50 protein-coding genes and 1 riboswitch (2 of these 51 cut by a window edge) are annotated in these 56630 nt (G+C 70.6%); of the genes, 24 read left to right on the forward strand and 26 right to left on the reverse strand.

Going from position 1 to position 56630, the window contains the following annotated elements:
- On the forward strand, positions 1-650 hold the end of the coding sequence (gene secD, locus ACFPA8_RS10405) for a protein translocase subunit SecD (protein WP_386445732.1). Its footprint begins 1741 nt before the window's first position; 650 of the gene's 2391 nt are visible here — the last part of the coding sequence; its start codon lies beyond the left edge, outside the window; it ends in the stop codon at positions 648-650.
- Between the two features lie 96 nt (positions 651-746).
- On the opposite strand, the gene groL is transcribed toward secD, so the two are convergent.
- The 4 genes from groL to thrC form a co-directional block, all read right to left on the reverse strand.
- Positions 747-2375, reverse strand: a complete 1629-nt coding sequence (gene groL / locus ACFPA8_RS10410) for a chaperonin GroEL (RefSeq protein WP_386445735.1) — start codon at positions 2373-2375, stop codon at positions 747-749.
- Between the two features lie 360 nt (positions 2376-2735).
- The gene (locus tag ACFPA8_RS10415) at positions 2736-2939 is read right to left on the reverse strand and encodes a cold-shock protein (RefSeq protein ID WP_028429801.1); all 204 of its coding nucleotides are present in this window, start codon (positions 2937-2939) and stop codon (positions 2736-2738) included.
- Positions 2940-3415: 476 nt separating this feature from the next.
- A complete protein-coding gene (locus tag ACFPA8_RS10420) occupies positions 3416-3694 on the reverse strand; it encodes a MoaD/ThiS family protein (RefSeq protein WP_386445739.1) in 279 nt (92 codons plus the stop codon).
- On the reverse strand, positions 3691-4995 hold the full coding sequence (gene thrC / locus ACFPA8_RS10425; protein ID WP_386445742.1) for a threonine synthase: 1305 nt from the start codon (positions 4993-4995) through the stop codon (positions 3691-3693). Before thrC ends, ACFPA8_RS10420 begins: the two co-directional genes overlap by 4 nt.
- 19 nt (positions 4996-5014) lie before the next feature.
- Positions 5015-5174: riboswitch (SAM riboswitch) on the reverse strand.
- Between the two features lie 166 nt (positions 5175-5340).
- Here thrC and ACFPA8_RS10430 point away from each other — a divergent pair.
- Both ACFPA8_RS10430 and ACFPA8_RS10435 read left to right on the forward strand, forming a co-directional pair.
- On the forward strand, positions 5341-6312 hold the full coding sequence (locus ACFPA8_RS10430; RefSeq protein ID WP_386445745.1) for a glucosyl-3-phosphoglycerate synthase: 972 nt from the start codon (positions 5341-5343) through the stop codon (positions 6310-6312).
- 59 nt (positions 6313-6371) lie between these two features.
- Positions 6372-7892 (forward strand): alpha,alpha-trehalose-phosphate synthase (UDP-forming), encoded by a 1521-nt coding sequence (locus ACFPA8_RS10435; protein ID WP_386445748.1) that lies wholly within the window; start codon positions 6372-6374, stop codon positions 7890-7892.
- Here the strand turns inward: ACFPA8_RS10435 and otsB are convergent.
- From otsB to ACFPA8_RS10450, 3 genes are all read right to left on the reverse strand, one after another.
- Positions 7889-8761, reverse strand: coding sequence for a trehalose-phosphatase (otsB, locus tag ACFPA8_RS10440; RefSeq protein ID WP_386445751.1), 873 nt, complete (start codon positions 8759-8761; stop codon positions 7889-7891). The two genes, ACFPA8_RS10435 and otsB, sit on opposite strands and share 4 nt — an antisense overlap.
- A 114-nt stretch (positions 8762-8875) precedes the next feature.
- Positions 8876-9253, reverse strand: coding sequence for a DUF3263 domain-containing protein (locus ACFPA8_RS10445; RefSeq protein ID WP_386445754.1), 378 nt, complete (start codon positions 9251-9253; stop codon positions 8876-8878).
- 56 nt (positions 9254-9309) lie between these two features.
- Positions 9310-10569 carry an extracellular solute-binding protein gene (locus ACFPA8_RS10450; protein ID WP_386445757.1) on the reverse strand — a complete coding sequence of 420 codons (1260 nt, stop codon included), beginning with the start codon at positions 10567-10569 and terminating at the stop codon, positions 9310-9312.
- A 354-nt stretch (positions 10570-10923) separates the two neighbouring features.
- Between ACFPA8_RS10450 and ACFPA8_RS10455 the strand changes: the two genes are divergently transcribed.
- From ACFPA8_RS10455 to ACFPA8_RS10465, 3 genes are all read left to right on the forward strand, one after another.
- A complete protein-coding gene (locus ACFPA8_RS10455; protein ID WP_386445760.1) occupies positions 10924-11898 on the forward strand; it encodes an ROK family protein in 975 nt (324 codons plus the stop codon).
- Positions 11895-13082, forward strand: coding sequence for an N-acetylglucosamine-6-phosphate deacetylase (nagA, locus tag ACFPA8_RS10460; RefSeq protein WP_386445764.1), 1188 nt, complete (start codon positions 11895-11897; stop codon positions 13080-13082). Before ACFPA8_RS10455 ends, nagA begins: the two co-directional genes overlap by 4 nt.
- A gap of 168 nt (positions 13083-13250) precedes the next feature.
- Positions 13251-14264: a 1-phosphofructokinase family hexose kinase gene (locus ACFPA8_RS10465; protein WP_386445767.1), complete on the forward strand. Its 1014-nt coding sequence runs from the start codon at positions 13251-13253 to the stop codon at positions 14262-14264.
- 172 nt (positions 14265-14436) lie between these two features.
- Here the strand turns inward: ACFPA8_RS10465 and ACFPA8_RS10470 are convergent, their stop codons facing one another.
- Both ACFPA8_RS10470 and cdgB read right to left on the reverse strand, forming a co-directional pair.
- Positions 14437-15381, reverse strand: a complete 945-nt coding sequence (locus ACFPA8_RS10470; RefSeq protein WP_386445770.1) for a carbohydrate-binding protein — start codon at positions 15379-15381, stop codon at positions 14437-14439.
- A 167-nt stretch (positions 15382-15548) separates the two neighbouring features.
- A complete protein-coding gene (gene cdgB / locus ACFPA8_RS10475) occupies positions 15549-17189 on the reverse strand; it encodes a diguanylate cyclase CdgB (RefSeq protein ID WP_386445773.1) in 1641 nt (546 codons plus the stop codon).
- A 577-nt stretch (positions 17190-17766) separates the two neighbouring features.
- Between cdgB and ACFPA8_RS10480 the strand changes: the two genes are divergently transcribed.
- On the forward strand, positions 17767-18300 hold the full coding sequence (locus ACFPA8_RS10480) for a flavin reductase family protein (protein WP_386445776.1): 534 nt from the start codon (positions 17767-17769) through the stop codon (positions 18298-18300).
- A 56-nt stretch (positions 18301-18356) separates the two neighbouring features.
- On the opposite strand, the gene arfB is transcribed toward ACFPA8_RS10480, so the two are convergent.
- On the reverse strand, positions 18357-18794 hold the full coding sequence (arfB, locus tag ACFPA8_RS10485) for an alternative ribosome rescue aminoacyl-tRNA hydrolase ArfB (RefSeq protein WP_386445779.1): 438 nt from the start codon (positions 18792-18794) through the stop codon (positions 18357-18359).
- A gap of 224 nt (positions 18795-19018) precedes the next feature.
- Here arfB and ACFPA8_RS10490 point away from each other — a divergent pair, with 224 nt between their 5' ends.
- On the forward strand, positions 19019-19594 hold the full coding sequence (locus tag ACFPA8_RS10490; protein WP_386445782.1) for a TerD family protein: 576 nt from the start codon (positions 19019-19021) through the stop codon (positions 19592-19594).
- Between the two features lie 167 nt (positions 19595-19761).
- The gene (locus ACFPA8_RS10495; protein ID WP_386445785.1) at positions 19762-20268 is read left to right on the forward strand and encodes a hypothetical protein; all 507 of its coding nucleotides are present in this window, start codon (positions 19762-19764) and stop codon (positions 20266-20268) included.
- A 72-nt stretch (positions 20269-20340) separates the two neighbouring features.
- Here the strand turns inward: ACFPA8_RS10495 and ACFPA8_RS10500 are convergent, their stop codons facing one another.
- The 3 genes from ACFPA8_RS10500 to ACFPA8_RS10510 form a co-directional block, all read right to left on the reverse strand.
- Entirely contained in the window at positions 20341-21018 is a 678-nt protein-coding gene (locus tag ACFPA8_RS10500; RefSeq protein WP_386445788.1) for a pentapeptide repeat-containing protein, read from the reverse strand.
- A 124-nt stretch (positions 21019-21142) separates the two neighbouring features.
- On the reverse strand, positions 21143-21505 hold the full coding sequence (locus ACFPA8_RS10505) for a cupin domain-containing protein (protein ID WP_386445791.1): 363 nt from the start codon (positions 21503-21505) through the stop codon (positions 21143-21145).
- Positions 21506-21735: 230 nt separating this feature from the next.
- A complete protein-coding gene (locus ACFPA8_RS10510) occupies positions 21736-22587 on the reverse strand; it encodes a lysozyme (protein WP_386445794.1) in 852 nt (283 codons plus the stop codon).
- A 445-nt stretch (positions 22588-23032) separates the two neighbouring features.
- Between ACFPA8_RS10510 and ACFPA8_RS10515 the strand changes: the two genes are divergently transcribed.
- The 5 genes from ACFPA8_RS10515 to ACFPA8_RS10535 all read left to right on the forward strand — a co-directional run bounded on the left by ACFPA8_RS10515 (position 23033) and on the right by ACFPA8_RS10535 (position 26090).
- Positions 23033-23308, forward strand: coding sequence for a hypothetical protein (locus ACFPA8_RS10515; protein ID WP_386445797.1), 276 nt, complete (start codon positions 23033-23035; stop codon positions 23306-23308).
- Between the two features lie 41 nt (positions 23309-23349).
- The gene (locus tag ACFPA8_RS10520; protein ID WP_386445800.1) at positions 23350-24096 is read left to right on the forward strand and encodes an SOS response-associated peptidase; all 747 of its coding nucleotides are present in this window, start codon (positions 23350-23352) and stop codon (positions 24094-24096) included.
- Positions 24097-24259: 163 nt separating this feature from the next.
- On the forward strand, positions 24260-25159 hold the full coding sequence (locus ACFPA8_RS10525) for a bifunctional helix-turn-helix transcriptional regulator/GNAT family N-acetyltransferase (protein WP_386445803.1): 900 nt from the start codon (positions 24260-24262) through the stop codon (positions 25157-25159).
- Positions 25160-25457: 298 nt separating this feature from the next.
- Positions 25458-25820, forward strand: a complete 363-nt coding sequence (locus ACFPA8_RS10530) for a hypothetical protein (RefSeq protein ID WP_386445806.1) — start codon at positions 25458-25460, stop codon at positions 25818-25820.
- A gap of 30 nt (positions 25821-25850) precedes the next feature.
- Positions 25851-26090, forward strand: a complete 240-nt coding sequence (locus ACFPA8_RS10535; protein ID WP_386445807.1) for a hypothetical protein — start codon at positions 25851-25853, stop codon at positions 26088-26090.
- Between the two features lie 213 nt (positions 26091-26303).
- Here ACFPA8_RS10535 and ACFPA8_RS10540 read toward each other — a convergent pair whose 3' ends face one another.
- Positions 26304-27209, reverse strand: coding sequence for a S1 family peptidase (locus tag ACFPA8_RS10540; protein ID WP_386445810.1), 906 nt, complete (start codon positions 27207-27209; stop codon positions 26304-26306).
- A gap of 474 nt (positions 27210-27683) precedes the next feature.
- On the opposite strand from ACFPA8_RS10540, the gene ACFPA8_RS10545 reads away from it, so the two are divergent.
- Both ACFPA8_RS10545 and ACFPA8_RS10550 read left to right on the forward strand, forming a co-directional pair.
- On the forward strand, positions 27684-29201 hold the full coding sequence (locus tag ACFPA8_RS10545) for an FG-GAP-like repeat-containing protein (RefSeq protein ID WP_386445813.1): 1518 nt from the start codon (positions 27684-27686) through the stop codon (positions 29199-29201).
- A 281-nt stretch (positions 29202-29482) separates the two neighbouring features.
- Positions 29483-30607, forward strand: coding sequence for a hypothetical protein (locus ACFPA8_RS10550; RefSeq protein WP_386445815.1), 1125 nt, complete (start codon positions 29483-29485; stop codon positions 30605-30607).
- A gap of 228 nt (positions 30608-30835) precedes the next feature.
- Here ACFPA8_RS10550 and ACFPA8_RS10555 read toward each other — a convergent pair whose 3' ends face one another.
- Both ACFPA8_RS10555 and ACFPA8_RS10560 read right to left on the reverse strand, forming a co-directional pair.
- Positions 30836-32437, reverse strand: coding sequence for an ABC transporter substrate-binding protein (locus ACFPA8_RS10555; RefSeq protein WP_386445818.1), 1602 nt, complete (start codon positions 32435-32437; stop codon positions 30836-30838).
- Between the two features lie 817 nt (positions 32438-33254).
- Positions 33255-33716: a lamin tail domain-containing protein gene (locus ACFPA8_RS10560; RefSeq protein ID WP_386445821.1), complete on the reverse strand. Its 462-nt coding sequence runs from the start codon at positions 33714-33716 to the stop codon at positions 33255-33257.
- 209 nt (positions 33717-33925) lie between these two features.
- Here ACFPA8_RS10560 and ACFPA8_RS10565 point away from each other — a divergent pair, with 209 nt between their 5' ends.
- On the forward strand, positions 33926-34102 hold the full coding sequence (locus ACFPA8_RS10565) for a hypothetical protein (RefSeq protein WP_386445824.1): 177 nt from the start codon (positions 33926-33928) through the stop codon (positions 34100-34102).
- A gap of 1265 nt (positions 34103-35367) precedes the next feature.
- Positions 35368-36105, forward strand: coding sequence for a response regulator transcription factor (locus ACFPA8_RS10570; RefSeq protein ID WP_386445826.1), 738 nt, complete (start codon positions 35368-35370; stop codon positions 36103-36105).
- Positions 36106-36197: 92 nt separating this feature from the next.
- On the opposite strand, the gene ACFPA8_RS10575 is transcribed toward ACFPA8_RS10570, so the two are convergent.
- Positions 36198-38453: an ATP-binding cassette domain-containing protein gene (locus tag ACFPA8_RS10575; RefSeq protein ID WP_386445829.1), complete on the reverse strand. Its 2256-nt coding sequence runs from the start codon at positions 38451-38453 to the stop codon at positions 36198-36200.
- A 62-nt stretch (positions 38454-38515) separates the two neighbouring features.
- On the opposite strand from ACFPA8_RS10575, the gene ACFPA8_RS10580 reads away from it, so the two are divergent.
- A complete protein-coding gene (locus ACFPA8_RS10580; protein ID WP_386445832.1) occupies positions 38516-39466 on the forward strand; it encodes a helix-turn-helix transcriptional regulator in 951 nt (316 codons plus the stop codon).
- Positions 39467-39510: 44 nt separating this feature from the next.
- Here the strand turns inward: ACFPA8_RS10580 and ACFPA8_RS10585 are convergent, their stop codons facing one another.
- The 9 genes from ACFPA8_RS10585 to ACFPA8_RS10625 form a co-directional block, all read right to left on the reverse strand.
- A complete protein-coding gene (locus tag ACFPA8_RS10585; protein ID WP_386445835.1) occupies positions 39511-40947 on the reverse strand; it encodes a flavin monoamine oxidase family protein in 1437 nt (478 codons plus the stop codon).
- Positions 40948-41158: 211 nt separating this feature from the next.
- Positions 41159-42382, reverse strand: coding sequence for a glycine oxidase ThiO (gene thiO, locus ACFPA8_RS10590; protein WP_386445838.1), 1224 nt, complete (start codon positions 42380-42382; stop codon positions 41159-41161).
- 62 nt (positions 42383-42444) lie between these two features.
- Positions 42445-43647, reverse strand: a complete 1203-nt coding sequence (locus tag ACFPA8_RS10595) for an MFS transporter (RefSeq protein WP_386445841.1) — start codon at positions 43645-43647, stop codon at positions 42445-42447.
- Positions 43648-43652: 5 nt separating this feature from the next.
- Positions 43653-44426, reverse strand: coding sequence for a VOC family protein (locus ACFPA8_RS10600; protein WP_386445844.1), 774 nt, complete (start codon positions 44424-44426; stop codon positions 43653-43655).
- A gap of 325 nt (positions 44427-44751) precedes the next feature.
- Positions 44752-46620 (reverse strand): asparagine synthase (glutamine-hydrolyzing), encoded by a 1869-nt coding sequence (gene asnB, locus ACFPA8_RS10605; RefSeq protein WP_386445846.1) that lies wholly within the window; start codon positions 46618-46620, stop codon positions 44752-44754.
- A gap of 73 nt (positions 46621-46693) precedes the next feature.
- Entirely contained in the window at positions 46694-47887 is a 1194-nt protein-coding gene (locus ACFPA8_RS10610) for a cytochrome P450 (RefSeq protein WP_386445849.1), read from the reverse strand.
- Positions 47888-48017: 130 nt separating this feature from the next.
- Complete coding sequence (locus ACFPA8_RS10615; protein ID WP_386445852.1) at positions 48018-49076, reverse strand: SAM-dependent methyltransferase; 1059 nt, start codon at positions 49074-49076, stop codon at positions 48018-48020.
- Positions 49077-49114: 38 nt separating this feature from the next.
- Complete coding sequence (locus ACFPA8_RS10620) at positions 49115-50914, reverse strand: gamma-glutamyltransferase family protein (RefSeq protein WP_386445855.1); 1800 nt, start codon at positions 50912-50914, stop codon at positions 49115-49117.
- A 99-nt stretch (positions 50915-51013) separates the two neighbouring features.
- Positions 51014-52489 (reverse strand): FAD-binding protein, encoded by a 1476-nt coding sequence (locus ACFPA8_RS10625; RefSeq protein WP_386445858.1) that lies wholly within the window; start codon positions 52487-52489, stop codon positions 51014-51016.
- Positions 52490-53232: 743 nt separating this feature from the next.
- On the opposite strand from ACFPA8_RS10625, the gene ACFPA8_RS10630 reads away from it, so the two are divergent.
- The 5 genes in view from ACFPA8_RS10630 to ACFPA8_RS10650 are tightly spaced (each overlapping or abutting the next) and all read left to right on the forward strand, a layout consistent with a single transcriptional unit that may run on beyond the window.
- Positions 53233-53703, forward strand: coding sequence for a VOC family protein (locus ACFPA8_RS10630; RefSeq protein WP_386445861.1), 471 nt, complete (start codon positions 53233-53235; stop codon positions 53701-53703).
- A complete protein-coding gene (locus tag ACFPA8_RS10635) occupies positions 53700-54605 on the forward strand; it encodes a hypothetical protein (protein ID WP_386445864.1) in 906 nt (301 codons plus the stop codon). Before ACFPA8_RS10630 ends, ACFPA8_RS10635 begins: the two co-directional genes overlap by 4 nt.
- Entirely contained in the window at positions 54602-55495 is an 894-nt protein-coding gene (locus ACFPA8_RS10640; protein WP_386445867.1) for an LLM class flavin-dependent oxidoreductase, read from the forward strand. Before ACFPA8_RS10635 ends, ACFPA8_RS10640 begins: the two co-directional genes overlap by 4 nt.
- Positions 55486-56328 carry a hypothetical protein gene (locus ACFPA8_RS10645; protein ID WP_386445870.1) on the forward strand — a complete coding sequence of 281 codons (843 nt, stop codon included), beginning with the start codon at positions 55486-55488 and terminating at the stop codon, positions 56326-56328. Before ACFPA8_RS10640 ends, ACFPA8_RS10645 begins: the two co-directional genes overlap by 10 nt.
- A protein-coding gene (locus tag ACFPA8_RS10650) for an aminotransferase class V-fold PLP-dependent enzyme (protein WP_386445872.1) crosses the window boundary here: on the forward strand, positions 56325-56630 show its 5' end (the start). It continues 942 nt past the right edge of the window; 306 of the gene's 1248 nt are visible here — the first part of the coding sequence; the start codon lies at positions 56325-56327; its stop codon lies beyond the right edge, outside the window. The genes ACFPA8_RS10645 and ACFPA8_RS10650 overlap by 4 nt, the downstream gene beginning before the upstream one ends.

The following is a 56630-nucleotide window of genomic DNA, read 5'->3' on the forward strand; positions in this document are numbered from 1 at the left end:
TGCGCCGGAACGCCCTGACCGCCCTCGCGGTGGCGCTCTCGGCGCAGCTCGCCTACCTGGCGTTCCGCTTCCGCTGGACGTTCTCGGCCGCCTCGGTCCTCGCGCTCGCCCACGACGCCGTCATCCTCGTCGGCGCGTTCGCGTGGCTGGGCAAGCCGGTGGACGGGGTGTTCCTGGCAGCACTGCTCACCGTCATCGGCTATTCGGTCAACGACTCGGTCGTCATCTTCGACAGGGTCCGCAGCGAGGAGCGCACACCTCGCGGGAAGACGTTCCGAAGCGTCGTCAACAGCGCGGTCGTGCGGACGGTGCCGCGCACGCTCAACACCGGCATGGGGGCGCTGTTCATCGTCGCCGCCCTGGCCGCACTGGGCGGCGACTCGCTCAACGACTTCGCCGTGGCCCTGCTGATCGGCGTCGTGACCGGCTCGTACTCGTCGATGTTCGTCGGTGCGCCGCTCGCCGTCGAGCTGGAGAACCGCAGGGACGGCCGGGGCCCCCGCCCCGGCAGCGACGACGACCGGAATCATGGGGCGGAGGAACAGAACGGGAGCGACGAGCCCGGCAACCGGTTGCCGGACCCCCGCCGACGTGAACGCCGCAAGCGCTTGCCGGGGAGGCGGCCGGGCGACAACGGAGCCCGCGTGTGAAACACGCCGAGGGCGGCACCCCGGTACTCCCGGGATGCCGCCCTCGGTCCGTGACCTGCCCGGCCGGTGCGGGCGGGACTGCTGACCGCTGCGCGATCAGAAGTCCATGCCACCGCCCATGCCACCGGTCGGGTCGGCCGCACCCGCGGCCGCCTTCTCCGGCTTGTCGGCGATGACGGCCTCCGTGGTCAGGAAGAGCGCCGCGATGGAGGCGGCGTTCTGCAGCGCGGAGCGCGTGACCTTGGCCGGGTCGTTGATGCCCTCGGCCAGCATGTCGACGTACTCGCCGGTCGCGGCGTTGAGGCCGTGACCCTTCTGCAGGTTGCGCACCTTCTCCGTCACGACGCCGCCCTCGAGACCGGCGTTGACCGCGATCTGCTTGAGCGGGGCCTCCAGCGCGTACTTGACGGCCTGCGCACCGGTCGCCTCGTCGCCCTCCAGGTCCAGCTTCTCGAAGACGCTGGAAGCCTGGATCAGAGCCACGCCACCACCGGCGACGATGCCCTCCTCGACGGCGGCCTTGGCGTTGCGCACCGCGTCCTCGATGCGGTGCTTGCGCTCCTTCAGCTCGACCTCGGTGGCGGCACCGGCCTTGATGACGGCGACACCGCCGGCCAGCTTGGCCAGACGCTCCTGGAGCTTCTCGCGGTCGTAGTCCGAGTCGGAGTTGTCGATCTCCGCGCGGATCTGCGCGACGCGGCCGGCGACCTGCTCGCTGTCACCCGCGCCGTCGACGATGGTCGTCTCGTCCTTGGTGATGACGACCTTGCGGGCGCGGCCCAGCAGGTCCAGACCGGCGTTCTCCAGCTTGAGGCCGACCTCTTCGGAGATGACCGTGCCGCCGGTGAGGATGGCGATGTCGCCGAGCATCGCCTTGCGGCGGTCACCGAAGCCCGGAGCCTTCACGGCGACGGACTTGAAGGTGCCGCGGATCTTGTTGACGACCAGGGTGGACAGGGCCTCGCCCTCGACGTCCTCGGCGATGATCAGCAGCGGCTTGCCGGACTGCATGACCTTCTCCAGCAGCGGCAGCAGGTCCTTCACGCTGCCGATCTTGGAGTTGACGATGAGGATGTAGGGGTCCTCGAGCTCCGCCTCCATGCGCTCCATGTCGGTGGCGAAGTACGCGGAGATGTAGCCCTTGTCGAAGCGCATGCCCTCGGTGAGCTCGAGTTCGAGCCCGAAGGTCTGCGACTCCTCGACGGTGATGACGCCTTCCTTGCCGACCTTGTCCATCGCCTCGGCGATCAGCTCGCCGATCTGCGGGTCGCCGGCGGAGATGGAGGCCGTCGAAGCGATCTGCTCCTTGGTCTCCACATCCTTGGCCTGCTCCAGCAGGGCGGCCGAGACGGCCTCGGTGGCGCGCTCGATGCCACGCTTCAGGGCCATCGGGTTGGCGCCTGCGGCGACGTTGCGCAGACCTTCCTTGACGAGCGCCTGGGCCAGGACGGTCGCGGTCGTCGTGCCGTCACCGGCGACGTCGTCCGTCTTCTTCGCGACCTCCTTGACCAGCTCGGCGCCGATCTTCTCGTAGGAGTCCTCGAGCTCGATCTCCTTGGCGATGGAGACGCCGTCGTTGGTGATCGTGGGGGCGCCCCACTTCTTCTCCAGCACGACGTTCCGGCCCTTGGGGCCGAGCGTGACCTTGACGGCGTCGGCGAGCTGGTTCATCCCGCGCTCGAGGCCGCGCCGCGCCTCCTCGTCGAACGCGATGATCTTGGCCATGTGAAGTGGTCCCTCCCGGACTGGGGATCCCCCTGCACAACCAGGGGACGGGTCTATCCGGACCGCGCTGGCGCCCGCGACGGACGGCACGCACACCGCGTGGTTCCTTGCTCCACGCGGCGGACGAGCCTCACCGACCCGGTCCTTGTCTGTCACTCTCACTCGTAGAGTGCTAACGCAATGATTAGCACTCGACCCCTGCGAGTGCAAGCGCCCTCAGGACATCACGCCGGACGGCGGAGGGCCCGCGCCGCGCCCCCGTGGGAGGCGGGCCACAGGACCGTGGACACGCGTAGAGGGGCCGTATCCCCTGGCGGGATACGACCCCTCGTACAACTCTCTGCGCAGTGTGGCCGGCGCTCAGGCCGTCACGCGGACCATGTCGGCCTGCGGCCCCTTCTGCCCCTGCGAGATCTCGAACTCGACCCGCTGCCCTTCGTCCAGGGTGCGGTAGCCGTCCATCTGGATCGCGCTGTAGTGCACGAATACGTCCGCACCACCGTCGACCGCGATGAAGCCGTATCCCTTCTCCGCGTTGAACCACTTGACGGTGCCCTGAGCCATGCCTAACTCCCCTATTACTGGCCCTTGCACGAGCCCGCACTTCACGAACCCGGGTCAGACCTCGCCCCCGGCCGGTCCCCTCACCCACGGCGGGAGCACGGGATACACGAGCCTGAACGCGTCGACCGCGGCTGAATGTATCTGCACGGACGCCCTCTGCAACAGGCCATGAAGACGAGAATTCTGGGCAGCGGCTGAGCGGTCGAATGCCCTCAACTCCCGGAAAACCAGGGCAAGCAGGGCCAGGCATAGCGCGCCAACACGACAATTGCCGCCCCGATTTCGCGCACAACTTGTCGCGTTCTCATATGCGTCCGGCACATACCGGATCACTTACGGGGCGGGATTCCTCGCACCCTATCGCGGTCCGCGACGCGGAATCGCCCCCTCCACTTCGCACTTGTCCCGGAAGGGGGCGATTCGCCGGTAGGTGGTCGACCGAAGCGGCAAAGGGCCTTCACCGAGCCCTCACGACCTCAGCAGCCACCCGCCACGGCCGGGATGATCGAGACGCCCGCACCGTCGGGCGTCGGGGTCTCGAGACCCTGCTCGAAGCGGACGTCGTCGTCGTTCACGTACACATTGACGAAACGGCGCAGCTTGCCCGCGTCGTCCAGCACGCGGGGGCCGATGCCCGTGTGGTTCTTCTCGAGGTCGGCCAGCACCTCGGAGAGCGTCGAACCCTCGGCACTCACCTCCGCCTGACCGCCGGTGTAGGTGCGCAGGATGGTCGGAATACGGACGTTCACGCTCATGATGCGAGACCAGCCTCTCGGAAGGAGTCCAGGTTGGGGCGGATGACCGCGGAGGGCCCCGTCGTCGGAGCCACCGCGTCCAGTGTCTTCAGTCCGTCGCCCGTGTTGAGGACGACGGTGGTGAGGGACGGGTCGAGCCCGCCCTCCTCGATGAGCTTCCTCGTGACCCCGACCGTCACACCGCCCGCCGTCTCGGCGAAGACGCCCTCGGTCCGCGCCAGCAGCTTGATGGCGTCGACGATCTGCGCGTCGGTCACGTCCTCCACCGCGCCGCCGGTACGGCGGGCGATGTCCAGCACGTACGGGCCGTCGGCCGGGTTGCCGATGGCCAGCGACTTGGCGATCGTGTCCGGCCGGACGGGGCGTACGACGTCGTGCCCCTCCTTGAAGGCGCGGGAGACCGGGGAGCAGCCCTCCGCCTGAGCGCCGAAGATCTTGTACGGCTTGTCCTCGACGAGGCCGAGGGCGACGAGCTCCTTCAGCCCCTTGTCGATCTTGGTGAGCTGGGAGCCGGAGGCGATGGGCACGACGAGCTGGTCCGGCAGTTCCCAGCCCAGCTGTTCACAGATCTCGTAGGCGAGCGTCTTGGAGCCCTCCGCGTAGTACGGACGGAGGTTGACGTTGACGAAGCCCCAGCCCTCGCCGATCGGATCGCCGATCAGCTCGGAGCAGAAACGGTTCACGTCGTCGTAGTTGCCCTCGATGCCGACCAGGTCGCCACCGTAGACCGCGGCCATGACGACCTTGCCCTGCTCCAGGTCGTGCGGGATGAACACGCACGAGCGCAGCCCCGCACGGGCCGCCGCGGCGCCGACGGCTCCCGCGAGGTTGCCCGTCGACGAGCAGGAGAGGGTGGTGAAGCCGAAGGCCCGTGCGGCCTCGACGGCGATGGCGACGACGCGGTCCTTGAAGGAGTGCGTGGGGTTCCCGGAGTCGTCCTTGACGTGGAGGGAGCCGGTCACGCCGAGTTCGCGGGCGAGCCGGTCGGCCTTGACGAGCTTGGTGAAGCCCGGGTTGATGTTCGGCTTCGAGGCGACGTCCGCCGGCACGGGCAGCAGCGGCGCGTACCGCCAGATGTTGTCGGGACCCGCCTCGATCCGCTCACGCAGCCGGGCCGGATCGCCGCCGGGAAAGTCGTACGCGATCTCCAGCGGCCCGAAACACGCCTCGCAGGCGAAGAGCGGGCCGAGCGGCAGACGCTCCCCGCATTCGCGGCAGCTGAGTGCGGCGGCGGGACCGAGTGCGACGCCCGCTTCGCCGGGGAGGGGGTTGGACTGCTCGGGAGCAGCTTGAACTGCCATGATTCGGCGAGGCCCTTTCTCCTCATCTTCCCCGTGACGTATCTCGCCACGAGACGGAATTGGCACCTTCCCGAGCCGGGAGCCTCGCACTGGACACCAGCTGTGACGCTGGACGCGAGACCGGCCGGAGGGTTGCCGGGGCTTCAACGGGCCGTTCCCTCTGCCCCTCTGGATGAGCGGTATGAAGTTGTGGACGCCGTGGCGGCGGCCTGCGCGGTGACGTGGGCGGCAGCCGGGACGGACCCGGCATGCGGACGCCGTCCGCGTTGTTCAAGACTGTAGCCGACGGACCCGGCTGTTGAGACAGCCGTCCGAACCGCGAGATGGATCACAGGGAGTGCGTGCGTGCTGGAGGAAGTCGAGCAGTGGCTGGGCCGTCGCTCCTGGTCGTGCGGCGAGCGACCGCCGGCGGGACTGCCTGCGGCGAAGCGCGCCGCGGGCAGCCGCGTCAGCGTGGTGCTGCCGGCTCTCAACGAGGAGCGGACGGTCGGGGAGATCGTCTCGGCGATCCGGCGGGAGCTGATGGCGCCGGCCCGTCCGGTCGGGCTCGTCGACGAGCTCGTGGTGATGGACTCCGGTTCCACGGACCGCACGGCTCAGGTCGCGGCCGAGGCCGGCGCACAGGTCGTGCACCGGGACGCCGTGCTGCCGCGGCTGCCCGCGCTGCCCGGCAAGGGCGAGGTGCTGTGGCGTTCGCTGCTGGTGACGAGCGGCGACATCGTCTGCTTCGTCGACGCCGACCTGCGCGACTTCTCCGCCGACTTCGTCTCCGGCATCGTCGGACCGCTGCTCACCGATCCGCAGCTGCAACTGGTCAAGGCGATGTACGACCGTCCGCTCGGCGACGACCCCTCGGGCGGCGGACGGGTCACCGAGCTCGTCGCCCGCCCGCTGCTGAACCTCCACTGGCCGCGGCTGGCGGGCTTCGTCCAGCCGCTCGGCGGGGAGTACGCGGCACGGCGCACGCTGCTGGAGCAGCTGCCCTTCCCGGTCGGGTACGGCGTGGAACTGGGGCTGCTCGTCGACGCGTTGCACACCGCCGGGCTCGACGCGCTCGGCCAGGTCGACGTCGGCGTGCGGCACCACAGGCACCAGGACGGGCGGGCGCTGGGACGGATGGCTGCCGCGATCCACCACACGGCGCAGGTGCGGCTCGCCCGCGGCAGCCGTCTGGTCCGCCCGACGCTGACGCAGTTCGAACGGGCGGGCGCCGGCGGAGGGTTCGCGGGCTTCGCACCCCGCAGCCACGCCGTGGACACGGTGGAGCGTCCGCCGATGCGGGAGGTCCCGGAGTACGCGGCCCGGCGTGCGGCGTAGGACGCCACGCGCGGCGCATGTCACGTTTGCGTGGATGTGGACGGGGCTAAGCTCCGGCCATGGCTTCCGACCGCTCCGCCCAGCAGGGAAACTCGCAGGCCCGCGTACTCGTCGCCTCCAACCGTGGGCCGGTCTCCTACTCGAAGGCCGACGACGGCTCACTGTCCGTCAAGCGGGGCGGTGGAGGGCTCGTCTCGGGGCTGTCCGCGATCAGCGCGGAGAGCTCCGAAGGGGCAGCCGGGAACGCAGGGGACGGCGGCACCGTGTGGGTGTGCGCCGCGCTCGGTGACGGCGACCGCGAGGCGGCACGCCGCTTCGCCGGCAGGCTGGATCCCGCGGACACCGGCGGCCAGTCGGTACGCATGCTGGAGATCCCGGCCGACGTCTTCTCCGACGCCTACAACGGCGTCGCCAACTCCGTGCTCTGGTTCGTCAACCACCTGCTCTACCAGACGCCGCTGGAGCCGTCCTTCGACACGGAGTTCGAGCGTCAGTGGGCCGCGTACGAGCGCTACAACGAGGCCTTCGCCGAAGCGCTGGCGGAGGAGGCCGCAGAGAACGCCACGGTGATGGTGCAGGACTACCACCTGACGCTGGTTCCGGCCCGGCTGCGCCGGCTCCGGCCCGACCTGCGCATCGGGCACTTCTCGCACACTCCCTGGGCACCGCCGGACTACTACCGGATGCTGCCCGACGCCGTCGCCGGCCAGGTGCTGCGCGGCATCCTCGGAGCGGACCGTGCCGCGTTCCTGACACGGCGGTGGGCGGGGGCCTTCGCCGACTGCTGCGAGCGGCTGCTCGGGGCGAGTACCCGCACCGACGAGGCCACAGGTGAACTCCACGTCACGCTGGAGGGCCGCACGACCCGCCTCGGAGTGCACGGCCTCGGCGCCGACGCCGAATTCCTGCGGGAGCGCGCGAACCGCGAGGACGTCTACGAGCGGATCGCGGCGCTGCGCGAGGAGATCGGCCGGGGGCCGGACGGGAAGGCGCGGCGCGCGCTCGTCCGGGTCGATCGCACCGAGCTGTCCAAGAACATCGTGCGCGGTCTGCACGCCTACCGCCGCCTGCTCGACGACCGTCCCGAATGGCGCGAACGCGTGGTGCATCTCGCCCTCGCCTACCCGTCACGGCAGGACCTCGCCGTCTACCGCGACTACATGGCCGAGGTCTCGCGCGTCGCCGACGAGATCAACTCGGCACACGGCACGGAGAGCTGGACACCCGTCGTGCTGTTCCTCAAGGACGACTTCGCCCGCTCCCTCGCGGCCTACCGGCTGGCCGACGTGGCGCTGGTCAACCCCATCCGCGACGGCATGAACCTCGTGGCCAAGGAGGTGCCCGTCGTCTCCGACGAGGGCTGCGCGCTGGTGCTCTCGCGGGAGGCCGGTGCGTACGAGGAACTGGGCGAGGACGCCATCGTGGTCAATCCGTACGACATCGCGGACACCGCCCGCGCACTGCACGAGGGCCTCTCGATGGAGCACGCCGAGCGGACGGAACGCACCCGGCGGCTGGCCTCGGCGGCGACGGCGCTGCCGCCGACACGCTGGTTCCTCGACCAACTGCACGCGCTTTAGGGCGTATCGGGACCGTCCGCGCCGTCGCCGAGGGACCCGGCCAGCGACTCCAGCAGGCGGACGACGCCGGACGGGCCGTCGACGACCAGGTCCGCCCTGTCGGCGATCTCGGGAACGCTCTCGCCCGTCTCCCCTCCGCCGCTGCACACCAGCAGTCCGGGTACGCCCTCGCCGCGCAGCTTCTCCACGGCGGCGAAGGCGGCCAGGTCGCCCAGGTCGTCACCGCCGTACAGCACCGCACCGCCCCCGACTTCGCGTACGTACGCCTCCAGCGCCGCTCCCTTGTCCGCCCCGGGAGCACGCAGCTCCAGGACCATGCGGCCGGGTTCCACGAGCAGGCCGTGGCGCTCGGCCAGCGCGTGGAGCGGCCCGCTCAGGAGGGTGAGGGCGGCGGCGGGGTCGTCGGTGCGCCGGGTGTGCACGGCGACCGCTCTGCCCTTGTCCTCGATCCGGGTGCCGGGGGGCGCGCCCGAATCCTCCAGCAGGCCGGGCAGTTCGGCGCGTACGGCCGCCACCCCGGGCGGCGGGGGCGCAGCGGTGACCGAGCCCGTGGCCGCGTCCCAGCGCTCCGCGCCGTAAGCGCCGAGGACGGTGAGATGCTCCAGGCCCACGGCCCCGGCGAGCCCCGCATAGCGCACGGCGTCCTCTGCCGGACGTCCCGTGACGACCGCCACCGCGCAGAGCCGCGGCGCGAGGCGGGAGAGAGCGGGCACGGCACCGGGGTGGGCGCGGGCGTCGTCGGGGTCGGGGACGATGGGCGCCAGGGTGCCGTCGAAGTCGAAAGCCAGGACGGCACGCCGGGGTTCGCCCATGATCGCGTCGAGCCCCTTGCGCCCCGCGGCGGTACGGGGGGTGGGTACGGCTGCCATGGCGCGAGCCTATCGGCCGCTCGGGACCACGGCGCGCTCGACGCATGCGATGCCGGCAACGCGGCGAGGTGCCGTGCCGGACGACGCGAGCCGGCAAACCTTCCGGCCACAGCACTAGCGACGGGCGCGGTGCTCCTCGCGCCTGCGGCGGAGCCGGTTGACGGTCACCGGGTCGTGGGCCAGGGCGTGCCGGTCGTCGAGGAGGGCGTTGAGGAGCTGGTAATAGCGCGTGGGCGACATGTCCAACTGCTCGCGTATGGCGCGTTCCTTCACGCCGGGGCCGCTCCAGCTGCGCCGTTCCAGGGCCAGTACGGCGACGTCGCGGGCGGAGAGGCCGGCCGGCCGGGAACGCGCGGCGTGCTCCCCGACGGCGGGATCGCGGTCTGCCGCGCCCTGGACGGCCGGCTCGGGGTCGGCCCGTACGTCCCCTACGGCCGGTTCCCCGGGGGGCTGCTCCGTGCGGCCCTCGTCGTGGCCCTCGTCGGCGCTCATCCGTCCAACCTAACTCCGGGGCCCGACAGCGGCGTCCGGGAGCGCCCGGCAGCCCCCTACCGCGTCCTGGCCGCCGCCTCCTCCGACTCCGCCTTCCGCTGGATGCCGCCGAGCACGGAGGCCGGGTCCGCCCCGCGGGCGAGCACGCCCCCCACGGAGCTCTTGAGCTCACCGCTCACCCGGGCCCACGAGACCTTGCCCACGGGGTAGAACTCCGCGCCGGGGAGCTGGTCCTGGAAGCGGCGCAGCGGCTTGTGCTCGGGTGCCTCCCGCATCCGTTCGTTCGCGGAGGTGGTCACGGGGAGCAGGTCGTAGCGGTCGACGAAGGTGTAGTGGTTCTTCTCCTCGAAGACGAACTCGAGGAACCGGCCCGCCTCTTCACGCCGTCCGCCCTGCTTGAAGGCCATGATCCAGTCCGCGACGCCGAGGGTGGTGTCGGCCGGGCCCTCGTCGCCCGGCAGGACCGCGGTGCCGTACTTCACTCCGCTCGCGGCCGCCTCCTTCATCAACTTGGGGTGACCGTTGAGCATGCCGACCCGGCCGCTCGTGAACGCGTCGAAGAGTTCCTGCCGGTCGGTGCTGCCGGGGGAAGGGTTGGTCAGTCCCCTGTCGACGAGGTTCTCGCGCACCCAGTCGAAGGTCCTGATGTTGGCGGGAGCGTCGATGGTCCAGGTTCCGGCCTTGTCGGTGTAGCCGCCACCGCCGCCGAGCATCCACATCAGCGCCTCCGCGGGCGCCTCCTCCGTGCCGAGCGGCAGCCCGTACGGAATCCGCACGCCCGCCGCCTTCAACCGCCTTGCGGCGCGCGCCAGTTGATGCCAGTTCCGGGGCGGCTTCGCGGGGTCGAGACCGGCCTTGGCGAAGAGCGTCCGGTTGTAGAAGAGCAACCGGGTACTGGCGGCGAAGGGCAGGCCGTACTGGACCCGTTCCACCTTGCCCGCGTCCGCCAGTCCCGAGAGGAGATCGGCCTGCACGGGTATGGAGAGCAGTTCGTCGACGCTGTAGAGCTTGCCGTCGGCGGCGAAGTCGGCGTAGGAGCCGATCTGGGCGATGTCCGGGGCACGTCCCGCCGCGACCATCCCGGCCACCGTCCGGTCGACGTCCTTCCAGCTGTGGACGGTGACGTCGACGGCGATGCCGGGATATCGCTGGTTGAACTGGCGGACGAGCGCGTCCCAGTAGCCCTGTGTGCTGTTGCCGCGGCGTGGGTCGCCGTAGTCCGCGGCGACCATTCTGAGGGTGATGCTCTCCGCACTCGTTTCGGCACCGCATCCGGCCGCCGCGAAGCCGCCGCCCGCCGCCCCCGCCACTGCCATGCCCAGAAAGCTCCGACGCTCCACTGCAACTACCCCTCAAAGCAGGTGACCGGCATCCGGCCAGGCGCCTCGCCTCGCCCCGCTTCCGGCCGGCCAGGCACGCAGGCACGGAACAGGAGTCTCCACCTCACACCGCCTAAGGTCTATGCCATTACTCATATCGCTTTCGCAACAGTCGTCCCTTCTTCTGCCTTCTTCACCACATGCATGGCTCCACGTCACCTGCCGCAGGACATGTCCGTCCCGTCCGCCTGCCCCGGGCAGCCCGCTCCACCTGCGGAACACCCGACGGATGCCCGAGAGATGTCGCGAGTGGACTAGACCTGTTGCCGTCTGTCGGGCGACACTGATCCCGTGAGCCTCAGCCCCGGAGAACCGCAGTACGTCATCGCCCTCGACGTGGGCGGCACCAGGATCAAGGCAGCCCTCATCGGTACCGGCGCGGGCACCGGCACCGGCACCGGCATGCTGTACGAGACGCGCCGCGCGACCGACCGCGAAGGCGGCCCCGACGCCGTCGTCGACGGCATCCTCGATCTCGCCGCAGAGCTGCGCGCATACGGCACACGGCAGTTCGGCGCCGAACCCGCCGCCGCCGGCGTGGCCGTGCCCGGCATCCTCGACGCGTCCACCGGGACCGCCGTCTACGCCGCCAACCTCGGCTGGCGCGACGTACCGCTGCGCGCCCTTCTCACGCGACGGCTCGGCGGCATCCCCGTGGCGCTGGGCCACGACGTCCGTACGGGCGGGCTCGCGGAAGGACGCATCGGCGCCGGCAAGGGCGTCGACCGGTTCTTCTTCATGGCGCTGGGCACCGGCATCGCCGGGGCGCTCGGCCTTGAGGGACGTCTCGAACCGGGCGCCCACGGCAGCGCGGGCGAGATAGGACACGTCGTGGTGCGTCCCGGCGGACCGGAGTGCGGCTGCGGACAGCGCGGCTGTCTCGAAGTGCTCGCCTCGGCGGCTGCGGTGGGGCGTGCATGGGCGGCGGCGTCCGGCGACCCGTCGGCCACGGCGGCCGACGCCGCCGGAGCGGTCGAGTCCGGTGACGAACGTGCCGTCGCCGTCTGGCGGGACGCGGTGGACGCGCTCGCCGCGGGGCTCGTCACGGCCCTCACCCTGCTCGATCCGCGCACGGTGATTCTCGGCGGCGGGCTGGCCGAGGCGGGCGACGTCCTCTTCACGCCGCTGCGGGACGCAGTACGCGCACGGGCCACGTTCCAGCATCTCCCCACCATCGTCCCGGCGGCCCTCGGGGACGCCGCAGGCTGCCTGGGCGCGGGACTTCTCGCCCGGGACCTACTCTCCGCGGAGGTTTCGAGCCGATGAGCGCCACGAATTCCACTGGTCCCCGCGCGGCGGGACGCACCGTGCTGGCCGGGGCGAAGGTCGTCCGGCCGGGCGGCGTCGAGGACGCCGGCACGCTGAGCGTCGAGGGCCGCAGGATCGCCGCGAACGTGCCCGGCGAGTCACCCACGCACCGGCTGGCGGGCCACTGGATCGTGCCCGGCTTCGTGGACATGCACGTGCACGGCGGCGGCGGCGCCTCCTTCTCCGGGGGCACCTTCGAGCAGGCCTTCACCGTCATCGGCACACACAGGCGGCACGGCACCACCACGATGGTCGCCTCCACCGTGACGGGCGAACTCGGCGACCTGGCTCAACAGGCGGGCGTACTGAGCGAGTTGACGGAACAGGGCGACCTGGCAGGGGTGCACTTCGAAGGGCCCTTCATCTCACCCCACCGCTGCGGTGCGCACGACCCGGGCCTGCTCCGCGACCCCGACCCGGCCGAGGTGCGCAAGCTCGTCGACGCAGCGCGCGGCAGCGCGAAGATGATGACGCTCGCCCCCGAACGGCCCGGCGGACTGGAGTCCGTACGGGCGCTCGCGGACAGCGGAGTCATCGCCGCGATCGGCCACACGGACTCCACGTACGAGGCGACGGCGGAGGCCGTCGAAGCGGGGGCGACTGTCGCCACCCACCTCTTCAACGCCATGCCGGGTCTCGGCCACCGCACGCCCGGTCCGATCGCCGCGCTGCTGGAGGACGAACGCGTCACCGTCGAGCTGATCAACGACGGCACTCATCTGCACCCCGCCGTACTGGAGTTGGCCTTCCGCAGCGCCGGTGCCGACCGGGTGGCCCTCATCACCGACGCGATGGGCGCCGCCGGCATGGGCGACGGCCGCTACCCGCTGGGCCCCCTGGAGGTCGAGGTACGGGAAGGCGTCGCACGGCTCGTCGAGGGCGGCTCCATCGCCGGGTCGACGCTCACCCTCGACCACGCCTTCCGGCGGACCGTCACCGTCGACGGCCTTCCGGTGGAGCACGCCGTACGCGCACTCTCCGCCAACCCCGCCCGCCTGCTCGGTGTCGACGACCGGACGGGCTCGCTCGAGGTGGGCAAGTACGCCGACCTCGTCGTCCTCGACGCGGAGTTCGCGCTCGCAGGCGTGATGCGGCAGGGCGAGTGGGTGGTGCCCCCGCCGGCGGGTGCCGAGGCCGGGTGACCGGCGGGGCGGCCGGGCCCCGGTGCTGCACGAGGGGTCGCGAGGCGAAAGACCAAGTGGCATGATCGCTCGCGCAGTTGTCGTGGGCACGTCTACGCGCGTCGGCCCGGCCCGGCCCCGCGACGTCCGCACCCCGCCCTCGCCCAGTCCTCCCCTGGAGTGTCTCCGGTGATCCTGACGGTCACGCTCAACACCGCCCTCGACCTGACCTACCGGGTGCCTCGCCTCGACGTGCACGGTTCGCACCAGGTGCGCGAGGTGACCGAACGTCCCGGCGGAAAAGGGCTCAACGTGGCGCGCGTCCTCGCCGCTCTCGGGCACGCCACGGTCGTCACCGGCTTCGCCGGGGGCCGTACGGGCGAGGGGTTGCGGGAACTCCTCGCCGGGGAAGCGGGCGTCACCGACGCGCTCGTACCCATCGAGGGCACCACCCGGCGCACCATCGGCGTCGTGGACGAATCCAGCGGCGACGCCACGCAGCTCAACGAACCCGGACCGCACATCGCCGCCCACGAGTGGGCCGCGTTCCTCGAGAGGTACGGGGAGCTGCTGCGCGGCAACACCCCTGAGGGACAGGGCAGTTCAGGACCGGGGGACGGCAGGGGCGGCGAGGGTTCTGCCGGGGACGGCGCCGGCGTCGAGGCCGTCGCACTGTGCGGCAGCCTTCCGCCCGGGGTGCCGGTCGGCGCGTACGCACAGCTGATCCGCGAAGCACACGCGGCAGACGTACCCGTCGTGCTGGACACCAGCGGCGAACCACTGCGCCGGGGCCTCGCCGCCCGTCCCGACCTCGTCAAACCCAACGCCGGCGAGCTCGCCGGCATCACCGGCACCACCGAGCCGCTGCGCGCGGCGCGGGCGGCGCAGCGGCGCGGGGCGCACTCCGTCGCCGCCTCGCTCGGGTCCGAGGGCATGCTGCTGGTCACTCCGGACGGCACGTGGCAGGCGAGCCCGCCCCGCTCCCTGACGGGCAATCCGACGGGGGCGGGCGACTCTGCCGTGGCGGGACTGATCTCCGGTCTGGTCGAAAAGCTCCCCTGGCCGGAGCGGCTGGCGCGGGCTGTCGCCCTGTCAGCCGCGACCGTACGGGCGCCGACGGCGGGCGAGTTCGACGAGGAGGTCCACCGGGACCTGCTGGCGCACCTTCAGGTCGAGAAGCGCGAAGAGCCGGCTCCGGACTGACCGGTGCCGGACCGACGGCACCGGCACCGGCACCAGTAGACAGCGGCCACGGAACCCGGGGCCCGAACCGGCCGGAACCCGGCAAGCCCCGCTGAGCGGGGGGGGCGTTCCCGCCCCACGAAGACGCCGGCCTCCGCCCGTCGGGCGTAGACCGGCGTGGAGTCCGTGCGCGCTACCGCTCGACCTTGCCGGCCTTCAGCCACAGCTGGTCGAGGTTGAAGTTGCACTTGTTCCCCTGCTCGCAGGAGATCTTGAAGCTGTTCTGACCTTCCTTCAGGTCGACCCACGCGAAGGTGACGGTCCAGCCCTTGTCCCACTCGCCCTTCTTCGCATCGCCGAAGTTGGCCATGTTGAGGGGCTGCTGACGGGGCTGGCCGTTCACCGTCAGCGTCGAGTCGGCGTCCTCGCCCGGTACCCCGTACCGCACGAAGAGGGTGTAGGCCCCCGACTTCGGCACGTCGTTCACCGTCCAGGTCGCCGAGGCACCGGGGTTGTTCATGGCGGCGACGTAATTGCCGTTCTTGCTCTGCGCGTTGGGGATGTCGCCGGCGGCGGCGGCGCCGCCACCGAGGGCGAGGCTCGCCGCGTCCTGCTTCTTGCCCACCAGCTGGCCCTTGCGGAGCTTCTTGGAGTCCGCCTTGTCCTTCCCGCCGCCCTGGGCGTCACCGCCGACGGAGGCGGGGCCACCGGTGTCGGCCTTGTCGGACCCACCGCTGTTGAAGTAGATCGCCGCCCCGATGCCCACGACGACTGCGGCGACGACCGCTATCGCACCGACCAGCAGGCCGTTGCGGCTGCCGCCTCGGGCCCCCCTGCCGCCCCGGTGACCGTAGCCGTCGTCGCCCTGAGCGGGGTGCTGCTGCGTCACAGCCCGGCCGCCGGTCATCGTCTCGGGTGCCGCGTAGTGCGCGTTGGGCTGCTGGCCGTAGCCGGCGGTCTGCTGAGTCCGCGGACCGCCGTACTGGCGCTCGCCGACCGTGCGGACCTGGTTGTACGAGCGCCGAGGGGTCGCGGGCTGCTGCACCGTCGAGCCGTCACCGCCCTGCTGGCGGTACAGGTAGCCGAACGGGTCGTCGGCCTCCGGCGTCTGGCCGGCACCATCGTTCTCGGCGGTCATCCCCTGTCACTCCCTACTGCGTCACGTATCCGGCCGAGCCTACCTCTCCGGAGTGAGGTGCATGCCAACAGCGGAGCGTCAACAGGTGGCCGGCCGTGAAACTTCCGGCCACTCCCCCCGGCGTCCGTGCGCGGCCGCCGCGTGCGTTCCGTCACTCCCCGGCCGGGCTAGCCGGCCCGGCGCTGCCCCTTGGAGCGGGAACGCTTCTCCACGTACATCCGCTGGTCCGCCGACTGCAGCACTTCCTCCGCGGTCATCCCGCACCCGGCCCAGCCGATGCCGAAGCTGGCGCCCACGCGGACGGCGCGGCCGTCCACGCGAATCGGCGGAATGATGGCGTTGCGCAACCGCACCGCGAGGTCCTGCGCCTCGGCAGGACCGACGCCGTCGGTGAGCACCACGAACTCGTCGCCGCCCATCCGCGCGACGGTGTCGTTGTCCCGCACCCCGGCCGACAGCCTCCGGGCGACCTCGACGAGTACGGCGTCGCCGCAGTTGTGCCCGAACCTGTCGTTGATCGACTTGAAGCCGTCCAGGTCGCAGAAGAGGACGGCGAGACCTTTCTCACCCGGCGCCTTCCCCGTCGGCGGCACCGCATGGGTGTGGTGCGGGTCGTACATGCCGGTGGACGCCAGCACGCCCGAGCCCGCGTCGTCGTAACCGAGTCCCGGGCCGAACGCGGCCGGACCGCCGTCGAGGCCCGTGTGCGCGACGCCGGAAATGGCCGGGCCGGCGCGTGCGCAGAGCCGTCCGTTCAGGCGGGCGCGGAGTTCGGCGCTGTTGGGCAGGCCGGTCAGGGAGTCGTGGCTGGCGCGGTGCGCGAGCTGGAGTTCGTGCCGCTTGCGGTCCTCGATGTCCTCGACGTGGGTCAGCAGGAAGCGCGGCCCGTCGGCGGTGTCGGCCACCACGGAGTTGCGCAGCGAGACCCACACGTACGACCCGTCCCGCCTGGCGAGACGCAGTTCGGCCCGGCCCCCCTCCGCGGACGTGCGCAGCAGCGTGCCGATGTCCTCGGGGTGGACGATGTCGGAGAAGGAGTAGCGCCGCATCGCGGAGGCCGGACGGCCCAGCAGCCTGCACAGGGCGTCGTTGATGCGTATCAGGCGGCCGTGCTGGTCGCCGCCCATCTCCGCGACGGCCATTCCGCTCGGTGCGTACTCGAACGCCTGCCGGAAGCTCTCCTCGCTCGCGCGGAGCGCCGACTGCTCCCGTTCGAGACGGACGAGCGCGCGCTGCATGTTGGAGCGGAGGCGGGCGTTGCTGAGGGCGATCGCAGCCTGGGAGGAGTACAGCTGGAGGGCTTCGCGGCCCCAGGCGCCGGGACGGCGGCCGTTGCGGGGCCGGTCCACCGACAGGACGCCCAGCAGTTCGCTGTCGGAGGCGTAGAGGGGCGCGAAGAGCCGGTCCATGGGGTGCCAGTCGTCCGGGCTCTGCGGCGCGGGACCGGCGGGGTGCCACTGGGGGACGTCGTCCTCGTCGAGGACCCAGCCCTCGGTGTAGGGGATGAAGCGGAGGTTGCCCCACTGCTCCCCCATGGACAGCCGGCGCTCCCAGGACGCTCGGGAGCCGACGCGGCCCGCCATCATCGCCTCGGCGCCCTGGCTCCCGGCGACTGCGGCGACGACGAGGTCGCCCTCGGGGCGTACGAGGTTCACCGCGGCTATCTCGAAGCCGAGACCTTCGACCACGCCGTCGGCGACGGTCTGAAGGGTGTCGGCGAGACTGCGTGCGGTGCTCAGCCGGGCCACGACGTGGTGCAGCTGGCGCAGGCTGGCAAGGCGGACATAGGGCTCCGACTCGGTTTCCATCGCCCTCCCCCTGAGCCTCGTCCGTCAACTCCAGGTGTTCGCGGGACGTCGTCGTCCGACTGCCACAGCCACTGAATCACAGTGAGCTGTACACCAGGTACACAGGGTCAACAATTATTGCCCGCTGTGACTCAAGTCACAACTCTATGCAGCCTGTTGACTCCTCTCCGTGTGAGCCTGTCACACGCGGGGCCACCGGTCGAAGCCCTCCGGGAGCACCCGGCGGCGGCACCTGTTGCTCGAACGGTACGGCGTTACCGGAGCGTAGAGCGCCGAATGCCCCCCTTTCCCGCCGCCAACTCCCCCTGCCGACAGGGCATTCCGGCCCCGTTTCCTGGAAGGCGCACAGCATCCCCGACCTCTTCCCTGGTCACAGGCCCGCCACCGGACGGTCATCGAGTGCGCCCACGAAGCACACGCTTGGGACACATCTTTGTCACGGACACGCTCACCGGCCGGATGGGTCGGTGGTCCTGGTCCCAGGGCCCGATGCATAGGCCACCGGACAGCGGTTACCGTCCTTGACGTGTCATATGCAGTGCAGGATCAGCCGAGCCCTGGCCCGCCGGAAGGCCGGATGCCCCATGCTGACGGGGTGAGCGAGGACGAGTTCCGGGCTGCCATGGCCCGGCTGGCAGCAGGTGTGGTGCTGGTGACGGCCCACGATGCCGACGACGGCCCGGAAGGCGCCGATGTCGGCATGACCGCCACCGCTTTCCTCTCCGTCTCGCTCGACCCGCCGCTGGTCATGGTCAGCGTCCGCGACGGCTCACGGATGGACGAGCTCCTGGAGCGCCAGCCGTACTGGGCCGCCTCCCTGCTCACGGAGGACCAGCGCCAGACGGCCGGACGCTTCGCCATGAAGGGACGGCTGAGCGACCGGCTCCTCTTCCGGGACCTCCCGCACACCCGTGGCGAGGCCTCCGACGCGCCGCTGGTGGACGGGGCGCTCGCCACCGTCGAATGCCATACGGAGCAGCGTGTGCGGGCGGGCGACCACACCCTCGTCATCGGGCGGGTGCTGGCGGCGGGACTGCCGCAGGTGCCCGACAGCGGGCCGCTCACCTACTACCGCGGGCGATACCACACGCTGTCCAGGAAGGGCTCCTGAGGCGACCGGCAGGCAGACAGCCGGCCGCCGGCCGCGTCCGGCCGGCCGACCGGTCCTCAGGACCAGTCGCGTCCTGAGCGTCCCCGCTTCAGATCACTGCGGTGCTGCTTCTTGCGCAGCCGCCGCTCGTTCACCCCGCGCGGCACCTTCTTCTTGCGGCGGGGACGCGGCGGAGGGGCGGTGGCCTCCGCGAGCAGCGCGGCCATACGGGTGGCCGCGGCCTCCCGGTTCCGCCACTGGGAGCGGTGCTCACTCGCCCGTACGGTCACGACGCCGCCGTTCACGAGGCGGCCCCCGGCGGCGAGCCGCTCCAGGGCACGTTCCTTCCAGAGCTCGGGCAGCGCCGACGTCGCTGCCAGGTCGAAGCGGAGCTCGACCTGGGTGTCACTGGTGTTGACGTGCTGCCCGCCCGGGCCCGAGGAGCGCATGAAACGCCACACCAGTTCGGCCTCCGGCAGGGAGACCGAGCCTCGGATGACGTAGGGCGCGGACATGAGTCCATGGTCTCGTGCTTCCCACCGGCCCGTCACCGCCTTTTCCCGCACCGGCTCCCGGGGCGGGCCGGGAGCCGGTGCGGGCCTCCGTGCGGAGCGGACTCAAGGAACGTGCGGATTGCTGGAACCCGTCCCCGCTCCGGCTGCGTTGTGCAGGGTGACAGCAGACACGTTTTGTGATCGCGGCGAGTCTCAGCGACTCACGACAACAGAAGGGCATCCCCATGGCTGTAAGCCTGTCCAAAGGCGGCAACGTCTCCCTCACCAAGGAGGCTCCGGGGCTGACGGCCGTCACGGTCGGCCTCGGCTGGGACGTCCGCACCACCACGGGCACGGACTTCGACCTGGACGCGAGCGCCATCGCGGTCAACCCGACCGGGAAGGTCTACTCCGACCAGCACTTCGTCTTCTTCAACAACAAGACGACCCCCGACCAGAGCATCGTGCACACCGGCGACAACGTCACCGGTGAGGGCGAGGGCGACGACGAGCAGATCAACGTCAACCTGGCCGGGCTGCCGGGCGACGTCGAGAAGATCGTCTTCCCGGTCTCCATCTACGACGCCGAGTCCCGGAGCCAGAACTTCGGCCAGGTGCGCAACGCCTTCATCCGCATCGTCAACCAGGCGGACCAGAAGGAGATCGCACGCTACGACCTGAGCGAGGACGCGGCGACCGAGACCGCCATGGTCTTCGGCGAGCTGTACCGCAACGGTGCGGAGTGGAAGTTCCGTGCCGTCGGGCAGGGCTATGCCTCCGGACTCGTCGGCATCGCCCAGGACTTCGGGGTCAACGTCTGACGCCGGACCGTACGCCGCCAAGGGCGGTGCTCGTCCCTCACCCGGGACGGCGCACCGCCCTTGCGGTATCCGCGGCGGCCGCGCCGGCCACCAGGCCGGCTGCCGGCTCTCGGCTCTCGGCTGCCCGCAGAAGCCGTGGCGCGAGCCGGCCGTGACACGATCGGGCGGTGCTCGACATCGGCTACTCGCTCTCCTCCCGCTTCCCCGACCCGCCGCAGACCGACTACCGCTCGGCGGGCGTCCACACTCTGCGGCACGACCTCTTCTGCGGCGACGCCTACCTCGCGGACACGGAGACGGACCACGAACTGGCCACGTCCTGGGGCTGGTTGCCCGTGCTCGACTTCGCCTGGGCGCTGTGCGACATCGTCGGACAGCTCGACGCCGACCCGCGCGGCAGCCGCGCACCCGGGCCTCAGCGGGCCGAGCTGGACTTCACCGAGAGCACCGAACGCCTGCGCTTCGAGCGACGCTTCGGCTGGGTGGACGTGACCGCCGACTGGGTCACGCGGAAGGCCGGGAGGAGCGCTCCCCTCACCTGCGCGTACGGCGAACTGCGGCGCGAGGCACGGGACTTCCTGCACGACCTGCTCGCCGACCTGACGGACATGCACGAAGGGCTCGCGGACAACCCCACCGTGTGGAGTCTGCAGGCGCGCTTCCCGCGCGTCTGAGGGCCCTGCGAGCCGCGCGCCCGCCCCTCGCGGCCCTGCCGGGGACGGCGCCACCGCCTCTCACTGCCCGACTCACTGCCCGACGCGCAGACCCATCTCGGCCGCCAACGCCGGTGCCAGCTCCATCAGTTGGCCCATGTTCACCACGGCACCGGTCAACTCCCCCACTCCCGCGGCGATGTTCAGCTCGGCCGCCTCACGCAGATCGACGTCCGCCATCGTCGCCTTGGTGAAGTCCACGCCGCGCAGCACACAACCCGGGAACCCCACCCGTTCGAGCTTCGCGCCGCCGAAGTCCGGCTCCACCAGCACGCAGTTCTCGAACGTGACGTCAGTCAGCGTGGACTGCCGCAGGTTGAGAAAGTCGATCTTCCCTCCGCGCACCAGCACGCGGGACAGGTGCGTGCCGTGCATCTGCACGCCGCCCAGCCGCGCGTCCACGATCTCCACATCGCGCAGTTCGGCGCCGGCCAGGTCCGTACCGACGCCCGTGACGCCCTCCAGCACGCTGTCGAGCAGCCGTACCCTCTCCCACCGGGCCTCGTCGAGGGAGCATCGGCGGATCGCGCAGTCGAGGAAGGTCGCCCCCGCGCCGTCCGTGCCCGACAGGTCGGCGTCCTCGAAATCCACCCCGTCGTGATCGTGCTCCAGCGCCGTGCCGGGTTCGTACGGACGCAGCTCCGGCAGAGAGATCTCCGGGCGCCGTGGGCTGCTCACCGCCCCGCCGGTCTTCTTCGTCGTCCTCGCCATCCCCACATCGTGCACCGTGTCACTGACAACGGGACGCCGGCAGTACCGCCGGAAGCGGGACGGAACGTCCGGCACCCGTCCCGCGCGGGCGTGCGGGACGGGAGTACGGACGAACCTCCTGCGCTCAGCTCGCCGGCTTGCCGTATTCGCTCGCCATGCCCCCGGCGAAGTCGTACACGATCACGGGTTCGTCTCCCACGACCCAGGCGTCGTGCCCGGGCGAGCAGACGAAGACGTCACCGGGTCCCACCTCGGACTCCGTGCCGTCGTCCATCCTGATGCGCAGACGCCCCTGCATCACGAAGCCGTTGTGGTGCACCTGGCAGGTGCCCGTACCGGCGATGGGGCCCACCGACTCGGTCCAGCGCCAGCCGGGTTCGAATGTGGCTACAGCGAAATCCAGGCCCGTCAGATGCAGGGTCTCGATGTGTCCCCGAGGAAAGTCACGCCGTTCGTCGGCCTTGTCGACCGTCTTGACTTCCATCATGAGGCTCTCCTCCAATCGCCCCCGTGCTTCTTCCATGGTGCTGCGGGAGGCGCCCGGACGACGAACGTTCGCGGCAGAAAATCCCCACCCCGCGTGACAGGGGCCCTGGACGTCCGGCACAGCGCGAGGCCGGTGGCACCCGGAGATTCCCGGGAGCCACCGGCCGGTTCGCGCACGGTGCGTGTGCCTGCCGTGGACCGGGCGCGCACGGGCCGTGGCGGCGGGGACGCTCAACCAGTGGCGAGCACCTTGAGGCGGCTCAGCGCGCCGTTGAACCGGTTGCGGTCACCGACCGTGTTCCCCGTCGAGGTGTACTGCCAGAAGGTCTGGAAGGGCCAGCCACCGGGCAGCGAGCCGACCGACGAACCCCAGCTGGGGATCCACAGCGGGCTGGTGGCGCTGAACTTCGTCGAGTTGCCGGTGCACTTCTTCCACCAGGTGGTGGAGGTGTAGATGACCATGTGCCGGCTCGTCCGCGCGCGGTACGTCTTCGCGAAGTCGGAGATCCAGTCGACCATGGCCTTCGCCGACTTGCCGTAGCAGGCGGAGCCGTACGGGTTGTACTCGAGGTCGAGAGCACCGGGGAGGGTCTTTCCGTCCCGCGACCAGCCCCCGCCGTGCGAGACGAAGTAGTTCGCCTGCGCGGCGCCGCTGGAGTTGGAGGGCAGGGCGAAGTGGTACGAGCCGCGGATCATGCCGCTCTTGTACGAACCGTTGTACTGCTGGGCGAACTTGGGGTTGGTGTAGCTCGTGCCCTCGGTGGCCTTCACGTAGGCGAACCGCACACCCTGCTTGTACAACGTGGACCAGGGGACGCCGCCGTTGTGGCTGGAGACGTCCACCCCTTCGACGGACGCCGCGAGCGTCCGGGACGAGGAGCTGTCCCTCGTGTCGCCTTCGTGGGCACGGATGGTGGAACCCATCCAGTCCTTCTCCGGGTGGGCCAGTCGCTCCCCTTCACCCTGCGCCTGGGCCGTTCCGGACAGCGTCAGCAGCAGAGCGATGGCGGTGAGGAGTACGGCGGGGGTCCCCACCGTGCCGGAGAGGGCACGGCGCGACGGGCCGGACCTTGGCAGGGGCATGCGGGCCTCCGTAGATGTCGATGAGTCGCGCTGCAGCAGATCGAATGTAACGGCAGATAAACGTATAAATGGGACGCCTCGCCGTGTGCGGACCGACCCGGCTCCACGCGCCGACTGCCCGACTGCCCGACTGCCCGGCTGGCCGGCTGGCTGGCCGGCTGCGCCGCTCACCGCCGGCCGGGAGGCGCATCGGCACGCGCCGGGACCGCGGCACACGCTGACGCGTCACCGTGGGCGCGCAGCGACCGCGCATGTCCGGGCCGTCTCAACTGCCCGCTGCACGAGCCGTGTTCGGGGCGGCTGCGGCCCTCCACGGGACCGCCGGACAGACGGGCGACCCCGGGACCGAAGCGGTCGGCGCCCGGGCCGCATCCCATTCACTACTTCGGGTGATCCGGAAGCTCCGCACGGCTACCATCCTCAGCACACTTCCAGGAGGGGGACCATGCGCGCCCGTGCCGTCGCACTGCTCATCGCCGCTGCCGCACTCACCGGCTGTGCCGAGTCACAGGACAAGATCGCCGAGGATTGCGCGGCGAAGGTCGCTCAGATGAAGAGCCCTCCGAAGCACGCGATGAGCGATCCGCGGCCCGCGGAGTGCGAAGGTCTCAACGACGAGGACTACGTCGTGATCGTCACGCACCGGGCGTACAACGACAAGGACATCTTCGACGAGGAGGGCGTCGTCGACCCGGAGAAGATCGACAAGGTCGACGAGTAGCCGGACACCCGCCCCCCGCCCCGGCGTGGCAATGTGTACACATGTGCGGCAGATACGCCTCCACCCGCAGACCGGAAGACCTCGTCGGGCTCTTCGACATCGACCGATGGGAGCCCGAGCAGACGCTGGCGCCCAATTACAACGTCGCTCCGACCGACGACGTATGGGCCGTCGTGGAGGCGGCCGACCGTGAGACAGGGGCGGTGGAGCGGCAACTGAGGCCGCTGCGCTGGGGGTTGGTGCCCTTCTGGGCCAAGAGCCCGAACGTCGGCGCGAAGATGATCAATGCCCGCGTGGAGACCGTCCACGAGAAGCCGGCCTACCGGCAGGCGTTCGCCAAGCGCCGCTGCCTGCTGCCGGCCGACGGCTTCTACGAGTGGCAGACGGCCCGGGCGGCCGGAAGCGGCAAGAGCTACAAGCAGCCGTACTTCATCACCCCGGAGGACGGCGAGGTGATGGCCCTGGCGGGCCTGTACGAGTTCTGGCGGGACCCCGGGCGCGACAAGGACGATCCGCTGGCGTGGTGGGCGACCTGCACCATCATCACCACCGAAGCCACCGACGCGGCCGGCCGGGTCCACCCCCGCATGCCGCTCGCCATCACCCCTGACGACCAGGCGGCATGGCTCGACCCCGCACACCAGGACCCGGACGAGCTCCGCTCGCTCCTCACCTCCCCCGCCGGGGGCCACCTGGCGGCCCGCCCGGTCTCCACCGCCGTGAACAACGTCCGCAACAACGGACCCCATCTGCTCGAACCGGCCCCGGAGCAGGGCGACTTGGAGTAGTTCAACTCGGAGTAGCGCGACTCGGAGCAGGGCGACTCGGAGCAGCGCCCCGAACGTTCCCCGAGACCGTCCGCGGAGTGACCGGGAAAGGCCCATCCGTCCATCCGCCTGCCGCCGCACACCGCTCTGGCGCACCGCGCAGTTCTCTGACTAGAGTCAGAGAATGAACCCGGCGCAGATCGAACAAGTACGGCGGTTCAACCGCACCGTCACCGAACGCGTGGGCGCGCTGCACGACCGCTACCTGGGCCGGGAGCGGCCCATCGGCGCGGCGCGCCTGCTGTGGGAGACCGGGGACCAGGGGCGTGACGTGCGGCAGCTGCGCGAACGGCTCGGCCTCGACTCCGGGTACGTCAGCCGGCTGCTGCGCTCGCTGGAGAGCGACGGCCTCGTGACCGTCGAGCGGCACCAGCGGGACAAGCGGGTGCGCACCGTCCGTCTCACCGAGGCCGGCCGCGCCGAACGCGCAGCGCTCGACGGCCGCAGCGACGAACTGGCGGGCTCGCTGCTGGATCCGCTGAACCCCCGCCAGCGCGCCCGGCTGGTCGACGCGATGGCGGAGGTGGAGCGGCTGCTGACCGCCGCGACCGTCACCATGGAGGCCGTCGACCCGGACCACCCCGATGCCGAGCACTGCCTGCGGTCCTACTTCACTGAGCTTCAGGAGCGCTTCGACAGCGGCTTCGACCCCGCGTTGAGCCTGCTTCCCGACGCGGGTGAACTCCGGCCGCCGCGCGGCCTGTTCGTCGTCGCCCGGCTGCACGGCGAACCCGTGGGCTGCGCCGGGCTGAAGCTGCCGTCCGGTGCCCCGGCCGAGATCAAGCGCATGTGGGTCGCGCCCGGGGCACGGCGGCTGGGCCTCGGCCGCCGGTTCCTGGCCGAACTGGAGACGCGAGCCGCCGGGCACGGGGCCCGCGTACTGCGTCTGGACACCAACAAGACCCTCGACGCCGCGATCGCCCTGTACCACTCCGCCGGGTTCCAGGAGGTTTCCGCCTTCAACGACGAGCCGTACGCCCACCACTGGTTCGAGAAGCAGATCGCGCCGCCTGCGCAGAGCTGAGAACGCCCTCACCGGAGCACCGGCCCGGCGGGACGCGCGGCACACCGAGCACACCGCAGCCCGCCGAGGCGATCAGGCTGCCGGTGCCTCCCGCCGTCTCCCGCACGACACTCCGACGCGCGCTCGAAGCCGGAGAGCAGGACCCCGCTCGCCTCCGGGGATGCGTCACCGCGAAACGCGTCGCCGCACCTTCCCTCCCCGGAACGGTGCCCCTGGCGCGACTAGGGCACTGTCCCCAGTCGTCTTGTTCGCCCCCTGTGCCCGTCCCGGCAGCGGCCTAGCCTGAGGAGGCAGGCGTATGAGCCGACGGGGGATGGTCATGGGCGTGACGACCGAAGCGGGCTGGGCGCTCCTGGAAGTCAGGGCACAGCACTGGGCTGACGGGAAGAGCTCGAGCACGCTGCGATGGCGCGGATTCCCCACGATCTACCCGGACTTCGGGGAGGCCGTCTCGTGGGCGCACAGCGGATCGGCGGTCTTCGGAACACCTTCCGAGCGGCGCGTCGCGCATCCGGCCGTCGAGAACGCCGTAGTCGTCATCGAGCCACCGTCCCTGTGGATGGTCTTCCCGATTCCGGCCGGAGTGGACCGCAGGTCGTTCTCCGAGCGCATCTACCGTGCCGCACCCGACGATTGGATGCTGCGCGTCCTGCTGCCGTGACCGGAGCGACACCAGTCGAAAGGAAGAACCATGGACGAGAACGACCCGCGCTGCTCCCTCTGCGGACGCCGGTACGACGCCACCTTCATGACGGGGCTGCCCTGCCGCGTCTTCAGCCCCGACGACGTCGTGACCGACGGATGCCCGCCCCAGCGGAAGATGATGGCCGAACTCGACGCGGAAAGGCGCCGGGGCAGTGCGCCGCCGAGCGGGGGCTGCCTCGTGGTCATGGTGGGGTTGCTGCTCTTCCTCATCACCATGATTCATTGAGCCGCCGGAGCCACCACGAGCCACCGACGACCACTGCCGACCTCTGCCGACCTCTGCCGACCGCGTGCGGCGCCGACGGAGCCCGGGTCATCACGCTCGTGACCCGGGCTCCTGCCGACGGTGGTGCTCCGTCAGCTCTTGTCAGTCCCGACAGTTCCGTCGGTTCCGACAGTTCCCTCGGTTCCGACAGTTCCCTCGGTTCCGACAGTTCCGTCAGTACACGCTGACGCCGTAGGCGTTCAGGGCTTCGACGACGGGCTGGAAGAACGTCGTACCGCCGGTGGAGCAGTTTCCGCTGCCGCCGGAGGTCAGGCCGATCGCCCTGCTCCCCGACCGCAGGGAGCCGCCGCTGTCTCCCGGCTCCGCGCAGACGTTCGTCTGGATCATGCCGTAGACGACGTCGCCGCCTCCGTAGTTCACCGTGGCGTTCAGGCCGGTGACGGTGCCGCTGTGCGTGCCGGTGGTGCTGCCGTGCCGGGTGACGGACATCCCGACAGTGGCATTGGCCGCGCTCGTGATGTCCGCGCCTCCCGCGGTGCCGGGGTGGCTGGCGGAGGAGGAGCTGTAGCGGACGAGGCCGTAGTCGTTGACGGGGAAGCTCGACCCTGCGGTCGGGCCGATCACCGAGGTACGGCCGGAGTTGGAGTACCAGGTGCCGGCGCCGTCGGTGCAGTGCCCGGCGGTGACGATGTAGTACGTGCTGCCGCTGCGGACGTTGAAGCCCGCGGAACAGCGCCAGCTGCTCGCGTAGATGGCGTCGCCGCCCTGCAGCAGTTTGCGGATCTTGCCAGGGGTGCGCTCGATCTTCAGGGCCGCGGCCCGGGGTCCCGCCGCCTTCTCGATCCTGGCTATCTCAGCCCGGGAGACGCTGCTGTCGGCCGTGACGACGAGGGTGTTGCTCTTCTTGTCCACGTGCCACGCGGTACCGGCGACATCGGCGCCGAGCACTGCGTCACTCACTGCGGACAGCTGGGAGGCGCTGAACTGTGGGGTGGTGGGGGCTTCGGCTGCGGCGGCGGGCGCGGTCAGCGCTGCCGCAGCGACCATCCCGGCTGCCACGGCGATCAGCCGGGTGCGTCCAGGGATGCCCTTGGTGGGGGTAGTGCGCCTGATCCTCACTTCTTCCTCCAGGTGGGGAATCGGGGGTCCGGTTGACGGGCCCGTGAGGCGCAGTCAACGGGCACGGCGGACCCTATGTCCGTCGTGCCCCTGACAAGCGCTGAAGGGAGTATTTGACGACACTGTTCGAAAGACAAGCACCTTGTTCGTTCTAGTTCATGTTTTGACCGTTGAGACATGTTCTGTAGTGCAGTGACACGACAAGCAAGTTCTGAATCGGCCATTGACCACGGAATGTTGAATTTCCGTATCAACCGCCGCATAGCGGTCCAGGATCGCGTACACCGTCACAGCGAGGGCCGAAGTGGTCGAGCGGCACGGCCCGTTGACGGTTCGCTCACGAAGGACGGGCTGCCGGAAGGAGCACGGCCACGGCACTTCCCCGCGCCGGAAAGCTGACAGCTGCAACCGATTTGGCGCCAGGTGTGTCTCTTGAGAGGCGAATGGTTTAGACAACTTGGAGAGGAACCCCGGATGACACCCTTAAGACGCCCCGACACCCGCAGCTCCCGCGGAGGACGGGCCGCCCGCACCGCGGTGCCGCTCGCAGCCGCGCTGCTGGCAGCCGGCGGCCTGACCGCCTGGGCGCTCCCGCAGGAAGCGCACGCGGCACCGGCCGGGGCGGCGGCCCCCGCGGACGACCTCGACGGCGACGGCTACGCCGACCTGGTCTCCGGCGCCCCGGGAGGCACGGTCTCCGGCAAGGCGCAGGCGGGCTACGTCGTGGTGACGTACGGCTCGGCGGACGGGATCGACCCGTCGCGCAAGAAGCTGGTGAGCCGTTCCACGAGCGGTGTGCCCGGATCGGCCGCCGCCGGGCAGCAGTTCGGCGAGACCTTCAGCACGGGCGACCTGGACGGCGACGGCTACGGCGACCTCGTCATCGGCTCCGCCGACGCGCCCTCCGGAAGCGTGATCCTCTGGGGCTCGGCGTCCGGCCCGACCGGCGGCACCGCGCTCGACGGGTACGGGCGGACGCCGCAGGCCGGCGACTTCGACGGCGACGGCAAGACCGACCTGGCGCTGTTCGGCGACGCCGACGTCGCAGGCGACGACCCCGTGACGCAGCCCGCCGCGCTGTTCAAGGGCCCCGTCTCCCGCGACGGCTCCCCCGCCGAACGGCTCGACTTCATGGACAAGTCCGAGTGGTGGGGCTACGGCGACGACGGCCCGGGCTGCGCGGAGGACGACTCCTGCGTCGACGGCCCCTCCTCGATCAGCGGCCCCGTCAGAGCCGGGGCCGTCGGCGACGTGGACGGCGACAAGCGCCAGGACATCGCGATCTGGCAGTACGAGGGCGACGGCGTGTGGGGCAACCACGTCCTGCTCGGCGGCGAGGCCGGCTTCACGACGACGGGCACCGTCGGCGACTTCGGGTCCGCCGGCGACGCGGGCGACAGCGACCTGGGTGACGTGGACGGCGACGGATTCGACGACGTCGTGCTCGGCGCCGACGTGAACCAGCAGGTCACCGTGGTCTTCGGCTCGGCCTCGGGTCCGTCCGGCGACCGGCAGCAGTCCTTCGACCAGGATCTGCCCGGCTTCCCCGGCGTCCAGGAGGACGGCGACCGGGTCGGCTCCTGCGTCTCGGTCGCCGACGTCACCGGCGACGGCCGCGCGGAGGTCGCCCTCGGCATCACCGGGGAGGACTTCGGCGGGCTCACCGACGCCGGTTCGGTCGCGCTCCTGCACGGCAGTTCCTCGGGCGTCACCGGCGCCGGGAGCCAGGTCGTCCACCAGGACACGGCGGGCGTGCCCGGAGTCGCCGAGTCCGGCGACGAGTTCGGCGCGGCCTGCGCCCTGAAGGACGTCGACGGCGACGGCCACCGCGACCTGAACGTCTCCTCGGTCGAGGAGAACGCCTCGGCAGGGGCCGACTGGTCGCTGCGGGGTACCGGCGAGGGGCTGACGACGGAGGGCGCGGTGGCGTTCGGCCCCGGCGACGTCGCGGGTCCTGTCACCAAGGCACGCTTCGGCAGCTTCCTGCGCTGAGGCACCCCGGCCGGGCGGGCGCCGACGCACCCGTCCGGCCGGACCCCCGAGCCAGGGAACGGGCCGGGGGTCCGGGCCGGGGGAACAGGCCGGGGACCAGGTTCGTACGGACCGGTGAGGCCCCCGGACGAGGAGGCCAGACGGTCCAACCGCGTATGCGGTGATGACGCGCTTCGTATACCTCTCTGAGTACCGACCCGTGGCGCTCAGTGGCGAAGGCCGCTCGGAGGCTGGGCGCCGCCAAGGTCATCCGTCCCTCCCCCACAGCCAAGGGAAGCCGCATGACTGACACGCTCAGACGCGCAACCGTCACCACCGTCACCGGCCTCGGCCTGTTCCTCACCCTCCTGCCCGGCGGGGCCGCGCATGCGCAGGCGCTGAAGGCGCCGACTCGCGTCCCGTGCAACGACATCACCGCCCTGAAGACGGCCATCGACAACGCGAACGCCGGCGGCGGGAGCATCGTCCTCGCCCCCCGCTGCGTCTACTCGCTCACGCAGGCCGACAACCCGGGCGACGGCCTGCCGGAGATCACCGGCAGGGTGCGGATCTCCGGAGACGGCACCATCATCGAACGCTCTGCCGCCGCGTCCTTCCGCATCTTCCACGTGAGGCAGAGCGGCAGCCTCGACCTGAAGTCGATCACCGTCCGCCACGGAGAAACCGGCGCCGGCGACAGCGACGGCGGGGGCATCCGCAACGACCGCGGCAGGGTCACCCTGACCGACGTGACGGTCAGGGACAACGCCGCCGGCACCGGCGGGGGAATCTGGAACCAGCTGGGAACGCTCACGCTGAAGAACACCACGGTCAGGGACAACAGGGGTGCTTTCGGCGGTGGAGTGGCCACCAACGGGACGATGACGATGCGGGGCGGGGCCCTCCGCGACAACACCGGCGCGTTCTGGGGCGGCGGCCTCGCGAACGCAGGCGAAACCAAGCTGGACCACGTGTCGCTCGACAGCAACGACTCCGGCGAGTACGGGGGCGGCATCGTCACCCTGGCCATCAACAACGAGACCGGACCGCTGCGCCTGAACCACACGAGGGTCAGGGGCAACATCGCCAGGACGGACGGCGGCGGCATCCTCACCGGCGCGGACGAGCCGACGACGCTGTACCGCAGCAGCGTCAGTCACAACACCTCGAACGGCGGTGCCACCACCGGAGGCGGCATCGCGAACTCCGGACGCATCCTCCGCCTCTTCATCGGTACGACAGGCAGCACCAAGCACCAGGAGAGCAGCGGCAACTCGACCAAGCAGACGCCGCACAGGGTGAACCTCATCCGGAGCACCGTGTTCAAGAACCACCCCACCAACTGTGCGCCGCCGGGCAGCGTTCCCCGCTGCGACGCCGTCGGCTCCGCGCCCGCCACGGCCGCACCGGAACCCAGCAGGAACTGAGGGTTCCGGAGCTCCGGCGGGCGACTCGACGGTCGAGCCGCCGCCTCCGCGCCGAGTGACCCACGACAACGGCCCCGGCCAGGGAGAATCCCGTCGGGGCCGCAGTCGTGGGTCACTCGCGCACGAAGCCGTGAGCTTGAACTCCCGGCCGTGCGGCGGCGATTGCCGTGACGGCGCTGTCCGCTCCGCTCAGCCGGGTCCTCGAAGTCGGGGGCCGGGCGCGGCCCTTCAGCTGCTCACCCCGCGGTCGAGCTCCCACAGCTGCAGCAGGGACGAGGAGTTGAGCGCCCACTCGACGCCTGTGATGTGGTCACGGGCAGCGATGTACTGCTTGCCCTGCCAGAGAGGCAGCACCGGAACCTCGTCGGCAACGATCTCCTGGGCGCGGGCGAAACTCGTCGAGGCGTCTGCACGTTCGGGCTCACGCCGGGTCTTCGGTATCAGTTCCTCACGGATCTCCTTGTTGGAGTACGGGGAGTTCAGGACGTTGTTCTTCTCGAGGAAGGGCGCGATGAAGTTGTCCGCGTCCGGGAAGTCCGGGAGCCAGCCGAAGCCGTAGACCTGGTACTCCCCCTTCAACGCTGCGGAGCTGTAGGAACTCGGGGACTCACCCTTGACGGTCACGTCGAAGAGCCCGCTGTCGTCCAGCTGCTTCTCGAGTACCGCGAACTCCCTGGCGGACGTGCCACCCCGGCCGGTCTCGGGGTGGTGCAGGGTGATTTTCACCGGGGTCTTCACATCCGCTTTGCGCAGGGTGCGCTTCGCGGCTTTGACGCTCGGCTCGCCGTACTCGTTGAAGAAGGAATTCGTGTGCCCCAGCAAGCCGCCGGGGACGAGGGAGTACAGCGGCTCAGCGGTACGCGAGTACACGTCGCTGACCAGCTGCTTGCGGTCGACGACCCGGGCGAAGGCCTGCCGCACCGCACGCTGTCCCACCGTCTTGTCCTCCGTGTCGAAGACGAGGTAGCGGACGCCCTGTCCCGGCTGCTCGACGAGGTCGATGCGCTTGTCCTGGTCCGCCTCCAGCCGCTCGATGTACCGGGACGAGATGCCGCGGTTCATCATGTCGATTTCGCCGGAGCCGAGCGCCTTCTGCAGGGCCTCCGAGGTGGCGAAGAAGCGCAGCTCGATCTTCTCGTTCTTCGCCTTGGGACCGCCCCGGTAGTCCGGGTTCCGGGAGAGGAGCACCTTGCGGCCCTTGGCGTCGAAATCGTCCAGTACGTACGGACCCGAGCCGGTTCCCTCGGAGCCCTTGACGAGGCGGTCGGCGGGATAGGTCTGGCTGTCGACGATCGCGGCGGCCGGGGTGGCGAGCTTGAACGGGAAGGTGGCGTCCGGCTTCTTCAGATGGAAGACGACCTTGTTGCCGCGGTCGGACTCGACCTTGTCGACGTTGCTGAGCAGTGAGGCCGGACCGCCCTTGAGGTTGATGCGGAGCAGGCGTTCGGTGGAGAACTCGACGTCCTCGGCGGTCAGTTCGTTCCCGTTGGAGAAGGTCAGCCCGCCCCGCAGAGTGCAGCTGTACCGATCGTTCTCCTTGTCGGTGAAGCCGCACTTCTCGGCCGCGTCCGCCACCGGGTCGGTGCCCGTCCGGGGCGGCCGCAGCAGCGTCTGGAACGTGTTGCGCATGATGTTCCAGGAGCCGATGTCGTAGGAGCCGGCCGGATCGAACGGCGCGGGGGTGTCCTCGGTGACCGCGACTCTCGCCGTCGTCCCCACCACGATGCTCTTCCCCTCGCCCCCTTTCCCGTCCACTCCGCCGCTGCAGGCGACGAGCGTGGAGGCGAGCAGCCCGGCCAGGGCGAGCGGCGTGAGAGTCCTGCGGTTCATGGTCGGCGCCCTCCTTCATCTGTCGCACAGGCGAATGGAGCGGAGAGACGCCAATACTTCCGCAGTGACAATCTGGCGCAGGGCGGCGCGGAATGGCCACCCCGATCCAGACATAAGATCACCCGGGTCCGCAATACGGACACAGGAATGTATCGCACGTCAGCGAACCAATGTGGGCACAATGGTTCGTGGATCGCCCGTCTATCTCGATTTCCACCACGTGAGCAGGGAAGTTGTCGATGCCTCGCTCAATTATAAACTCAAAGCGCCAACACCGGTACCGCGCGGGCGAGTTCACTCGTTCGACCAGCATCGGCGAGCAGCGGAGAATACGCGTGCCGGACCTCAGACAAGACTTGTTCGCGATTTCCGGATCGTTGCACCATTGTCCCGACATGGCAGACTCGGCAGGAAGTCGCGAAAATACAAGCCATGACTGGTTCCGACGCGACGCCGTCCGCCCCGTGGTTCAACCCGAACCGGCTGATGGCCGCCGTTCTCCGACTGCCTTCGTGACGGCCTTTTTCCGGCCGCTTACGCCTATTCTTCCGCAGCCCAGCAGATTTGCCTTTTCGACTTCTTGGCGACTTGGGCGGCTATTCCTTGCCAGAGGTTCAGATCGCCCGATGCCCGCCCGCAGTGACGCATTCGGAGCAGGCTCCGGAACCTGGCAGGGCTGCTTCGCAGAACCGCCCGGCCCGGAATCTCCCGGCTGCGGAGTCCTGCCCGGGGCGCACGACGGACCCGGCAGGGCGAACACCGCGCTCCATGACCGGAGTTTCGGCCATGGAGCGCGGAGCGGGTGCCGTGCTACTGGTCAGCGGCGGTGGTGGTGGCCCCAGGACTTGGTGTCGATCCAGCGGCCGCGGTGATCGCGGAGGGTGGCGGCGTCGCGGTTGTCCCATACGTAGGAGCGCCGGTCCTGGTACACGTGGTGGCGGTTGTCGCGGCCGATGCCGGTGTGGACACGGACCGAGTCGTGGCCCCGCAGCCACACGTGGTGGAAGCGGTAGCGGTTCCCGTCGCGGTCGGTGAGTGTCCAGCCGTTGAGCTGCACCGGCTTGCGGCCGGTGTTGCGCACCTCGACCCATTCCGCGTTCAGGCTGCGGTTGGAGCGGGTGTCCCAGCCGGGGCTGTCGTACTGCACCTGTCCGATCATCACGCCCGAACGGGGCGGGTGCGGGACGTCGGCGGCCGTGGCCGGCAGGGCCGCCGCGCCCAGAAGGGCGCCGGAGGCCAGCAGCGTTGCCGCGAAGCGGAGCGGACGAGAAGCAGACATGTGGTGTCTCCTCGAAGTCGTGCACACACGGCCGGACTTGGCCGGCCGGTGCGATCGGGTTCCCGGCCGAGTGCCGAGGCCATCAATGTGATGGGGCATCTACGCCGATAAGCCGCACACGAGGGCTCATTACACAATGAAGACAAATCCGAGACCTGCCGGTGCCCAGAGGCACGGCTCATTCGGGGCACCTGCGGGAGTCGCAGGACGTGGACGGACTGTTCCTCATCGAGCACGCATACCGTCTCGGACTGATAGAGGCCGACCAGCAGTTCGTCCAGCGGTTCCAGGAGTTCGTCCGCGAAGACGGAACGGCATTCGGCCGCCACTGGCGCCACCTGCACGCCGAAGAGCGGAACGGAGACCTGCCGTCGCAGACCGAGTGACGGGACGGACTCACAACCGCCGCACGAACCAGCCGTCCAGCGAGGATCACGCGTAGCACGTGCCCGCGGAGGGACGCGGAGTGCAGGACGGAGGGGGTACGCGGTCGAGCGGGAACGCGGCACCGCCCGGGGCGTGTTGCACCCGTGCCGTATCGAATCCGGCGTCCCGGCACGCCTGCTCCTTGGCGAAACAAAATCATTGGTCAAGACCAAGACGGCAGTCCCGATGACCTTCTAGGGTGAGGGCCACAGAGGCGAGGGAGGCTCGTGCGTTCCTGGTGCACTGCGACCGCTGGATGGCCGACCACCATCCGGCTCCCGGAAACGGACACGCTGATCAACCGTCCCGGTCCGCTTGCCCTGGTCTGGGCGGCTCGGAAATCACAGAAAGACCTGGTGGCCCGTCAACCTGGCGGCCACGTTCACTTCCTGTTACCGGCTGTTCAGTCCGGCACGGGATTCCCGCTCTCCGGCTTTCATCATGAGGTGGAACCCTTGCCGCCGAAGGGTCGGCACCTTCGGTCGCCAGGGCCGCGGATCTCCGGCTCCCTCGACCGTGCATTCCTCGACAGCCGCCCGTTCTCCGGGCGTGCGACCGCTCGTGCCGTCTCACGAGCCGTCGGCCGAAGCCCTCTTCCGATCACGCACCCCCTCCGCACGCACGTCAGCCCGCAGCTCTCTGCACAGGAAGCGTCCATGGCTACGACGAAGAGCGACCGCGCACATCGAGTCGAGCGGGACCCCATGGCCGTGCACAGCATCCTGCCTCGCACCCCGGCGAGGGCCGCCGAGCAGCCGCCTGCCGACGGGATGCTCCACCGGACCGCAAGCCGTTTATTCCCGGCCGACGCGGTCACAGGCACAGTACGAGCCCGAGCGACGGAAGAGGCCCCACTGCCGAACACGCTTCTGAGCCGAGCAATTCCCGGAGGAGAACGACCACTTGCGGTGGCGGTCCAGGGCAAGTGCGAGCCGTCCGGCAGCGGCACCGCGTCCACCGGAGCCTTGCTCAGTCCGCCGGCCCTGCCGCGTCGGCCCAGGAGACCCCCGAGACGGAACAGCCCGGCGCGACACGGGGCGCTTCGCTGACCTCAGCCCCGAGTCCCGGGCCCGGACGCTGTGCGGCGTGCCAGGCGGACAGGTCGTCACGCAGCGGCCCCGAACCCTGAACGGGTCACGCTGCGATGCCGCGATCACCAAGCGGCCACGGCGGCTTGGGGGAGCCCGGTCGGGCCATGACCACACCAACGAGAAAGGGGGAAGCTTTGATCGACCAAGAAGTGCGCGTGCTGCTCGCTGCGGACTGCGAGGGGGCCGAGGAGATGGTCAAAGACCTCGAGCGCCACGGTTTCGAGACCGAGAAGGTCCAGACCGGCGCAGAGGCCATGGCCTCCGTCCGCAAGTTCGACGTCGTTCTCATCGATCTCGACCTTGCCGACTTCGACGGACTCACGTTGTGCAAGAGAATCCGCGCCGCCAGCAGCGTCCCCATGATCGGCTTTTCCTCCATCCACGAGGTGGACCGGATACTGGCCCTGGAAGGGGGATGCGACGACTGCATCTCCAAGCCCTACCGCAGCCGGGAACTCATGGCACGTCTCGGAGCGCTGCTGCGCAGAGCCCAGGCTCAGCTCCAACCGTTGCTGTTCGCAGGCCAGTTGGAGATCGACCCCAATCTGCGCAAGGTGCGGATGGGCGGCCGCCTGATAGAGCTGACCCGCAAGGAGTTCGAACTGCTCCACGTGCTCGCGGCGGAGCCGGGGAAGATCTTCTCCCGGTCCGAACTGCTGCAGCGGGTATGGGAGTACGACACCCTGGACCCGGAAGTGACCTCGTTGGCCAGCCGGACGATCGACACGCACCTGAGCAGCATCCGCAAGAAGCTCGGCTCCCCGGAGTTGATCGTCACCGTCCGTGGGATCGGCTTCCGCATGGGGAGGGAAACGTCGGCGGACGGGCCGAGCTGGGACGAGGAGGACCGTTCGGAGGGGGAGGCGGGGTAGGTCCGTGGACCGTGCCCACCGCGTGTCCGTACGATTCCCGCGGTCCTCGGCACCGCAGAGCGCCGCCCGGGAGAGCAACCGCTGAGGACGTGTCAGCGGTCCGCCGGGGTTGCGGAGACGTCCCTGCGCAGCGCCTCGGCGGTGGCCGTGCCGGTGATGCCGGCGACGGGGCCCTGGTAGAGGATCTGCCCGCCGTGCTTGCCGGGGCCGGGGCCCAGATCGAGCATCCAGTCGGCTCGCCGGATGACGTCGAGGTTGTGCTCGATCAGTACGACGGTGTGCCCGTGGTCGACCAGGCCGTCGAGGAGGCCCAGCAGGGTGTCGATGTCCTGGAGGTGCAGGCCGGTGGTGGGCTCGTCGAGGATGTAGAGGGCCGGAGTGGTGGAGTCGCGAAGCTCCTTGGCGATCTTCACGCGCTGGCACTCGCCTCCGGACAGGGTCGTCAGCGGCTGGCCGAGGCGGAGATAGCCCAGCCCGACTTCGTCGAGGTGACGCAGGGCCCTGACGATCGCACGGTCCGGGAGCCGGTGAACGGCCTCGCTGATGGTGAGGTCGTCGATGTCGGCGATGGACAGCCCGTCCACCGTGTACCGCAGAACCTCGGGCGTGAAGCGGCGTCCCCGGCAGGTCTCGCAGACCGTTTCCTGCTCCTCCATGAAGGCGAGGTCGGTGTAGATGATCCCGAGGCCCTTGCAGTCCGGGCAGCCACCCTCGGAGTTGGCGCTGAACAGGCTCGCCGCGACGCCGTTGCGGCGGGCGAAGAGCTTGCGGACGGGGGCGGCGATCCCGGTGTAGGTGATCGGGGTCGAGCGGCGGTTGGCGCTGACCGGTTTCTGGTCGATGACGGCAGCGTCGTGCTGGGCGATCAGTTCGCCGGCCAGGCTGCTCTTCCCGGAGCCGGCCACGCCGGTGAGCACGGTCATCACGCCCGTGGGGATGTCCGCGGTCACGTTCTTGAGGTTGTTGCGCGTGGCGTCGGCCACAGTGATGTGCCCCCGCGGTGTGCGCGGATCGTCCTTGATGCGCCGGTGCTGCCTCAGTGCGGCAGCCGTGGCGGTCCCGGCCCGGCACAGCCCGTCGAAGGTGCCCTGGTAGACCAGTGTGCCCCCCTGCCGGCCCGCGCCCGGTCCGACCTCGACGACCTGATCGGCCACGGCCATGACCGCGGGGTCGTGCTCGACGACCAGGACGGAGTTGCCCTTGTCCCGCAGCTGCCCCAGCAGCTCGGTCATGGCGGAGACGTCGTGGGGATGGAGTCCGACGGTGGGCTCGTCGAAGACGTAGATCATCTCGGTGAGGCTGCTGCCCAGGTGCCGGAGGGTCTTGATCCGCTGTGACTCGCCGCCGGAGAGCGTCGTGGTGCCACGGCCGAGGTGGAGGTAGCCGAGCCCGATGGTGACCATCGCCTGGAGCCGGTCGGTCAGCGCGGAAACGACAGGTGCCACACTCGCCTCGGTCACCTCCTTCACCCGCTCCGCGAGTTCGCTGACCTCCATCCGCGCCATCTCACCGATGGTGTGGCCCAGCACCCTGGCGCTCCGGCTCTCCTTGTGCAGGCGGTCCCCGTGGCAGTCCGGGCACACCTCGGAGCGGGTGAACTCGGTGAGCGCCTTCTTCTTGCGCTCGGACATGTCGTCAGAGCTGCGCAGGTAGATGCGCTCGAACCGCTCGACAACGCCCTGGTGGTCCCTGGGCAGCTGCTTCGCCACCGCTCCGGCGGCCCCGGGGCCGTACAGCAGTGCGTCCCGCTCGTCCTGGCTCCAGTCGCGCAGCGGCGTATCGAGCGGGAACACCCCGATATCGGCGAATTTGGAGTACCAGTAGCCGCCGGCGGCGAACCCGGGCAGCAGCACGGCACCCTCGCTCAGCGACTTGTCCGGGTCGACGAAGCGGTCGACGGCGCTGGCCACGACCTCACCGAGACCCGAGCAGGTAGGGCACATGCCCGCCGGGTCGTTGAAGGAGAAGCAGGTGGCCTCGCCGACGTGCGGAGTGCTCACCCGGGAGAACAGCAGCCGCAGGTAGGTCCAGATGTCGGTGATCGTGCCGACCGTGGAGCGGGCGTTGCCGCCCAGCCGCCGCTGGTCGATCACCACCACCGGAGAGAGTCCCTCGATGTGGGCGACCTCGGGACGGGCCCATTTCGGCAGGCGGTTGCGGACGTAGGGCGGGTAGGTCTCGTTGAGCTGGTAGCCGGCCTCGGCTGCGATCGTGTCGAACACCAGCGACGACTTGCCCGAGCCGGAGACACCGACGAAGACCACGATCTGCGCGCGAGGTACATCGACGTCGAGGTGCTGCAGGTTGTGGGTGCGGGCTTCGCGAATGCGGATGCTGTGGTGCGCCATGGTTCGGACCCTAGGGGATGATGTGGCCGGAAAATGGCCGCAACTATTGGCAGACTGTTTCCGTGGCTGACGTGACGCAACGGACCCTCGCGCTGCTGGTGGTGCTGCAGTCGGGAAAGAGATTCACGGGTGAGGAGCTGGCAGCCCGGCTGGACGTTCCCCCGCGGACCCTGCGGCGCGACATCGGCCGGCTGCGCGGCTACGGGTACCCCGTCGAGACCCGGCCGGGACCGGGCGGCCACTACCGGCTCGCGGCCGGGCAGGCCATGCCGCCGCTGGTACTCGATGACGACGAGGCGATCGCCACGCTCCTGGGCCTGGCCGCGCTCGGCGCGACCGGCAGCGCGAGCGAGGGAAGCATCGACGAGGCGGCGATCCGCGCCTACGGCAAGGTGGACCAGTACCTGCCCAAGCGGCTGCGGCCCCGTGCGGCCGCGCTGCGCGCCAGCCTGGAGACGATGCCGACGCCCGCACCCAGTACGAGCGCGGAGACCCTCAGCACGCTCGCCGAGGCGATCGCGCACGAGCGCGTCGTGACGTTCCGCTACGTCGGGGCGAGCGGCAAGGCCACCGACCGCGAGGTCGAGCCGCATCGCCACATCCACCTGCACCAGCGCTGGTACCTGCTGGGGTGGGACGTCGTCAAGGAGGGCTGGCGTGTCTTCCGGCTCGACCGCGTCGCCGAACTGCGGGTGCACAACCGCACGTTCACGCTGCGCCCGCTGCCGGACGGGGCCGGCACCGACTACCTGCGGGAGGGCATCGGCCGGTACCGGCAGCGCGTGGTGCTGACCATCGACGCCCCCCTGACAGCGGTCGCCGACGCGTTCGCCCGCCAGGACGCCGATCTCACCGGGGCGGAGGGAGGCGGGACCCGCGCCGTGCTCATGCTGGATTCCTGGCAGTGGCTGCTGCCGGCGCTCGCCTTCCTCGACGCCGACGTCACCATCGAGGAACCCGAGGAATTCCGCACGGCCTTCCGGCACTTCGCCGCCCGGCTCGCACGCGCCTGACCCGCCCCACCGTCCGGCAGCGCGCGGCATCACGCCACGCGGCATCACGCGGCCGACAGCTCGAGGACCGTCCGGAGCCCGGATTCCAGCGCGTAGTTCATCGACCCGCCGTTGGGTTCGTAGGCGGTGTGCTCGCCGGCGAAGTGGAGGCGGCCCTCCGGACGCCGGGCGTGCTCCATGAGGTCGTGATGCCCCAACTCCGGGAGGATGTACGCGCCTTCGATGTGCCGCTCGTTGTCCCAGGCGACGGACGTCCCCAGCTCGAAGTGCTCCCGCGCCCCGGGCAGGATCGGCTCGATCTCGGCGAGCGTGAAGTCGATGCGCTCCTCCTCACCCATGTCCGCCACCGCCTGGGCGGACCAGCCGCTGAACCAGCACTCGAGGATCTTGCGGCCCTCCGGCCGGCGCGGCGTGGCGTCCCGCACGGTGCCGACCGGTCCGTCGGTGGAGAGCATCAGCTGCTGCTCCGGCCAGAACTGGCGGCGCATCTGGAGGGCGATACGGCTGGCCGAGGCGTAGCGGAGCCGGCGCATGGTCGCGTGTTTCTCCGCGGACAGTCCGGCCGCCGCCAGGTTGATGCGCCGCATCCCGCTGAAGGGCGCGGTGACGATGACGCGGTCCGCGCTCAGGGTCTGGAGCCGGTTGCGGTCCAGGAAGGTCACCTGCGCCTCGTGCTCGTCCTGCGCGAGGCGCACCACGGGGGCCCGGTAGACGATCCGGTCCGCGATCTTGCCGGCCAGGGCCCGGGCGAGCATGTCGGTGCCGCCCTTGATCTTGTTCCACTTGGTGCCGGCGTCGAAAAGGGAGCGTGGGCCCGACTCGTAGCGGGCCCACGCCATCGCCGAGGCGGAGCCCAGCTCTCCCCCGCGCATCTCCAGGAAGAACGGCTCGATCAGGCCGATCGCGGCGGCGGAAGCGCCGCGTTCGTGCAGGACCTCGCGCACCGAGCGCCTGTCGAGCTCCAGCAGCCGGGGCGAGACGCTCCATGCCGACGACAGGAGTTCCGGGCCGATCTCCTCGTTCGGCTCGGTGACGTACCGGCGCACCATCTCCGTGATGCTCAGGTCCTTCTCGTGCGGGTGCAGGCCGAGGAGCGAGGCGTGATCGGCTGTCGTGTCCGGCCGTATTCGGACACCGCCGCGGTAGTAGGAGAAATCTGTGCCCACGAGGTCGCTCGGCTCGGTCTCCAGGCCCGTCTCCCGCAGGTAGTGCACGGTGTAGTCGCACTGGTTGGTGACGGTCATCGCACCGGCCTCGGAGCGCAGACCGTCGGAGAAGGGGGCCCGTATGGTCCTCGTGCGGCCGCCGGGATGGCCGGAAGCCTCCAGCACCGTCACGCGCGTGCCCTGCTTGATCAGTTCGTAGGCGGCGCCGAGTCCGGCCAGTCCGGCACCCACGACGACGACGTGGTCGATGCCGTGGTGGGGCGGGAGGCCGGTCTCGAAAGCGGTCTTCGTGTCTTGCTGTGTCGGCCAGGACACGTGCGTCCTTTCGTCGAGGGCACCGGAACACCGGGTGCGAGATGGGGGTGCGAGGGAGCGTCAGGGTGCGCAGCAGGCGCCGGCTGGGCCCGGAAGCACTCTGCTGCCCGTGGGAACGCGGGTGCGCTCCGGGCGTCGCGAAACCCTGCCGGGTACCCGGCACGTCCGCTCCGGGAGCGACGGGTGGCGCCCGCCGCGCGGCGCGGCAGCGTCACACGTAGGCGGTGGCACGGGCTGCGGCGGCGGGGGCGGCGACACCGGGGAGGTCCTGGCCGCGCAGCACCGCGGTCAGGGCCTCGACGGTCAAAGGGACGAGCAGGAGCCCGTTGCGCCCGTGTCCCGTGGCCGCGAACAGGCCCTCGGGGCCGACAGGACCGAGCAGCGGCATGTTGGTCTCGGTGCAGGGCCGGAAGGAAGCGGCGGTCTCCTCCAGGGCGTAGTCGGCCACGCCGGGCAGCACCTGCTCCACGTCGGTGAGCAGGTTGCGGACCCCGCCGACGAGCACGTCGGGGTCGAACCCCGCGTCGTGCTGCGTTGCCCCGACCACCAGCCGCCCCCGGGGCCGCGGCACCAGGTACACCGGCCGCCCCTCGACAGCCGTGCGGATGGTGTGCACCGGAGGCAGCGGCGACGAGGGCCGGGCGCGGATCCGCAGGATCTCGCCCTTCACCGGCCGCACCCGGTCCGCCAGGACGGGGTGCAGCCCCGAGGACCAGGCCCCGGCGGCCACCACGACGCGGCCCGCGGCGAGCACGCGGCCCTCGACCTCGACGCCGGTCACCCGCTCGCCGTCGTCGACCACCCGGGCGCCCCGCGCGCGGCAGAAGACCACGCCCTGCGCCTCGCCGGCGGCGGTGAGCGCCGCGAGCAGCGCGCGGTTGTCCACGGCGAGGTCGCCGGGTATGGCCAGGCCCGCGCGCACCGATGTGCCGAGGGCCGGTTCGCGGCGGCGTACCTCGTCGCCGGTGAGGGGTTCGAGGCCGTGGAATCCGCGGTCCTGGAAGTGCTTGCACATCCGGTCCAGGGAGGCGACGTCGGTGGAGTCGACGGCCACTTGGAGGATGCCCTCGGTCCGCAGCCCCACCGGGCGGCCCGCGTCGGCGGCCACCGCGTCGGCGAACGCGGGCCAGCGCGCCACCGAGGCGGACCCCATCTCCAGGACCTCGGGCTCCCCCGCCCACGCCTCGGTGACCGGCCCGAGCATGCCGCCGGCGACGTGCGAGGCCCCGCCGCCGGGCTCGGGATCGAGCAGCACCACTTCGCCCGCCACCCCTTCGCGGGCCGCGGCCCAGGCCACCGCCGCGCCGATGGCGCCCGCGCCCACCACGACCAGCCGGTCGCGGGCTGCCGTCGCGGACAGCTGCTGGATACCGCCGTGGGGAGCGAGGCCGTCGTCCCTGGCAGTGTTCGTCTCGTGCTGCGTCGGCCAGGACACGGTTGTCCTTTCGTCGGATGCACCGGAACATCCGGTGCTGGATGGAGGGTTGTGCCGGCGCGTCAGGGCTCCTTGCCGCCCTGGTGCGTGGCGGGCGCCGTCGCGGCCGGGACGGACTGCTCGGCTGGTGCGGCGCGTTGCCGGAAGTCGGGAAAGAGGGTCGCCACCCCGATGAACGCCATGATCGCGCCGGTCCAGAGGGGCGCGGACAGCCCGAGCCCGGCGTCGATTCCCAGACCGCCGAGCCAGGGCCCGACGGCCACACCGACGTTGATGGCCGACCCGTTGAGGGCGTTGACCAACGCGCCGTTGTCGGACACCGACATCACGCGGGCGGCCATGGCGGGGTTGAGCGGCAGCCCGATCAGGCCGAGCAGCGCGGTGGCGACGACCGAGGGCACCTGGTGGGTGAGGGTGAGCGCGAACCCGGCCAGCACGATGGTCAACGCGATGAGGCCGCCGAACAGGATCGGCCGCATCCAGCGGTCCGCGAAGCGGCCGACGACGGTGTTGCCCACCACGGTCGCCACGCCGTACATGGCGAACAGCACGGGGACGGTGGACGAGGAGAAGCCACCCGCGTCGGTGAAGATCGGGGACAGGAAGCTGAAGCCGGTCACGACCGACCCGATGACCAGGGCGTTGGTCGCGTACGCGCCCCACAGCCGCGCGTTGCGCACCACCCGGATCTCCGACCGCAGGTCGGGCATCCGGCTTCCCGGCACGGCCGGGACCCTCGACATGACCGCGACGATGCAGAGCAGGGCCAGTGCGTCCACGGTCCAGAAGCTCGCCCGCCATCCGGCGTGCTGCTCGATGACCGTCGCGGCGGGCAGCCCTGCGACCTGGGCCACCGTGATGCCGCCGTAGAGGACCGCCATCGCCCTGCCGCGGCGCTCGGCGCCGACCAGATGCACGCACACCGCTGCGCCCACGCCGAAGAAGGCCGCGGCGGCCAGCGCCGTCACCACCCGCGCCACCACGAGCACCCAGTACTCCTGGGCGAGCGCGCCGAGCGCCTGACCCAGGACGAACACCACGAGCAGCCAGATCAGCGACCGTTTCGGAGGAATTCGGCGCATGGCGACGGTCAGCAGCGGGCCGCCGACGACCATCCCGAAGGCGTAGACCGACACCAGGTACCCGACGGCGGCGACGGACACGTCCAGTTCGCCGGAGATGCCCGGGATCAGCCCTGCCACCATGATCTCTGTGGTGTTGAGGGTGAAGATCGCGACCCCCAGCACGTACACGGCGATCGGCATGCCGCTCACTCCGCCGTCGGCAGGGCGAAGGCGCTCCACCGGTTGCCGGCAGGGTCCAGGAACTGGACGATCACCAGGCCGTTCGCGTCGGAGACCGGTCCCATCACCGCGCTGCCGCCGGCCGCCTCGGCGCGCTCGAGCACATCCGTCGCGTCCGCGACGCGCAGCCCGGGGATCGCGTAGTCGCTCACGCCGTCCATCCCGGACAGGTCGAGCACACCGCCGATCTCCCCGAGCCCCGGGGCCTGAATGCTGTAGTAGGCCACGCCCTCGGCTGCTTCGTCGCGTTCGGTGCTCCAGCCGAACGCCTCCTGACAGAACCTCCGCGTCGCGGCCAGGTCGGTGGTGCCGATCTCGAAGAACGCCGTCGCGTTCGGCCCGGGGGCGGCACGGGGCTCGGGTCGTGCTGTCGGTGCCGCGGGTTCCAGCAACCCCAGCCGGTTGCCCTGCCCGTCGAGAACCACCGCGTGGATGTCGCCCGCCGGGGTGCGCGCGGGCTCCTCGGCGAGTGTGGCGCCCAGCGGCTCCAGGGTGCGGATCGTCGCCCAGGCGTCGGAGCACAGGACGCCGATGCAGAGCGCGTCCCGATCGCCGCGGCGCAGCGCCCCCATGGGCATTCCGGCGCCGGGCGCGGTGATCGTGCAGTACGCGTCCCCGCTGCCGAAGGCGTCGAAGGTCCAGCCGAAAAGCTCCCGGTAGAACTCGCGGCTGCGCGACGGTTCGGTGGCGGTGATCTCGAACCAGCCCACCCTCGCCGGATGCGCGTTCGACGTGCCCATCAACTCTCCTGACATCTCGTGCTCCGGGATCGCTGTGCTGTGCAACCCGTTGGGTTGTGCGGCCCGTTGGGTTGTGCGGCCCGTTGTGCTGTACGGACGGGGTCGGTCGGCTCGCTCGCGCACCGCTGCGAACAGGGCGGCTCTGCCGTGGCACGCCGGCCACCGTCGCCGGTGGTCGTGCCGTGCCACGGTCGGCTCTCCAAGCACGCGGACTGCGGTGTCGTGCACACACCGCAGGGAGAGCGCGGGCTCCGGCCACCGGCCTGCGCCGTGACGCGGCTGCGCCTCACGTCCCTCGTGCGCGGGAGGACGGGCCCCGGGAGGCTCAGTGCGTCAGGTCGAGGCTCACATCGGATTCCTCGAGCCAGAAGTTGAGCCGTACGGGGGTCTCGTCCTGGAGTGCGCGCTTGGTCATCGACGACGACGCGCCGGGCGCCTCGTCGAGCTGCTGGTGCACTGCGTCGAGGTCGAACAGCGGAAGCGCCGGCGAGTTGGGCTCCGCGACGATCTTCTGCAGTTGCTGGCGCATCGCCTGGTCGTAGCCGGCGTCCTGGGTGGAGGGGTAGGGGGCCTTGCGGCGTTCCACGATCGACGGGGGCAGCAGGTCCCGCGTCGCCGCACGCAGCAGGCTCTTCTCCCGGCCGTCGAAGGTCTTCATCGACCAGGGCACGTTGAAGACGTACTCGACAAGGCGGTGGTCGCAGAAGGGGATGCGCTCCTCCACGCCGCTGGCCATGCTCAGCCGGTCCTTCCGGTCCAGGTTGATCGGCAGGAACCGCGTCATGTTCAGGTAGGTGGCCGCCCTCATCCGCCGCTCCGTGGCGCTCTCGCCCTCCACGTACGGCACCTCGGCGAGTGCCGTGCGGTACTGATCGGCGATGTACTCGGGAAGGTTCAGCTCCCGTACCAGGTCACGGTCGAGGAAGGCGGTGGACTGCTCCTCGACCGGCTTGTCCTGGAGGGCGTGCCAGGGGAACGTGTCCGCCTGCACTGCCCGCTGGTCGTGGAACCACAGGTATCCGCCGAAGAGTTCGTCGGCCGCTTCGCCGGAGAGGACGACGGATGCCTCCTCGCGAATCGCCTGGAACAGCAGATGGATCGAGGGCCCGTGGTCTCCGATGCCATAGGGCAGGTCGAGGGCTTTCCAGACCGCGGCCTGCGTGTCCGGGGCGGCGAGGTCCGCGGTGTTCAGCACGACCTCCCGGTGGCTGGTCCCCACGTGGGCGGCCAGTTCCGCCACGTAGGGAGCGTCCGGGGCCGCCCGCAGCGGCTCGGGCTGGAAGTTCTCCACGTGGCCGACGAAGTCCAGGGAGAAAGTCCGCAGCCGGCGTTTCCCGGTGGGGTCGAGGGCTTGCTGGGCGAGGGCCGTCAGCGCGCTGGAGTCCAGCCCTCCGGACAGCAGGCTGCACAACGGGATGTCCGCCACGAGTTGCCGGGTCACGATGTCGTCCAGCAGGTCGCGCACCGTTTGGACGGTCGTCGCCCGGTCGTCGGTGTGCTCCCGGGCCGGCAGTTGCCAGTACTTCTCCTCACGGTGCCCGCCGTTGCGCACCCGCAGGAGGTGACCGGGCAGCACCTCGTACATCTCCCGCAGGGGGGTGCGGCCCGGAATGCGGAGGAAGGAGAGGATCTCCCTCAGCCCGTCCAGGGAGAGGACGGCCTTGCTCTCGGGGTGGGCGAGGATCGCCTTGGGCTCGGATCCGAACAGCAGGCCGTTGGAGGTCGGGTAGTAGAACAGCGGCTTGATGCCCAGGCGGTCGCGGTACAGCAGCACCTCGTCGCTGCGGCCGTCCCAGATCGCGAAGGCGAACATGCCGTTCAGCCGCTGCACGAAGTCCGGTCCCCACTCCAGATACGCGCGCAGGACCACCTCGGTGTCGCACCGGGTGCGGAACTGGTGGCCGCAGGCCCGGAGTTCCCCGCGCAGTTCCTGGAAGTTGAACACCTCACCGCTGTAGCAGATCGCGGCCACGGGCCTCCCGTCGGCCGTCGTCTCGGGGGTGACCATGGGCTGAGCGCCGTTGCCGGGGTCGATCACCGCCTTGCGCCGGTGCCCCAGCGCCGCGTGCGGGCTCAGCCACACCCCTTCGTCGTCCGGGCCGCGCAGGGCGAGGGTGTCCACCATCTGCTGGACGACGCGGCCCTCGGTGGTCAGATCGCGGTCGAAATCGACCCAGCCGGTGATTCCGCACATCGCACTCTCCTTGGACGTAGGTGAAATCGGACGTGGACGTCGTCGGCCCGTATCCCGGCTGGACTCACGGGGGTCAGGCAACGCGGACCGGGAGACTCTCCAGGCCCCGTGTGATGCTGTTCGGGCTGCGGGCGGGCTCCCCGGCCGGCTCGATCTTCTCCACGCGCTCGGCGAGCGCGCCGAAGAGCGCGTTCGCCTCCAGCGTGGCGAGCGCGCGGCCGGGGCAGTTGTGGACGCCGAAGCCGAAGGCGGCGGAGTCCGAGGGGTTGCGCCGCACCTGGAAACGGTCGGGCTCGGGGTAGCGGCGCTCGTCCCGGTTGGCCGAGCCGTAGGAGAGCACCACGGTGGCTCCCGCGGGGATCGTGACCCCGTCGAGGTCCACGTCGCACGTGGTGACACGGGCGAAGGTCTGGACGGGGGCTTCCATGCGCAGCCCCTCCATGAACGCTCCGGAGACGGCAGCCGGGTCCTGACGCACCTCCGCCCACTGGTCCGGGTGCTGCGCCAGGAGCCACAGGGTGCTGGAGATGCCGGCGATGGTGGTGTCCACCCCGGCGCAGGCGTAGGCGCTCATCGTCATCAGCGCCTCGTTCTCCGTGATCTCACCGCGCTCGACCGCCGCCCACACGATCTGGCCGAAGCTGTCGGGAAGCAGCTTGGCGGGCGTCGCCTTGGTGGTGAGGTAGCGCATCAGCTCCTGCACGTCGGGCAGCGAGGAGGACTGGAAGTCGCTCGCGGGGCCCATGAAGTTGAACGCGCCCAGCGCCCAGTCGAGGATCTTCTCGCGCTCCTCGTCGCGGGGGAAGCCGATGAGGTCCAGCACGATGTCCACCGGCAGCTTGCGCGCGAAGTCGCGGACCCCGTCGAACGTCCCCCGTGCTACGAGGTCGTCGACCAGTTCCCCGGCGAGGCGCTCGATGTCGTCGGCGACCTGGCGCACGTACTTGGGGCGGAGGGCCTCGTCGAAGACCTTCCGTACCGATTTGTGGAGCGGCGGGTCCATCCCGAGTATGGACCCCTCCATCAGCTCGTTCGTCCTGGGGTTCATCGCGACGCCCTCGGCCGAGCTGAACCGCTCCCAGTCCACGAGCGCCGGGCGCACGTGTTCGTACCGGAAGAGGCCGTAGAGGCCGTAGCGGGTGAGGTGGACGGCGGGGCCCAGGCTGCGCAGGACCGCGTAGTGGGGGTAGGGGTCCATCAGTGCCGCGGGGGAGAAAAGGTCCACGTCACTCTCGGGCATCAGGCCCTGGCTCGTGGCTGAGGTCATCTGGCTCACTCCCGATGGTGCGAGTAGCAGTCCGGCGGATGCGCGGAACGACCGGGGAAGCCGCGGCCGCCGTGCGGCCACGGGTTGCAGGCCCACCGGCGCACCGCTCGGGGCACGCCGGGCGCCGTCTTCAGCTCGGCCGCGCCGCGAGGTCGTAGAAGCAGATACGGGGCCCGGCGCCGGGGCGGGTGTAGACCTGGCGGCAGGTCAGCCGGGACTTGTGGAAAACCTCGAACCAGGCGGAGCGGTCGCGGGGGAGGCCCTGCCCGCTCAGCACATGGATCAGGAAGAAGTCGTCGTCGTTCTCCCGGCCGTCGAAGCGCAGCTCCGGCTCGCCGACCAGCAGGATCTTCAGCCGGGGCAGCAAGCTCGCCATCTGGTCCAGCAGGTCGACGACGGCCTGTTCACCGTTCCGGAAGTGCTCGTGCAGCGCGCTCATCATGCACAGGCCGTCCGCCTCTCGGCACACCGCCGGCCACGTCTCCGGGGCGAAGGCGTCGCCCACGACGAACTCCACCCGGTCCGCGACGCCGGACTGCTCGGCCAGATCGTTCGCCCAGGCGATGGCGTCCGGGTCGATGTCGATGCCGACGCCGGTCAGCGACGGGTCGCGCCGGCAGGCGTCGACGAGCAACTGCCCGCCGCCGCACCCGACATCGAGCATGCGCGTGACGTCGCGGCCCTGCATGGCCTGGAGCACGGCCGGTGTGTGGAAGAAGGAGAACAGCGTGGCGCAGTGCGCCCCCAGCGCCCCGCCGTCGCGGACGACGTCCTTGCCGTAGACCGCCTCACCGTTCAGCAGCTCACCGATCCGGCTGGTCACCCCGCCGTAGGCTTCGACGTAGATCCCGAGCCGGGCGAGGGAGACGTCCGTGGTCAGGCACTCCCCCAGCTGGGTCAGGAGATACTCCTCCCCCTGCCTCTGCAGGATGCCGCGCTGCACCAGGTACCGCAGGAAGCCGGCGCCGATCTCCGGATCGATCCCTTCCAGCAGGCCGTTGCCGGGGTGCCGCGGCCCGTGGCGCAGCCGCTCCAGCAGCGGCGTCGTCGACAGGGCGTGCACCGCGTGGCACACGTGCATGGCGCTGATCATCTCGGGCAGGTCGGAGAGCGTGAACTTCTGCCATTCCCACCGCTGTTCCGCATCCTGCAGTTCAACGATCGGCGGCGTGCTGTTGGCGGGCGTCACGGGCTACCGTCCTTTCACGGAGGGGTCGGAGTCGACTGCTATGCGCATCCCGCGTAGGCATGCCGGCCGCGGGGGCTGGCGGCCGCGCGGACGAACTCCCCGTCCGGGGTGAATCCGGTCGCGCAGACCCGCCCGAGCGAATAGGCCGGCACCAGTTCCATCTCGTGGCCGCGTCGCCGCAGCGCTTCGGCCGTCTCCGGCGCGCAGGTCTCCTCGGCCACCAGCACCCCCGGGCGGAAGGCGTGCGGCGTGAAGGAGGCGGGGACCTGGTCGGTGTGGAAGGCCGGGGTCTCGGTCGCGTGCTGCAGGTCGAGCCCGAACTCGACGGCGTTGAGGAAGAATTGCAGCGTCCACTGGTCCTGCCGGTCGCCGCCCGGCGTCCCGAAGGCGAGGTACGGCCTCCCCTCCCGCAGCACGATGGTGGGGCTGAGGGTCGTCCTCGGCCGCTTGCCCGGCTCCAGCGAGTTCGGGAGCCCGGGCACGAGGTACATGGACTGGCCGCGGGTGCCCAGCGGGAAGCCGAGGCTGCCGATGGCCGGGGAGCTCTTCATCCACCCGCCGCTGGGGGTGGCGGCCACCGTGTTGCCGTGCCGGTCCACCACGGTCACCGTGCAGGTGTCGGCCTTCGCGGTGGTGGCCTGGAGGATGGTCGGCAGCCCGTTGCGCAGCTGGGACATCACCTCCGAGTCGGGCTCGGTGTCCTCCGGCGTGGGCAGGGGCGGAAGGGAGGGGGTGCGGCCGTCGGGAGATCCGGGCCGGAGGGTGAGCGCGGCGGACTCCCCCACCAGGGCACGTCGCTGCTGCGCGTACTCCGCGGAGAGCAGGGTGGTGAGCGGCACGTCGGTGAAGTCCGGGTCGCCGTACCACGCCTCGCGGTCGGACATGGCCAGCTTCGTGCACTCCGCCACCGTGTGCAGGTAGTCGGCGCTGCCCTGCCCCATGGCCGGCAGGTCGAAGCCCTCCAGCAGGGCGAGCTGTTGCAGGAACACCGGGCCCTGCGACCACGGTCCGGGCTTGAAGACCTGGTGGGGGCCGTAGGCGCGGCTCGTCGCGGTCTTGACGGTCGGCTCCCAGCGGGCCAGGTCCTCCCCGCTCAGCAGAGCCCGGTGGCGGCGGCCGGTCGCGTCGAGCTTCGGCCCTGAGGCGAGGAATTCGGAGATCTCCTGTGCCACGAAGCCCTGGTAGAAGGCGTGGTGGGCCGCGTCGATCTGCGCCTCGCGGTCCGGTGAGGCGGACTCCGCGGTCTTCAGCAGCCGCTGGTAGGTCTGGGCGAGCGTGGGGTTGCGGAACCGGCTGCCGGGGGCGGGGGCGGGGCCGCTGGTGAGGTAGGTGTGCCCGGAGCCGGTCCACTCCTCGCGGAACAGCGGGGCGAGCGTGGTGATGGCCAGAGCGGTCTCGGGAAGCAGCGGGAAGCCGTCCGACGCGTAGCCGATCGCCGGCTCGAGGACATCGGCGAGGCGCATGGTCCCGAACTCCGAGAGCAGCCGCATCCATCCCCCGAACGCGCCCGGCACACAGGCGGGCAGCAGCCCGGAGCCGGGGATGCTGCTCACCCCGAGCCGCTCGAAGGCCTCGATGCCGGCGGCCTGCGGCATCGGGCCCTGGCCGCAGATCTCCTGGACGTCATCGCGTCCGGCGCGGTGCGCCACGATGGATACGTCCCCGCCGGGGCCGTTGAAGTGCGGCTCCACCACCTGGAGGACGAAGCCCGCGGCGACGGCGGCGTCGAAGGCGTTGCCGCCGGTGGCGAGGATGCGCATGGCCGCGGACGAGGCGAGCCAATGGGTGCTGGCGACGGCACCGACGGTGCCGTGGAGTTCCGGCTTGGACGGCAGCATTGCAGCTACTCCCAACTGCGGGGACGACGTATTCGGGTAGGAGCCGCGCGGCGCGGCCACGGCGCCGGCCACGGCGCCGGTCACGGCGCCGGTCACGGTCTAGCCGTTCGGGAAGATTCCGGGGCCGGGTGTGAGGAGGGCGTCGGGGTCGTAGCGCTTCTTGGCAGCGCTGAAGGCGGGCCATGCCGCGCCGAAGTGGTTGCGCCAGTCCTGCGCGGAGAACCGCACGGAGCCGATGGGGTAGAGCACCGCGCCGTAGCGGTCGCGCGCCCGGGCGAACCAGCGGTCGTTGCGCTCCAGCATCTCCTGCACGTATGCCGGGTCGGGGGCGGGGGAGGGGGCCGTGGTGTTGATGTCGAGGACGTACACCCAGGGCGAGCCGTCGGGCTCCGGCCGCGGGGGATACGGCCTGGTCATGTGTGCGCGCCGCTGCGGGTAGATGAGGCTGATGCCGCAGGGCCCCAAGTCGCGTTCGGTGAGCGCGGGGTGGACCTCGGCGACGTAGTCCTCCATGGCGTCTCCGGGCAGCCACACGTCGTACCAGGGCTTGGCGAGCCCGCCCCATTGCGCGGTCTCCCGCATGTGATCGACGAAGCGGTCGATGGTGAAGACGTAGTCCAGGTAGGAGGTGTCCTCCACGAGCGGAGCGGCCTCCACACCCGCGACGGCCTCCTCGTCGCGCGGCGGGGCGTCGCGGTCGTAGACGACGGTCGCGTACAGCTGGTGGGTCGGCCCGTCGCTCGGCGGTTGCAGCGTCGCGTAGACGTGGTCGATGCCGGGCCGCTCGATGAGGGTGCGCAGGTCGCGGAAGAAGGCGGCGTTGTCGGTGTGGCCCAGCACATAGGTGCGGGCGCGCTCCTTGGCCGGGACGAGGTCCAGGACGGCCTTGGTTATCACACCGCACTGACCCAGACCGCCGAGGACCGCTTCGAACAGGTCGGTGCGGTGCTCGGCAGAGCAGCGTTCGATGTCACCGGTCCCGGTCACGACCTCCAGCTCGCGCACGTGGTCGCCCTGGAGCCCGGTGTGCAGCGCGCCGACGAGGCCGCCGAGACCGCCGACCGAGAGCGTGCCGCCCACGCTCAACGACGTGTACGCGGTGACCGCCGGCGGCGTCAGCCGCGGGGAGTGCTCATAGGCGGCGGTGACCAGGTCCTTCCAGAGGAGGCCGGCATCGACCTCGGCGCCCTCGGGGCCGAGCGTGTGGATGCGGTCGAGGGTGCGGGTGTCGATGAGCAGGCCGTCGCAGAGGCTCTGGCCGAGAGTGGTGCTCGCTCTCCCCCGCACCGAGGCGGTGATGCCGTGGGCACGGCAGAAACGGATCATCGCGGCGACGTCCTGCGCCGAGCGGGGCCGCAGCACCGCACTGGGCGTGGTGGTGGCGATGTTGCCCAGATCGGTGGCGTAGGCCCGCCGGGAGGACTCGTCGACCAGGAGGTCCCCCTCCAGCGCGGGGGCGACGGCGAACGACGGGCGCGTTTCCTCCGTCGTGCTCTCCCGGGACGAGACCCACAGTCGGCCGGCCGGGTCGAACCCCATGACTGCGGCATTCCCCGGGGAATCCGGGCGGGTCATAGTTGCTTCTCCTGACCTGCGATATCGGTTCGGCTGTCGGCTGTTCCCCCGTGCGTAATACGCAATACGCGCTGCCCGCCTTTTCAGCGGATACGGCAATCTCTTGGAGCGGCACGCCCCGGTGTTCTGCCGTTGCTGCCCAGAATCGTAACCGGAGGCAGTGCGATAAACCCTCGCCGCTCTCTAAACTCACTGTCAGGGCTTTTAAAATCCCAGGGGCCGGCCACGGACCGCCGCACAGGCAGGCGGATGCGCCGCCGCGGCAGCACTCCTCGCCCCGGACACCGGCAGCTCAACCGCTCACGCGCCGCCGGTCAGACCCGCCACGGGGTCGCCGCCATGGTTCGACCACTCCCCCGTAAAGCCGACCGACCAGCAGGTTTTCCCATCGCGGCGTGGCTCCCGCTCACTCGGCGACGTGCCGCCCACGGCGGGGCCCGACGATCGGCCGAGGTATCGCCGCCCGCCGATCACCGCAGCACGGACCCGGACCGACGCCCCTCGTGCCGGCGGAACTCGCACAGTCCCGAGGCGATCCGCCCGGATCCGCGACGGCGGGCTCAAAACGACTTGAGACGATCTTAAGCTTCCTCTGATTGTCCGGCGCATGGACGGTGATAGAGCATTTCTGGTGCCGGCCTGCCGCCTCGACCGCGAGGGCTCCGAAGGTGCTGGCAGGATTCGCGCCGGTGGCGTACATGCCCGTTACATGCCCGCCGACATTTCGCGAAGAAAGGGATTCGATGAACGCGCTCGCCATCGCCCCTAAAGTCCACCACATCGCCGTCCAGACCGATGACGTGGAATCCACGGTCACGTGGTACCAGGAATTCCTCGATGCTGAGGCGCAGTGGACGCTCACGGAATTCTCTCCGCTCACCCGCTCCCGCCTGCCCGGGATCGGAAAGCTGGTCGAACTGAAGGCGGGGGACGTGCGCTTCCACGTCTTCGACCGGTCCGGCCACACCCGGCACGGGCCCGACCCGCGCGGCTTCCAGTTCCAGCACATCGGGATCGTCGTGGACCGCCACGAGGACCTCGTCGCGCTGCGGGAGCGCTGGCTGCGGCTGCGGGAGCGCGGGGACGTCCGCTGGAGCCGGGACGAGCCGCCGTCGGACATCGTGACCGACGACGACGGGATGCAGAGTCTCTACGTCCTGGACCCCAACGGCCTCGAAATGGAGTTCATCCACTTCTCGGGGAGGACATCGTGAAGGGCGGTCAGGGATCGCGGACAGGACCCGGCCGGCCCGAGCCCCCGATGCTCCAGTTGCGCCCACTGTTCCTGCCTGAGCCGGGCCGTTCCTTCGAGCCCTCGGGCCACGGGGAGCCCGGCGACGACACGATGGCCCAGGGCATTCCGGACTACAAAGTGTTCGGCGTGCACCCGGTCGAGGCCGAGCGGGTCTTCTGGTACCGGTGGATCACCGGGCACCAGGTCTCGTTCGCCCTGTGGCGTGCGATGTACGACATCTTCGGGGACTCCCCCGACACCATGCCGCCCCGTCCCGAACTCGACGTCCTGGCCGCCTGCGTCGATGCCTACAGCGCGATGCTGCTCTATTCGTCCACGGTGCCGTGCGCCCATTACCACAGCCATATCCGGCGCCGTATGGCGCTCCAGCACCCGGCGATCAGCGGCACCTGGGCCCCCGACTACCGGCCCGTCCGCCGCCTCTTCCGCGGCAAGCTGTCCTGGCAGGGCGATCCGGCGTGCGAGCCGCTCGGCACGGCCGTGGCGCGCAACGCCGCCGCCCACGACTACATCGCCGCCCATCTCGTCCCGGACGGCCTCTCTCTCCTCCAGCAGTCCATCGGCACGCCCGCCATGGCCGTCTCCCAGGAGAAGGAAGAGCTGTACGACAACCTCTTCCTCACGCTGCGCCGCCCCATCAGCCGAATCCAGTTCGTCGGCCAACTCCGCGCGCGCGTCGCCGAGGTGGGCACCGACCTCGCGCACAACGGCCTGTATCCGAACGTCGAGGGGCACCATCACCCGGTCGTCACCGGGCACTCCGGCGGCATCATGATGACGCTGGTGCCCGGCGCGCTCCGGGCGCTCGACGAGGCGACCCGGCTGGTCGCCCGCCACCAACTCCAGGGCGTCGGCGCATGAGGCACGGAATCGTGCTGCTCCCCGAGCACGGATGGAAGGTGGCGGCCGAGCGCTGGCGGCTCGCCGAACAGCTCGGGTACGACCACGCCTGGACCTATGACCACCTGATGTGGCGCTGGCTGGCCGACAGCAACTGGTACGGCGGTATCCCGACACTCACCGCCGCGGCCACAGCCACCCGCACCCTCGGGCTCGGCATGCTCGTGGCCACGCCCAACTTCCGGCACCCCGTGGTGCTCGCCAAGGACCTGGCCAGCATCGACGACATCGCCGAAGGGCGCCTGGTCTGCGGGCTGGGAGCAGGCGCGCCCGGATACGACGCCCGCATCCTCGGCGGCACGCCCCCGCGCCCCCGCGAGAGCGCCGACCGGTTCGAGGCGTTCGTCGAGCTGCTCGACTCCGTACTCGTCCGCGGCAGCGTCGACGCCTCCTCGCCCTGGTACACCGCCTCCGGGGTCAGCTTCCATCCCCGGGCCGGCGACGGGCCGCGGCTGCCGTTCGCGGTGGCCGCGACCGGACCGCGGGGCATGGCGCTCACCGCGCGCTTCGGCCAGTACTGGGTCACCTCCGGCCCGCCCGCCGACTTCAGCGGGCGCCCGCTGCGCGAGGTCATGCCGGAGCTGCGCAGGCAGATACGCGACGTCGAGGCGGCGTGCGAGCGCGCCGGCCGGGACCCCGCCACGCTGCGCCGGCTGTTCGTGGCCGACGCGGCGGTGGGCGGGATCACCGCGTCGGTGGCCGCGTACGAGGAAGCCGCCGGCGCGCTGGAGGAGGCCGGCTTCACCGACCTCGTCGTGCACTGGCCCCGTCCCGAACCGCCGTACGAGGGCGACGAACAGATCATCTTCGACTTCGCCGACAAGCAGCTGCGGGGTGAAACATGCAGGTGACATCGGTGGCCATGTTCGGCACCGCCCCCGGCCACGGCAGCGCCCTCGACGTACTCCTCCCCGACGGCCCGTGCGACGACCAGGCGCTCGCCCACGCCGCCGCGCATGCCCGCACCACCGACACGACGGTCGAGAGCGCGCTGGTCAGCGACATCTCGGAGGCGGAGCAGACCTTCGAGTCGAGGATCTTCAACACCGGCGGGGAGACCCCCTTCGCCACCCACTCGCTCGCCGGTGTGGCCGCCTTCCTGGTCAGCAGGGGCCACCTGCGCGCCGGTGAGGTCGGCCGCAGGACCGAGGAGGGATGCCAGTGGCTGTGGACCGACGGCCGCGCCGTCGAAGTGCCGTTCACCGGGCCGGTCGTCGACCACGGAATCCCGGCCGATCCCGCCCTGTTCGGCCCCTACGACGGCACACCGCGGGTGAGCGGGGTCGGCAGGGGGTTCACTTTCCTCCACGTCACCGACGATCCCCGGGCGCTGCCCGCCCCCGACACCGTGCGCATGGCCGAGCTCGGCATGACCGACCTCACGCTCTTCCGGTGGGACCCGGAGGAACGGGAGGTCCTGGCACGCGTGTTCGCCCCCGGCTTCGGGCTCCCCCAGGACCCGGGGTGCCTGCCGGCGGCGGCCGCGCTCGGGCTGATGTCGCTCTTCCTGACCGGCGACGGCAGCACCCCGGTGACGGTTCGTCAAGTCATCCCCCACGGCACCGAGTCGGTGCTGCGCTGCACCGGCTCGGTGCGAGGCGGTGCAGCCCAGGTGCAGGTCACCTCGCAGGTCTGGGTCGACGAGGAGGACACCGACAGCGACAGGGAGGTGAGTGAGCGATGACGGGACAGCCGCAGGCCGGCGCGTCCACGGCACCCGCGTGGATCGAGGCGCAGCAGATCGAGGCGCAGCAGCGCGACGGCCGCGACCCGCTCTCCGCCTTCGCGAGCGGCTTCGCCACGGACGGCGCGGTGCACCTCAACGGCAACTCGCTGGGCCCGCCGCGGGCGGGCCTGGCCGGGGAGCTGGAGCGGGTCGTGCACGGCCAGTGGGCCCCGCATCAGGTGCACGGCTGGTTCAAGGACGGCTGGCTGGATCTGCCCCGCACGGTCGGCGACAAGCTCGCGGCTGTGCTCGGTGCGGCA

It is taken from the genome of Streptomyces ovatisporus, from assembly GCF_042653885.1.
Taxonomy (GTDB): domain Bacteria; phylum Actinomycetota; class Actinomycetes; order Streptomycetales; family Streptomycetaceae; genus Streptomyces; species Streptomyces ovatisporus.

Excerpts from the sequence above, each read along its gene's own strand:
- groL (WP_386445735.1), bottom strand. The coding sequence starts at position 2,375 with ATGGCCAAGATCATCGCGTTCGACGAGGAGGCGCGGCGCGGCCTCGAG.
- ACFPA8_RS10415 (WP_028429801.1), bottom strand. The coding sequence starts at position 2,939 with ATGGCTCAGGGCACCGTCAAGTGGTTCAACGCGGAGAAGGGATACGGC.
- ACFPA8_RS10420 (WP_386445739.1), bottom strand. The coding sequence starts at position 3,694 with ATGAGCGTGAACGTCCGTATTCCGACCATCCTGCGCACCTACACCGGC.
- thrC (WP_386445742.1), bottom strand. The coding sequence starts at position 4,995 with ATGGCAGTTCAAGCTGCTCCCGAGCAGTCCAACCCCCTCCCCGGCGAA.
- ACFPA8_RS10435 (WP_386445748.1), top strand. The coding sequence starts at position 6,372 with ATGGCTTCCGACCGCTCCGCCCAGCAGGGAAACTCGCAGGCCCGCGTA.
- otsB (WP_386445751.1), bottom strand. The coding sequence starts at position 8,761 with ATGGCAGCCGTACCCACCCCCCGTACCGCCGCGGGGCGCAAGGGGCTC.
- ACFPA8_RS10445 (WP_386445754.1), bottom strand. The coding sequence starts at position 9,253 with ATGAGCGCCGACGAGGGCCACGACGAGGGCCGCACGGAGCAGCCCCCC.
- ACFPA8_RS10450 (WP_386445757.1), bottom strand. The coding sequence starts at position 10,569 with ATGGCAGTGGCGGGGGCGGCGGGCGGCGGCTTCGCGGCGGCCGGATGC.
- nagA (WP_386445764.1), top strand. The coding sequence starts at position 11,895 with ATGAGCGCCACGAATTCCACTGGTCCCCGCGCGGCGGGACGCACCGTG.
- ACFPA8_RS10470 (WP_386445770.1), bottom strand. The coding sequence starts at position 15,381 with ATGACCGCCGAGAACGATGGTGCCGGCCAGACGCCGGAGGCCGACGAC.
- cdgB (WP_386445773.1), bottom strand. The coding sequence starts at position 17,189 with ATGGAAACCGAGTCGGAGCCCTATGTCCGCCTTGCCAGCCTGCGCCAG.
- ACFPA8_RS10480 (WP_386445776.1), top strand. The coding sequence starts at position 17,767 with ATGCCCCATGCTGACGGGGTGAGCGAGGACGAGTTCCGGGCTGCCATG.
- arfB (WP_386445779.1), bottom strand. The coding sequence starts at position 18,794 with ATGTCCGCGCCCTACGTCATCCGAGGCTCGGTCTCCCTGCCGGAGGCC.
- ACFPA8_RS10490 (WP_386445782.1), top strand. The coding sequence starts at position 19,019 with ATGGCTGTAAGCCTGTCCAAAGGCGGCAACGTCTCCCTCACCAAGGAG.
- ACFPA8_RS10500 (WP_386445788.1), bottom strand. The coding sequence starts at position 21,018 with ATGGCGAGGACGACGAAGAAGACCGGCGGGGCGGTGAGCAGCCCACGG.
- ACFPA8_RS10505 (WP_386445791.1), bottom strand. The coding sequence starts at position 21,505 with ATGATGGAAGTCAAGACGGTCGACAAGGCCGACGAACGGCGTGACTTT.
- ACFPA8_RS10510 (WP_386445794.1), bottom strand. The coding sequence starts at position 22,587 with ATGCCCCTGCCAAGGTCCGGCCCGTCGCGCCGTGCCCTCTCCGGCACG.
- ACFPA8_RS10515 (WP_386445797.1), top strand. The coding sequence starts at position 23,033 with ATGCGCGCCCGTGCCGTCGCACTGCTCATCGCCGCTGCCGCACTCACC.
- ACFPA8_RS10520 (WP_386445800.1), top strand. The coding sequence starts at position 23,350 with ATGTGCGGCAGATACGCCTCCACCCGCAGACCGGAAGACCTCGTCGGG.
- ACFPA8_RS10525 (WP_386445803.1), top strand. The coding sequence starts at position 24,260 with ATGAACCCGGCGCAGATCGAACAAGTACGGCGGTTCAACCGCACCGTC.
- ACFPA8_RS10530 (WP_386445806.1), top strand. The coding sequence starts at position 25,458 with ATGAGCCGACGGGGGATGGTCATGGGCGTGACGACCGAAGCGGGCTGG.
- ACFPA8_RS10535 (WP_386445807.1), top strand. The coding sequence starts at position 25,851 with ATGGACGAGAACGACCCGCGCTGCTCCCTCTGCGGACGCCGGTACGAC.
- ACFPA8_RS10545 (WP_386445813.1), top strand. The coding sequence starts at position 27,684 with ATGACACCCTTAAGACGCCCCGACACCCGCAGCTCCCGCGGAGGACGG.
- ACFPA8_RS10550 (WP_386445815.1), top strand. The coding sequence starts at position 29,483 with ATGACTGACACGCTCAGACGCGCAACCGTCACCACCGTCACCGGCCTC.
- ACFPA8_RS10555 (WP_386445818.1), bottom strand. The coding sequence starts at position 32,437 with ATGAACCGCAGGACTCTCACGCCGCTCGCCCTGGCCGGGCTGCTCGCC.
- ACFPA8_RS10560 (WP_386445821.1), bottom strand. The coding sequence starts at position 33,716 with ATGTCTGCTTCTCGTCCGCTCCGCTTCGCGGCAACGCTGCTGGCCTCC.
- ACFPA8_RS10575 (WP_386445829.1), bottom strand. The coding sequence starts at position 38,453 with ATGGCGCACCACAGCATCCGCATTCGCGAAGCCCGCACCCACAACCTG.
- ACFPA8_RS10595 (WP_386445841.1), bottom strand. The coding sequence starts at position 43,647 with ATGCCGATCGCCGTGTACGTGCTGGGGGTCGCGATCTTCACCCTCAAC.
- ACFPA8_RS10600 (WP_386445844.1), bottom strand. The coding sequence starts at position 44,426 with ATGGGCACGTCGAACGCGCATCCGGCGAGGGTGGGCTGGTTCGAGATC.
- asnB (WP_386445846.1), bottom strand. The coding sequence starts at position 46,620 with ATGTGCGGAATCACCGGCTGGGTCGATTTCGACCGCGATCTGACCACC.
- ACFPA8_RS10610 (WP_386445849.1), bottom strand. The coding sequence starts at position 47,887 with ATGACCTCAGCCACGAGCCAGGGCCTGATGCCCGAGAGTGACGTGGAC.
- ACFPA8_RS10620 (WP_386445855.1), bottom strand. The coding sequence starts at position 50,914 with ATGCTGCCGTCCAAGCCGGAACTCCACGGCACCGTCGGTGCCGTCGCC.
- ACFPA8_RS10625 (WP_386445858.1), bottom strand. The coding sequence starts at position 52,489 with ATGACCCGCCCGGATTCCCCGGGGAATGCCGCAGTCATGGGGTTCGAC.
- ACFPA8_RS10630 (WP_386445861.1), top strand. The coding sequence starts at position 53,233 with ATGAACGCGCTCGCCATCGCCCCTAAAGTCCACCACATCGCCGTCCAG.
- ACFPA8_RS10640 (WP_386445867.1), top strand. The coding sequence starts at position 54,602 with ATGAGGCACGGAATCGTGCTGCTCCCCGAGCACGGATGGAAGGTGGCG.
- ACFPA8_RS10645 (WP_386445870.1), top strand. The coding sequence starts at position 55,486 with ATGCAGGTGACATCGGTGGCCATGTTCGGCACCGCCCCCGGCCACGGC.